52 protein-coding genes, 3 tRNA genes and 1 pseudogene (2 of these 56 running past the window's edge) are annotated in these 57,538 nt (G+C 56.0%); 32 read left to right on the top strand and 24 right to left on the bottom strand.

The features are described 5' to 3' along the window. Positions 1-132: the 3' portion of a GNAT family N-acetyltransferase gene (locus tag F3I44_RS06025; protein WP_150014114.1), read on the top strand. 318 nt of this gene lie to the left of the window's left edge; the window shows 132 of its 450 coding nt (coding positions 319-450); its start codon lies off the left edge, out of view; the stop codon is at positions 130-132. A gap of 40 nt (positions 133-172) precedes the next feature. Here the strand turns inward: F3I44_RS06025 and F3I44_RS06030 are convergent, their stop codons facing one another. From F3I44_RS06030 to mutH, 4 genes are all read right to left on the bottom strand, one after another. Then, positions 173-1,213: an NADP(H)-dependent aldo-keto reductase gene (locus F3I44_RS06030; protein ID WP_061063274.1), complete on the bottom strand. Its 1,041-nt coding sequence runs from the start codon at positions 1,211-1,213 to the stop codon at positions 173-175. 139 nt (positions 1,214-1,352) lie between these two features. Then, on the bottom strand, positions 1,353-1,571 hold the full coding sequence (locus F3I44_RS06035; protein WP_150014112.1) for a YgdI/YgdR family lipoprotein: 219 nt from the start codon (positions 1,569-1,571) through the stop codon (positions 1,353-1,355). 118 nt (positions 1,572-1,689) lie between these two features. Beyond that, entirely contained in the window at positions 1,690-2,400 is a 711-nt protein-coding gene (locus F3I44_RS06040; RefSeq protein WP_003853954.1) for a TerC family protein, read from the bottom strand. Positions 2,401-2,500: 100 nt separating this feature from the next. Next, on the bottom strand, positions 2,501-3,178 hold the full coding sequence (gene mutH, locus F3I44_RS06045; RefSeq protein ID WP_150014110.1) for a DNA mismatch repair endonuclease MutH: 678 nt from the start codon (positions 3,176-3,178) through the stop codon (positions 2,501-2,503). Between the two features lie 684 nt (positions 3,179-3,862). Here mutH and rppH point away from each other — a divergent pair. From rppH to recD, 12 genes are all read left to right on the top strand, one after another. Further along, a complete protein-coding gene (gene rppH, locus F3I44_RS06055; RefSeq protein WP_009087042.1) occupies positions 3,863-4,390 on the top strand; it encodes an RNA pyrophosphohydrolase in 528 nt (175 codons plus the stop codon). Between the two features lie 12 nt (positions 4,391-4,402). Then, positions 4,403-6,649 (top strand): phosphoenolpyruvate--protein phosphotransferase, encoded by a 2,247-nt coding sequence (ptsP, locus tag F3I44_RS06060; RefSeq protein WP_150014107.1) that lies wholly within the window; start codon positions 4,403-4,405, stop codon positions 6,647-6,649. 138 nt (positions 6,650-6,787) lie between these two features. After that, complete coding sequence (gene lgt / locus F3I44_RS06065; protein ID WP_150014228.1) at positions 6,788-7,669, top strand: prolipoprotein diacylglyceryl transferase; 882 nt, start codon at positions 6,788-6,790, stop codon at positions 7,667-7,669. After that, positions 7,666-8,460 carry a thymidylate synthase gene (thyA, locus tag F3I44_RS06070; RefSeq protein WP_150014105.1) on the top strand — a complete coding sequence of 265 codons (795 nt, stop codon included), beginning with the start codon at positions 7,666-7,668 and terminating at the stop codon, positions 8,458-8,460. Before lgt ends, thyA begins: the two co-directional genes overlap by 4 nt. A 188-nt stretch (positions 8,461-8,648) precedes the next feature. Next, entirely contained in the window at positions 8,649-9,119 is a 471-nt protein-coding gene (locus tag F3I44_RS06075; RefSeq protein ID WP_150014104.1) for a prepilin-type N-terminal cleavage/methylation domain-containing protein, read from the top strand. After that, positions 9,116-9,643, top strand: a complete 528-nt coding sequence (locus F3I44_RS06080) for a prepilin peptidase-dependent protein (RefSeq protein WP_150014102.1) — start codon at positions 9,116-9,118, stop codon at positions 9,641-9,643. The genes F3I44_RS06075 and F3I44_RS06080 overlap by 4 nt, the downstream gene beginning before the upstream one ends. Next, on the top strand, positions 9,640-10,044 hold the full coding sequence (locus tag F3I44_RS06085) for a DUF2509 family protein (RefSeq protein ID WP_150014100.1): 405 nt from the start codon (positions 9,640-9,642) through the stop codon (positions 10,042-10,044). Before F3I44_RS06080 ends, F3I44_RS06085 begins: the two co-directional genes overlap by 4 nt. Before the next feature lie 46 nt (positions 10,045-10,090). After that, on the top strand, positions 10,091-10,330 hold the full coding sequence (locus F3I44_RS06090) for a prepilin-type N-terminal cleavage/methylation domain-containing protein (protein ID WP_190285934.1): 240 nt from the start codon (positions 10,091-10,093) through the stop codon (positions 10,328-10,330). Positions 10,331-10,431: 101 nt separating this feature from the next. Next, on the top strand, positions 10,432-13,809 hold the full coding sequence (gene recC, locus F3I44_RS06095; protein WP_150019346.1) for an exodeoxyribonuclease V subunit gamma: 3,378 nt from the start codon (positions 10,432-10,434) through the stop codon (positions 13,807-13,809). Between the two features lie 108 nt (positions 13,810-13,917). Beyond that, a complete protein-coding gene (ptrA, locus tag F3I44_RS06100) occupies positions 13,918-16,809 on the top strand; it encodes a pitrilysin (protein WP_150014094.1) in 2,892 nt (963 codons plus the stop codon). Continuing rightward, a complete protein-coding gene (recB, locus tag F3I44_RS06105; protein ID WP_150014092.1) occupies positions 16,806-20,345 on the top strand; it encodes an exodeoxyribonuclease V subunit beta in 3,540 nt (1,179 codons plus the stop codon). The genes ptrA and recB overlap by 4 nt, the downstream gene beginning before the upstream one ends. Further along, positions 20,342-22,183 carry an exodeoxyribonuclease V subunit alpha gene (gene recD / locus F3I44_RS06110; RefSeq protein WP_150014090.1) on the top strand — a complete coding sequence of 614 codons (1,842 nt, stop codon included), beginning with the start codon at positions 20,342-20,344 and terminating at the stop codon, positions 22,181-22,183. Before recB ends, recD begins: the two co-directional genes overlap by 4 nt. Before the next feature lie 49 nt (positions 22,184-22,232). Here recD and argA read toward each other — a convergent pair whose 3' ends face one another. Beyond that, positions 22,233-23,561 (bottom strand): amino-acid N-acetyltransferase, encoded by a 1,329-nt coding sequence (gene argA, locus F3I44_RS06115; protein ID WP_013358908.1) that lies wholly within the window; start codon positions 23,559-23,561, stop codon positions 22,233-22,235. 232 nt (positions 23,562-23,793) lie between these two features. Here argA and amiC point away from each other — a divergent pair, with 232 nt between their 5' ends. After that, positions 23,794-25,038 carry an N-acetylmuramoyl-L-alanine amidase AmiC gene (gene amiC / locus F3I44_RS06120; RefSeq protein WP_150014088.1) on the top strand — a complete coding sequence of 415 codons (1,245 nt, stop codon included), beginning with the start codon at positions 23,794-23,796 and terminating at the stop codon, positions 25,036-25,038. Between the two features lie 110 nt (positions 25,039-25,148). On the opposite strand, the gene F3I44_RS06125 is transcribed toward amiC, so the two are convergent. From F3I44_RS06125 to F3I44_RS06135, 3 genes are all read right to left on the bottom strand, one after another. Continuing rightward, positions 25,149-25,225: transfer RNA gene (locus tag F3I44_RS06125), tRNA-Met, on the bottom strand. A 54-nt stretch (positions 25,226-25,279) separates the two neighbouring features. Further along, positions 25,280-25,356: transfer RNA gene (locus F3I44_RS06130), tRNA-Met, on the bottom strand. A 65-nt stretch (positions 25,357-25,421) separates the two neighbouring features. Beyond that, positions 25,422-25,498, bottom strand: a tRNA-Met gene (locus F3I44_RS06135). Positions 25,499-25,701: 203 nt separating this feature from the next. Here F3I44_RS06135 and mltA point away from each other — a divergent pair. Next, a complete protein-coding gene (gene mltA / locus F3I44_RS06140; protein WP_150014086.1) occupies positions 25,702-26,850 on the top strand; it encodes a murein transglycosylase A in 1,149 nt (382 codons plus the stop codon). A gap of 48 nt (positions 26,851-26,898) precedes the next feature. Beyond that, positions 26,899-27,711: a tRNA cyclic N6-threonylcarbamoyladenosine(37) synthase TcdA gene (gene tcdA / locus F3I44_RS06145; protein WP_150014084.1), complete on the top strand. Its 813-nt coding sequence runs from the start codon at positions 26,899-26,901 to the stop codon at positions 27,709-27,711. Here the strand turns inward: tcdA and csdE are convergent. Together csdE and csdA are read right to left on the bottom strand one after the other, a co-directional pair. Then, a complete protein-coding gene (gene csdE, locus F3I44_RS06150) occupies positions 27,690-28,145 on the bottom strand; it encodes a cysteine desulfurase sulfur acceptor subunit CsdE (RefSeq protein WP_150014082.1) in 456 nt (151 codons plus the stop codon). The genes tcdA and csdE overlap by 22 nt on opposite strands. 2 nt (positions 28,146-28,147) lie before the next feature. Further along, the gene (gene csdA / locus F3I44_RS06155; RefSeq protein WP_150014080.1) at positions 28,148-29,356 is read right to left on the bottom strand and encodes a cysteine desulfurase CsdA; all 1,209 of its coding nucleotides are present in this window, start codon (positions 29,354-29,356) and stop codon (positions 28,148-28,150) included. A 209-nt stretch (positions 29,357-29,565) separates the two neighbouring features. Between csdA and F3I44_RS06160 the strand changes: the two genes are divergently transcribed. From F3I44_RS06160 to rlmM, 4 genes are all read left to right on the top strand, one after another. Next, complete coding sequence (locus tag F3I44_RS06160; protein WP_150014078.1) at positions 29,566-29,787, top strand: YgdI/YgdR family lipoprotein; 222 nt, start codon at positions 29,566-29,568, stop codon at positions 29,785-29,787. Positions 29,788-30,121: 334 nt separating this feature from the next. Then, positions 30,122-31,039, top strand: coding sequence for a transcriptional regulator GcvA (locus tag F3I44_RS06165; protein ID WP_150014076.1), 918 nt, complete (start codon positions 30,122-30,124; stop codon positions 31,037-31,039). Positions 31,040-31,089: 50 nt separating this feature from the next. Continuing rightward, a complete protein-coding gene (locus tag F3I44_RS06170; RefSeq protein ID WP_150014074.1) occupies positions 31,090-31,485 on the top strand; it encodes a DUF423 domain-containing protein in 396 nt (131 codons plus the stop codon). Continuing rightward, positions 31,478-32,578, top strand: a complete 1,101-nt coding sequence (gene rlmM / locus F3I44_RS06175; RefSeq protein ID WP_150014072.1) for a 23S rRNA (cytidine(2498)-2'-O)-methyltransferase RlmM — start codon at positions 31,478-31,480, stop codon at positions 32,576-32,578. The genes F3I44_RS06170 and rlmM overlap by 8 nt, the downstream gene beginning before the upstream one ends. Positions 32,579-32,602: 24 nt before the next feature. Here the strand turns inward: rlmM and xni are convergent, their stop codons facing one another. From xni to queF, 3 genes are all read right to left on the bottom strand, one after another. Beyond that, positions 32,603-33,358, bottom strand: coding sequence for a flap endonuclease Xni (xni, locus tag F3I44_RS06180; protein ID WP_150014070.1), 756 nt, complete (start codon positions 33,356-33,358; stop codon positions 32,603-32,605). 34 nt (positions 33,359-33,392) lie between these two features. Continuing rightward, on the bottom strand, positions 33,393-34,757 hold the full coding sequence (gene ppnN, locus F3I44_RS06185; RefSeq protein ID WP_150014068.1) for a nucleotide 5'-monophosphate nucleosidase PpnN: 1,365 nt from the start codon (positions 34,755-34,757) through the stop codon (positions 33,393-33,395). A gap of 169 nt (positions 34,758-34,926) precedes the next feature. Then, complete coding sequence (gene queF / locus F3I44_RS06190) at positions 34,927-35,772, bottom strand: NADPH-dependent 7-cyano-7-deazaguanine reductase QueF (protein ID WP_150014066.1); 846 nt, start codon at positions 35,770-35,772, stop codon at positions 34,927-34,929. Positions 35,773-35,834: 62 nt separating this feature from the next. On the opposite strand from queF, the gene syd reads away from it, so the two are divergent. From syd to F3I44_RS06210, 4 genes are all read left to right on the top strand, one after another. Further along, entirely contained in the window at positions 35,835-36,383 is a 549-nt protein-coding gene (syd, locus tag F3I44_RS06195) for a SecY-interacting protein (protein ID WP_150014064.1), read from the top strand. A 587-nt stretch (positions 36,384-36,970) separates the two neighbouring features. Next, on the top strand, positions 36,971-37,300 hold the full coding sequence (locus F3I44_RS06200; RefSeq protein ID WP_150014062.1) for a YqcC family protein: 330 nt from the start codon (positions 36,971-36,973) through the stop codon (positions 37,298-37,300). Then, positions 37,300-38,079, top strand: a complete 780-nt coding sequence (gene truC / locus F3I44_RS06205) for a tRNA pseudouridine(65) synthase TruC (RefSeq protein WP_013358894.1) — start codon at positions 37,300-37,302, stop codon at positions 38,077-38,079. The genes F3I44_RS06200 and truC overlap by 1 nt, the downstream gene beginning before the upstream one ends. Before the next feature lie 12 nt (positions 38,080-38,091). After that, positions 38,092-38,538, top strand: a complete 447-nt coding sequence (locus F3I44_RS06210; protein ID WP_150014060.1) for a flavodoxin — start codon at positions 38,092-38,094, stop codon at positions 38,536-38,538. A gap of 420 nt (positions 38,539-38,958) precedes the next feature. Here the strand turns inward: F3I44_RS06210 and F3I44_RS06215 are convergent, their stop codons facing one another. The 6 genes from F3I44_RS06215 to nac form a co-directional block, all read right to left on the bottom strand. Then, on the bottom strand, positions 38,959-39,696 hold the full coding sequence (locus F3I44_RS06215) for an amino acid ABC transporter ATP-binding protein (protein ID WP_150014058.1): 738 nt from the start codon (positions 39,694-39,696) through the stop codon (positions 38,959-38,961). Between the two features lie 9 nt (positions 39,697-39,705). Next, complete coding sequence (locus tag F3I44_RS06220; protein WP_150019347.1) at positions 39,706-40,461, bottom strand: amino acid ABC transporter permease; 756 nt, start codon at positions 40,459-40,461, stop codon at positions 39,706-39,708. Positions 40,462-40,466: 5 nt separating this feature from the next. After that, a complete protein-coding gene (locus tag F3I44_RS06225; RefSeq protein ID WP_150019348.1) occupies positions 40,467-41,162 on the bottom strand; it encodes an amino acid ABC transporter permease in 696 nt (231 codons plus the stop codon). Between the two features lie 23 nt (positions 41,163-41,185). Then, entirely contained in the window at positions 41,186-41,938 is a 753-nt protein-coding gene (locus tag F3I44_RS06230) for an SDR family oxidoreductase (RefSeq protein WP_150019349.1), read from the bottom strand. A gap of 132 nt (positions 41,939-42,070) precedes the next feature. Beyond that, complete coding sequence (locus F3I44_RS06235) at positions 42,071-42,511, bottom strand: biotin/lipoyl-containing protein (protein ID WP_150014682.1); 441 nt, start codon at positions 42,509-42,511, stop codon at positions 42,071-42,073. Between the two features lie 127 nt (positions 42,512-42,638). After that, a complete protein-coding gene (gene nac / locus F3I44_RS06240; protein ID WP_150014680.1) occupies positions 42,639-43,562 on the bottom strand; it encodes a nitrogen assimilation transcriptional regulator NAC in 924 nt (307 codons plus the stop codon). 269 nt (positions 43,563-43,831) lie between these two features. Here nac and F3I44_RS06245 point away from each other — a divergent pair, with 269 nt between their 5' ends. After that, the gene (locus tag F3I44_RS06245; RefSeq protein ID WP_150019350.1) at positions 43,832-45,034 is read left to right on the top strand and encodes a pyridoxal phosphate-dependent aminotransferase; all 1,203 of its coding nucleotides are present in this window, start codon (positions 43,832-43,834) and stop codon (positions 45,032-45,034) included. A 194-nt stretch (positions 45,035-45,228) separates the two neighbouring features. Beyond that, positions 45,229-45,432: pseudogene (locus F3I44_RS06250) on the top strand (integrase core domain-containing protein); the annotation flags it as partial. 47 nt (positions 45,433-45,479) lie between these two features. Here F3I44_RS06250 and F3I44_RS06255 read toward each other — a convergent pair. From F3I44_RS06255 to F3I44_RS06270, 4 genes are all read right to left on the bottom strand, one after another. Further along, positions 45,480-46,250 (bottom strand): LamB/YcsF family protein, encoded by a 771-nt coding sequence (locus F3I44_RS06255; protein ID WP_150014676.1) that lies wholly within the window; start codon positions 46,248-46,250, stop codon positions 45,480-45,482. A 45-nt stretch (positions 46,251-46,295) separates the two neighbouring features. Further along, positions 46,296-47,282 (bottom strand): biotin-dependent carboxyltransferase family protein, encoded by a 987-nt coding sequence (locus F3I44_RS06260; protein WP_150014674.1) that lies wholly within the window; start codon positions 47,280-47,282, stop codon positions 46,296-46,298. Beyond that, positions 47,279-47,908, bottom strand: a complete 630-nt coding sequence (pxpB, locus tag F3I44_RS06265; protein ID WP_223811656.1) for a 5-oxoprolinase subunit PxpB — start codon at positions 47,906-47,908, stop codon at positions 47,279-47,281. Before pxpB ends, F3I44_RS06260 begins: the two co-directional genes overlap by 4 nt. An 87-nt stretch (positions 47,909-47,995) precedes the next feature. After that, positions 47,996-48,835, bottom strand: coding sequence for an ABC transporter substrate-binding protein (locus F3I44_RS06270; protein WP_150014670.1), 840 nt, complete (start codon positions 48,833-48,835; stop codon positions 47,996-47,998). A gap of 179 nt (positions 48,836-49,014) precedes the next feature. Here F3I44_RS06270 and F3I44_RS06275 point away from each other — a divergent pair, with 179 nt between their 5' ends. Further along, positions 49,015-49,935 (top strand): DMT family transporter, encoded by a 921-nt coding sequence (locus F3I44_RS06275; protein WP_150014668.1) that lies wholly within the window; start codon positions 49,015-49,017, stop codon positions 49,933-49,935. A 269-nt stretch (positions 49,936-50,204) separates the two neighbouring features. Here F3I44_RS06275 and garD read toward each other — a convergent pair whose 3' ends face one another. Then, complete coding sequence (gene garD / locus F3I44_RS06280) at positions 50,205-51,764, bottom strand: galactarate dehydratase (RefSeq protein WP_150014666.1); 1,560 nt, start codon at positions 51,762-51,764, stop codon at positions 50,205-50,207. A gap of 566 nt (positions 51,765-52,330) precedes the next feature. On the opposite strand from garD, the gene F3I44_RS06285 reads away from it, so the two are divergent. The 5 genes in view from F3I44_RS06285 to garR are tightly spaced (at most 45 nt apart) and all read left to right on the top strand, a layout consistent with a single transcriptional unit that may run on beyond the window. Then, on the top strand, positions 52,331-53,692 hold the full coding sequence (locus F3I44_RS06285) for an MFS transporter (protein WP_150014664.1): 1,362 nt from the start codon (positions 52,331-52,333) through the stop codon (positions 53,690-53,692). Beyond that, entirely contained in the window at positions 53,689-55,035 is a 1,347-nt protein-coding gene (locus tag F3I44_RS06290; protein WP_150014662.1) for an enolase C-terminal domain-like protein, read from the top strand. The genes F3I44_RS06285 and F3I44_RS06290 overlap by 4 nt, the downstream gene beginning before the upstream one ends. 10 nt (positions 55,036-55,045) lie before the next feature. Further along, entirely contained in the window at positions 55,046-56,377 is a 1,332-nt protein-coding gene (gudD, locus tag F3I44_RS06295; RefSeq protein WP_150014660.1) for a glucarate dehydratase, read from the top strand. A gap of 45 nt (positions 56,378-56,422) precedes the next feature. Next, the gene (gene garL / locus F3I44_RS06300; RefSeq protein WP_150014658.1) at positions 56,423-57,193 is read left to right on the top strand and encodes a 2-dehydro-3-deoxyglucarate aldolase; all 771 of its coding nucleotides are present in this window, start codon (positions 56,423-56,425) and stop codon (positions 57,191-57,193) included. A gap of 19 nt (positions 57,194-57,212) precedes the next feature. Beyond that, positions 57,213-57,538, top strand: the 5' portion of a protein-coding gene (gene garR, locus F3I44_RS06305; protein ID WP_150014656.1) for a 2-hydroxy-3-oxopropionate reductase. The gene runs 559 nt beyond the window's last position; 326 of the gene's 885 nt are visible here — the first part of the coding sequence; it begins with the start codon at positions 57,213-57,215; the stop codon falls past the right edge of the window.

The raw sequence follows: 57,538 nt of genomic DNA on the forward strand, positions 1-57,538 counted from the left end.
GCTCGCGGCTATCCACGGCTGTGGTTGTGGTCAACGTTTGGGGGATATTATGAACGGTCTGGCTGGCTGCCGCAGGGAGAGGCGCTGGAGTACCCCGATAAGCCGGTAAAGCTCTATTATCGTGACCTGTGAGAGAGGCCAGCCGCCCCTGCGGCAGCTGGCAACAGAGTGCTTATGGCGCAGGATAGGTGTAACGGCGGTGGATCGCCTCAATACCTTCCAGAATCTCTGCATTTAAGGTCAGATTGAAGCTGTCGATGTTAATCTGCAACTGCTCAAGCGTCGTGGCGCCCAGCAGCGTGCTGGCCACAAACGGCTGCTGACGCACATAGGCGAGCGCCATCTGCGACGGGTCAATCTGATGCTGTTGCGCTAACGCCACATATTCGGCAATCGCTTTCTGTGACTGCTCGCCGCTATAGCGGGTAAAACGGCTGAACAGGGTATTACGTGCGCCCGCAGGCTGCGCTCCGTTCAGATATTTGCCGCTCAGCGTACCAAACGCCAGGCTTGAATACGCCAGCAGCTCTACGCCTTCATGCTGGCTGATTTCGGCCAGACCCACTTCAAAGCTGCGGTTCAGCAGGCTGTAGGGATTCTGAATGCTGATAATGCGCGGCAGTTCATGCTTCTCCGCCAGCTGCAGGTAGCGCATCACGCCCCACGCGGTTTCGTTCGACACGCCGATATAACGGATTTTACCGGCGCGCACCTGCTCAGTCAGCGCTTCCAGCGTCTCCAGCAGCGTCACCTGCGCTGTGGTCTCGCTGTACTGATAGCCCAGCTTGCCAAAATAGTTAGTCTGGCGCTGAGGCCAGTGCAGCTGGTAGAGATCAAGGTAGTCGGTGTTCAGGCGTTTCAGGCTGGCATCGAGTGCAGCACGGATGTTTTTACGGTCAAGTGCCATATCCGGGCGAATCGACGCATCATTACCGCGTGACGGACCCGCCACTTTACTGGCCAGAATGATTTTGTCGCGGCTGCCGCGCTGTTTAAGCCAGCTGCCAATATATTGTTCGGTCAGACCCTGGGTTTCCGGGCGCGGTGGCACCGGATACATTTCGGCGGTATCAATAAAGTTGATGCCGGAACGGATAGCCAAATCCAGCTGAGCATGGGCGTCGGCTTCGCTGTTCTGTTCGCCAAACGTCATAGTGCCCAACCCCAGCTGACTCACTTCCAGCGTGCTGTGGGGAATACGATGATAGTGCATTGCCAGCTTCCTTTTTTTATGGAATGGAATGTTGTGTCCTCAGGGACTATAGCGCGAGCAACGGCGAGGAAGGAAGGGGGAAAAGTCGGGGAAATCACCTGCCAGCGCGGAATCGGTGGCAGGTAATTAAATCGGGCACTTAACGTTCAATGATCGTTGAAACCTCATCGCTGTTAATCTGCACCTCGTGACCCGTCTGGTCGGTGTACTGCACCAGGCCGGTCTCTTTATCAATGCTCGGCTTTCCCTCAGTCATGATCATCCGGCCATCTTTGGTCGCCATGACATAATCAGAACTACATCCACTCAGGAACGCTGCGGTTACCATCACCATTGCTACGCCTGCCCACCCTTTCATCACGCTTCTTCCTCACAAATCGTTAAGTGCAAAAAGTGTAGTAATAAATGGTTTTGCCGGCAGGGTTAATCGTAGGATTCTGAAAATAACCGGGCGAGCCTCCTCGCCCTTGACTTTATCAGGCGTGCTTTTTCTTGCTGCGCATCAGGTTAAGGCACTCAACCGCCATGGAGAAGAACATAGCAAAATAAATGTAACCTTTTGGTACGTGAACCGCGAAGCTCTCCAGAATCAGGGTAAAACCGACCAGAATCAGGAAGGAGAGGGCCAGCATTTTCACTGACGGATGGCGTTCTACAAACTCACCAATAGCGCGTGCCGCAAACATCATCATCAGTACTGCAATGACCACTGCCGCCATCATAATAAACAGATGATCGGAGAGACCGATGGCGGTAATCACGGAGTCGAGGCTGAAAATAATGTCGAGCATCATGATCTGCACTATCGCACCAAGAAACGAATGAACGCGGGTGTTGTGCTCGCCTTCGCTGCCTTCAATCGTTTCATGGATCTCCATGCTCGATTTCCACAGCAGGAAAAGACCGCCAAAAAGCAGAATCAAATCACGCGCCGAGAACGCATGATCCATCAGCGTAAACAGCGGATTAGTCAGACGGGCGACCCATGCGATGGAAGCCAGCAGGCCAAGACGCATTAACATCGCCCCCATCAGACCAATGCGGCGTGCACTGGCTTGCTGGTGTTTTGGTAGTTTAGCGACCACCAGCGACAGGAAAATAATGTTATCAATACCCAGCACCACCTCAAGGATGGTCAGGGTGCCCAGCGCCAGCCAGGCGTTGGGATCGGAAATCCACTCAAACATACCGGCATTCAATCCTAAACGAAAAGTAAACGGCGATTATACGCATTGAATTCGCCAATCTCCCACAAAATTGCGACGCTGGTCGCGCAGGGTAAGCGATTTACAGGAGAAAATGGCGCGCCAGCAGGGGACCGGTGAAGCTCTTCTTCAGGTAGAAGCCGCGCGGCAGTGTCATGATGGGCTGGCCCTGATCGCCAATTCCCTCGGTCAGTGCCTTACTGTTGGCGGCTTTGGGCCGGATTTGCAGCCAGGCACCATGCCGCGCGGTAATCTGCTCAACGCGCCCCAGCACGATCATATCCATCAGTTCTTCCCAGTCCTGACGCAACATCTCATCTTCTTCCGCATTCGGGCTCCATAACAGCGGCGCACCGACACGACGTTCCCGCAGCGGAATTTCACGCCCACCTTCAACCGGGATCCACAACACCCGCGCCAGCTTGTGACGCACATGGCTGGTGAGCCAGGTCACGCCGCTGTTACCGGTCAGCGGTGCGACACAGACAAAGGTCGTTTCCAGCGGTTTACCCTGTGCATCAATCGGGATGGTTTTCAGTTCGATACCCAGATGGGCAAAGTCCTGTTCCGCTTTGCTGCCCGCGCTCGCCCCAAGGTGCCACTCCAGCAGCATGCCGACCCAGCCTTTATCGCGTTTAAGATCCACAGGCATGGGCAGACCGGCACGTGCAGCCAGGGTTTCCATAGGTAATCCGGCTAAATCCTGCGCGCGTGCCAGCAGGCTGGCTTCATCTTCGGGTGGTCCTGGTGGATAACGCATGTTGATAACTCACAATGATTAAAATTTGTACAGGTGCGGATAAGTAAGTTGTCCCGCTAAAATGAATCGTGTCCGGGCTCGATAATAACATGATAGATCATGCTTTTTTGAGTGGATTGGCCTTGCGCTATCGGCGATGAGCCAGGGTTATCCCAGCTTACCCGCAACAATGAACAGGATCTCCAGCCCGGTTATCCACAGAAAAGTGGGATAACCCCCTTATCTTTGCAGTACTGGTTCCATTTACAGCCTTGACTTTTCGTTATCTGAGCATAATTTCACCGCTCTGACCTAACGATGAGCGATTATCTGTGGATAAAAAGCGATGTGATTATAATTTAATCAATTGTATGTGGGCGTAAAAATATTCGCTGTTTATAGAAAGCTTCTGAAGCAGGACTTTTCATTAATTTCCTTTATAATCAAACAAATAATAAATTAACTCTTTTCGGCTCTCCCGGGTGCGATGGCGGGGTTATTCAGTTAACTCCCGCGTTCTGCACAAAGCTATCCACAGAAAAGGTGAATAAGATCGATATTTTTTGCGGTTTTTGTTTATAACTTTGCCCTTTTCTGTGAGTTATCCCGCTATTAATGGCTCAACCCCCCATGAATCCAGTGGTTTACCGCCTGTAAGGAGTGTGAAACAATCAGGCCATTCAAATTTTGCTTTGAGGTAGTCCGGTGATCGATGATGATGGCTACCGCCCGAATGTTGGTATCGTAATCTGTAACCGGCAGGGACAAGTGTTATGGGCCAGGCGCTTTGGACAGCATTCCTGGCAATTTCCTCAGGGAGGCATCAATCCCGGTGAAACCGCAGAACAGGCGATGTATCGCGAACTGTTCGAAGAGGTTGGATTACACAGGAAAGATGTTCGAATACTTGCCTCTACCCGTAACTGGTTACGTTACAAGTTGCCAAAACGTTTGGTGCGTTGGGACACAAAGCCGGTATGTATCGGCCAGAAACAAAAGTGGTTTCTTCTGCAGTTAATGTGTAATGACGCGGATATCAATGTGCAGCACAGCAGCACGCCGGAATTTGACGGCTGGCGCTGGGTCAGTTTCTGGTATCCGGTGCGTCAGGTTGTCTCCTTTAAGCGCGATGTCTATCGTCGGGTAATGAAGGAATTCGCTGGCGTGGTGATGTCTATGCAGGAGAGTGCGGGGCAGCGAAATAATCCTGCCCATCGACGTAAGAGAGGATAGGCCACGCCCTTTATGCTCACTCAGTTGCGCGAAATTGTAGAAAAAGTGGCGAGTGCACCGCGTCTCAATGAAGCACTCGACATCCTGGTCAATGAGATCTGTCTGGCGATGGATACGGAAGTCTGTTCTGTTTACCTCGCCGATCACGATCGTCGCTGCTATTACCTGATGGCGACGCGCGGCCTCAAAAAACCGCGTGGCCGCACCGTGACACTGGCGTTTGACGAAGGTATCGTCGGTTTAGTGGGCCGTCTGGCCGAACCGATTAACCTTGCTGACGCCCAGAGTCACCCCAGCTTTAAATATATCCCCGCAGTCAAAGAGGAGCGTTATCGCTCCTTCCTCGGCGTGCCCATTATCAGCCGCCGCCAGCTTCTTGGCGTGCTGGTGGTGCAGCAGCGCGAACATCGTCAGTTTGATGAAAGCGAAGAGTCATTCCTGGTTACGCTCGCCACTCAGATGGCGGCGCTGCTGTCGCAGTCTCAGATGGGCCAGCTATTTGGTCAGTTCCGGCAGACGCGGGTGCGCGCGATTGCGGCAGCGCCCGGTGTAGCAGTGGCACCCGGCTGGGTCGATGAGACGCAGCCTCTGCTCGATCAGGTTTCGGCCGCCTCAACGCTGGATGTGCAGCGTGAACGTGAGCGTCTGTCGCTTGCCATGAGCGAAGCGGCCAGTGAATTCCGCCGATTCAGCAAACGCTTCAGCGCCAGCGCCCAGAAAGAGAGCGCGGCCATTTTCGATCTCTACTCTCACCTGTTAACCGATGCCCGGCTGAAGAAAGGTCTGTTCGACGAGATCGAGCGCGGATCGGTCGCGGAGTGGGCCGTGAAACAGGTGATCGAGAAGTTTGCTGAACAGTTCGCCAGCCTGACTGACAACTATCTGCGTGAACGCGCAGGCGATCTGCGGGTGCTGGGTCAGCGTCTGCTGTTTCACCTCGATGATACCCTGGTCGGCACCAATGCCTGGCCGGAACGCTTTGTGCTGGTCGCCGATGAGCTGACCGCCACCACCTTAGCGGAGCTGCCGCAGGAGCGGCTGGCGGGTGTGGTCGTGCGTGACGGCGCGGCTAACTCCCACGCGGCGATTCTGACCCGCGCCATGGGCATTCCAACGGTGATGGGCGCTGACATCCAGCCTCATCAGCTCAACAAACGCCTGCTGATCGTTGATGGCTATCGCGGTGAGCTGCTGATCGATCCCGAGCCGGTGCTGGTGCAGGAGTATCAGCGTCTGATCAGCGAAGAGAACGCGCTGAGCAAAATGGCGGAAGGCGTGGTCGATCAGCCGGGTGAGCTGAAAAGTGGCGAACGCGTTCAGGTGATGCTGAATGCCGGATTAAGCCCGGAACATGAACAGGCGCTGGGCAGCTGGGTCGATGGCATCGGTCTCTACCGCACCGAAATCCCGTTTATGCTGCAGAACGGCTTCCCGTCGGAAGAGGAGCAGGTGGCGCAGTATCAGGGCATGTTGCAGCTATTCCACAACAAGCCGGTAACGCTGCGAACGCTGGATGTGGGGGCAGACAAACAGCTGCCCTACATGCCAATCAGTGAAGAGAACCCCTGCCTGGGCTGGCGTGGCATCCGCCTGACGCTCGACCAGCCGGAAATTTTTCTGGTGCAGGTGCGCGCGATGCTGCGCGCCAATGCTGCCTCCGGTAACCTCAGTATCCTGCTGCCGATGATCAGTCATATCGACGAGATTGACGACGCAAAGCAGCTGATTGAGCGCGCCGGACGCGAGGTTGAAGAGATGCTGGGCTATGCGATCCCCACGCCCCGTATCGGCATCATGATCGAAGTGCCGTCGATGCTGTTTATGATCCCGCATCTGGCGTCACGGGTCGATTTTGTCTCGGTCGGCACCAACGACCTGACGCAGTATCTGCTGGCGGTGGATCGCAACAACACCCGCGTCGCGAATCTGTACGACTCGCTGCATCCGGCGATGCTGCGCGCACTGAATGCGATTGCGCAGGAAGCCCGCCTGGCCAATCTGGAATTGTGCCTGTGTGGTGAAATGGCGGGCGATCCGATGTGCGTCGCGCTGCTGATAGGCCTGGGGTATCACCATCTCAGCATGAATGGTAAAAACGTACCGCGCGTTAAGTACCTGTTGCGTCATCTGGATCATGAAGAGGTACAGAAGCTCAGCGAGCAGGGAATGAATGCCGACACTGCCACCGAAGTTCGCCATCTGGTCTCGGCCTTTATGGAGCGGCGCGGATTAGGTGGTTTGATTCGCGGCGGTCGCTAAACGCTGAAGCAGGCTTTACGCGTTATCCGCGTTTACATTTGCAAGACAATTCACAAAACCGGCTGTGCTATGATGCGCAGCCTTAATTTATGTGCCTGACAACGCCCCTTTTCAGGGTTGAAAAATAGACGGTGAATGATGAATAACGGCTATATTGCATTTCCGCAGTTCGATCCGGTGATCTTCTCGATCGGACCGGTTTCGCTGCACTGGTACGGTCTGATGTATCTGGTGGGCTTTGTTTTCGCCATGTGGCTGGCGGTACGCCGTGCTAACAAACCTGGCAGCGGCTGGAAAAAAGAGGAAGTTGAGAACCTGCTGTACGCCGGTTTTCTGGGCGTCTTCCTGGGCGGCCGTATCGGCTATGTCCTGTTCTACAACTTACCGCTGTTCCTGGAAAATCCTCTCTATCTGTTCAAAGTCTGGGATGGCGGCATGTCGTTCCACGGTGGCCTGATCGGGGTGATTGTGGTGATGCTGATCTTTGCCCGCCGCACTAAACGTAATTTCTTCCAGGTTTCGGATTTCATTGCGCCGCTGATCCCGTTTGGTCTGGGTGCCGGTCGTCTCGGCAACTTCATTAACGGCGAGCTGTGGGGACGTGTCGATCCGGGCTTCCGTTACGCCATGCTGTTCCCTGGCTCCCGCAGCGAAGATGTCGCGCTGGCCGCCACCAATCCGCAATATCAGGAACTGCTTAACACCTACGGCGTACTGCCTCGTCATGCTTCGCAGCTCTATGAACTGGCGCTGGAAGGTGTGGTGCTGTTTATCATTCTGAACCTGTTTATTCGCAAGCCGCGCCCGATGGGCAGCGTCTCTGGCCTGTTCCTGATTGGCTACGGTGCCTTCCGTATCATCGTTGAGTTCTTCCGCCAGCCGGATGCCCAGCTTGGCCTGTTTGAAGGCGGAATCAGTATGGGACAGATCCTCTCTGTGCCGATGATTGTTGCCGGTATTATTATGATGATCTGGGCGTATCGTCGTCGCCCGCAGCCACAATTTCGTGAGGAAAAATGAAACAGTATCTGGATTTAATGCAACATGTGCTGCACGAAGGCACACCAAAAGCTGACCGTACTGGCACCGGTACGCTTTCAATTTTTGGTCACCAGATGCGTTTCAATCTGCAGGATGGTTTTCCGCTGGTCACCACCAAGAAATGCCATATCCGCTCCATTATTCATGAGCTGCTGTGGTTCCTGAAAGGTGACACTAACATCGGTTATCTTAAGGAAAACAACGTCTCCATCTGGGACGAGTGGGCTGATGAGAATGGCGATCTTGGCCCGGTGTATGGCAAACAGTGGCGCAGCTGGGGAACGGCCAGCGGTCAGGAAATTGACCAGTTAAGCCAGGTGATCGAGCAGCTAAAGCGCGATCCTGACTCACGTCGGATTATCGTTTCTGCCTGGAACGTCGGCGAACTCAGCGAGATGGCGCTGGCTCCCTGCCATGCCTTCTTCCAGTTCTATGTGGCGGATGGCAAGCTCTCCTGCCAGCTTTATCAGCGCTCGTGCGACATCTTCCTGGGTCTGCCGTTTAACATCGCCAGCTATGCGCTGTTGGTGCATATGGTGGCGCAGCAGTGCGATCTGCAGGTAGGTGACTTCGTCTGGACTGGCGGTGATACACACCTCTACAGCAACCATCTGGAGCAGGCACGCCTGCAGCTGACTCGCGAGCCGCGTCCGTTGCCAAAGCTTAAGATCAAACGCAAACCGGCGTCACTGTTTGACTATCAGTTCGACGATTTCGAGATTGAAGGCTACGATCCGCATCCCGCGATCAAAGCGCCTGTCGCTATCTGATTCGCGATAAAAGATAACGCCCTGGCAACGTCGCCGGGGCTTTTTTTTGCCTGCATACCGGTAAATTTGCGACATCGTTCGCACGCTTCTGCCACTGCCTGAGTGTGGGGGAAGATTCTCTGCGGCACGCTTTCCAGCCTGTCACATAGCCTGTTGTTTCGGCTGTTCATCACCCGCACTCTGACGCCATGAAAACAGCACACTTACGCGGTTTTACTCTGCCGGAGCTGCTGCTGGTGATGGTGATTACCGGCCTGCTCAGTCTTACCGCGTTGCACGGCTGGCAGCGCTGGCAACAGCGGCAGCAACTACGCGACAGCGCTCAGCAATTGCAGGGATTCCTGCTACGACTGCGTGCCCAGGCTAACCGGCAAAATAGCGATCTGGTGTTATGGTCACAGCCTGGCAATCCCTGGTGCATCGGTGCCGGCAGCCGCCCCGTAGCGGGGTGTGTTCACGGGAAACGGCTGCATTTCATCGTGCCGCACGCGGGCGTTGCACTCTATGACATTCGGGGCGAGCCGGGTTTCTATGGCCGCCGCAATGTTGCCAAAGCGGGCAGTATTGAGCTGGGGAACAGCGCCGGACGCATGCGGCTGATTATCTCAGCCAGAGCACGAATTCGCCTCTGCATAACGGATGAGGAGACGTGCCGTTGAAAATCGACGGATTCAGCCTGCTGGAGATGCTAATCGCCATGGCAATCAGCGCGGTCGTGATGCTAAGTACCGGACGTTTTCTGCCGCTGCTGCTGGCGGAGAATGCGGGCGTACTGCAACAGGCGCAGCTGCGTCAGGAGTTGCAGCAGATGATGGCGACGCTGGAAAAGGCAGTGCGACGTGCCGGTTATTGTCACGGTGAGTGCGGCAGTGGTGCGCTGAAAATCAGCGAGAACTGCCTGCTGCTGCGCTGGGATGAGAACAGCAATGGTAAATGGGAACCGGTTGGTCATGCAGAGAGTGACTACTACGGCTTTCGCCTGCGCCAGCAGCAGCTTGAGATGCAACGCGGTGTTGACCAGTGTCAGTCAGCGGGCTGGGAACGGCTCTCCGATCCCGCATTCATGACAGTGGAGCAGTTCGGCATCAGCCAGCAGGGCGGTCAGATCAGGATAGTGCTGCAGGGGCGGGCCGGGCGCTGGCTTGAAACCGTGGAGAGCTGGGTGGAGGGCGCAAACCTGTGAAGCAGGGAGGCAGCAGTGCGCTGGGCATGGTGTTGATGATTATGGTGATCGGCAGTTTTACGCTGCATGCCAGCCGAAAGATGTCTGAGCAGGGAATGCGACTGCTGGCGGATGAGCAGCAGTTTATTCAGGATTTCTGGCGGGCGCAGTCGGCGCTGCAATGGGGTCTTTCCCTGAGCTGGCCAGCGACGGAGGCAGCCCTGTGTCAGCGGGATGATCGCCAGGGCTGGCGCAGCTGTTTACAGCGAGGTGAAAAGGATGACGGTCTGCTTAAAGGTGAGGCCAGCGGCAGCGGCATGGCGGTATGGCATTGGGTGCGTTTACGGGGCAATCAGATTAGTGCGCTGCCGCACGGCTGGATTGATTACTGTCCGCTCACGCCACCGGCAACCTGCCAGTAAATGTGCCGGATTCAGTCTGCCGGAAGTGTTGTTTGCTCTGCTGTTAATGGCATTAAGCAGCAGCACGCTGCTGAACTATCATCGCGCACTGGCGCTGGGATTCAGTCAGCAGTGGTATCAGCGCGAGGCATGGCGGGTGGCTGAGCAGCGCCTGGCAGGGCATGACGTTGCCGGGTGGAAATCGACGCTGCAACAGCAGAGCGGCCCTTCAGGCTGTACCCTGGAGCGGGCGGATGTGACAGGGCCTTATCAGCGCAGCGCGACTCTGACCCGGCTGCGATGTTAAAGGTCACGGGTCGCCCTTTTGATGGGTTTCAACCGCGATACGCGGTAAAGTGACAGTGCCGCAATACCGCAGTCACGTTCTGAGTTATCACAGGAGTTTTCATGTTTCACGTTTATCACTCAAATCAGCTTGATGTGCTGAAGATTCTGGCGGCGGCGGTGATTAAACATGATCCTCTTGATGATCCTTTCGCCTCAGAAATGGTGCTGGTGCAGAGCCCGGGAATGGCGCAATGGCTGCAGATGGAGCTGGCGCAAACCTTTGGCATTGCGGCCAATATTGAATTCCCGCTGCCCGCCAGTTTTATCTGGGAGATGTTCGTCCGCGTTCTGCCCGATATCCCGGTAGAGAGTGCTTTCAGCAAGGCCAGCATGGGCTGGAAGCTGATGCACCGGCTGCCAGTGATGCTCGAACATGACGAGTTTGTCTCTTTACGCCACTATCTCCATGACGACGGTGACAAGCGTAAACTTTATCAGCTCAGTTCACGCGTGGCCGATCTGTTCGACCAGTATCTGGTTTATCGTGCCGACTGGCTCAACAGCTGGGAGCGTGGCGAAACCATTGACGGACTGGGTGAAGCGCAGCGCTGGCAGGCCGCACTGTGGCGCGATCTGGTAAGTTATACCCAGGCGTTGCGCCAGCCCGAATGGCACCGTGCCAACCTCTATTCGCGATTTATTCAGACGCTGGAGCAGGCGAAAACCACGCCGGAAAATCTACCGAAACGGGTCTTCATCTGTGGTATCTCTGCACTGCCGCCAGTCTATCTGCAGGCGTTGCAGGCGCTGGGACGTCACATCGACATCCATCTGCTGTTCACCAATCCCTGCCGCGACTACTGGGGCGACATTCAGGACTATGCGTTTCTGGCGAAACTGCAGAGCCGTCAGCGCCGACGTCATGGTGCCGATGAATCACGCGGGCTTTTCCGGGATGCAGAGCAGGCACCCGCGCTGTTTAACGACGCTGGCGAACAGCAGCTCACTAACCCGCTGCTTGCCTCATGGGGCAAGCTGGGACGCGATAACCTGTTTCTGCTCAGTCAGATGGAGTCAAACGACGATATTGATGCGTTTGTGGATGTAGAGCCGGATAACCTGCTGCACTGCATGCAGCACGATCTTCTCAACCTGCAGGATAACGCCATCATCGGACTGAATGCGGCGGAACTGGCGCACAGCGATCAGAAGCGCCGCCTGGATCCGAACGATCGCTCTATTGCGGTACAGGTCTGCCACAGCGCCCAGCGTGAAGTCGAAGTATTGCAGGATCATCTGCTGGCGATGATGGAGACCGATCCGACGCTGAAAGCACGTGACATTATCGTCATGGTGGCAGACATCGACGCTTACGCGCCGTTTATTCAGGCGGTGTTCGCCAACGCACCCGCCGATCGCTACCTGCCGTTTGCGATTTCAGACCGGCGGGCCAGTCAGGCGCATCCGGCCATTGTGGCCTTTCTGAATCTGCTGGCACTGCCGGACAGCCGTTTTGTCTCAGAGGATGTGCTGGCGCTGCTGGATGTCCCGGCGCTGGCTGCTCATTTCTCTATTGATGAAAGCGGCCTGCGCTTACTCCGGCGCTGGGTCAGCGAATCGGGTGTGCGCTGGGGGCTGGATGATGCCAGCGTGGAAGCGCTGTCACTTCCGATTACCGGCCAGCACACCTGGCGCTTTGGCCTGCAGCGCATGCTGCTGGGCTATGCGATGGAGAGCCACAACGGTGACTGGGAAGGGATTCTGCCTTATGACGAGTCGAGTGGTCTGGTGGGGGAACTGGCGGGACATCTGGCAGAGCTGCTTTCCCGGCTTAATCACTGGCGGCAACTGCTGGCCGAACCCCGTCCGCTGGTCGCCTGGCTGCCACTGTGCCGGGAATTGCTGAACGCCTTTTTCAGCCCTGATGCAGAAACCGAGGCTGCCCTGCTGCTGGTGGAAGAGCAGTGGCAGCAATTGATCGAATATGGCATGGATGCGCGCTTTGAAGAGGCGATTCCGGTGGCGCTGTTGCGTGATGATTTGCGTAGCCGGCTTGATCAGCAGCGCATCAGCCAGCGTTTTCTGGCTGGACAGATTAACTTCTGCACCCTGATGCCGATGCGCTCAATTCCTTTTAAACTGGTCTGTCTGCTTGGCATGAATGACGGCGTCTATCCCCGTACCCTGGCACCATTAGGTTTTGACCTGATGCAGCAGCAATCCCGCAAAGGCGATCGCAGCCGCCGCGATGATGATCGCTACCTCTTTCTGGAGGCGATGATTTCGGCACAGCAGCAGCTCTACATCAGTTATATCGGACGCGCGATTCAGGATAATACGGAACGCTACCCTTCGGTGCTGGTCACAGAACTGCTGGATTACATTGGTCAGAGTTTTTATCTGGAGGGTGACGGTCATCTTGAGCTTGATGAGAGTGCTGCGCGGGTGCGGATGCACCTGCAGCACCTGCACAGCCGGATGCCATTTGCTGCAGAAAACTTCCAGCCAGCTGCCAGACTCCAGAGCTTCGCCCGTGAGTGGCTGCCTGCCGCGCAGGGAACCGGGCAGCCGCAACCTGATTTTGTTCAGCCGCTGGAAGCGCCGTTAATTGATGCGCTGACGCTGGAGGCGTTTCTGCGTTTCTGGCGACATCCGGTCCGCGCCTGGTTTCACCAGCGGCTCGGTGTAAGTTTCTGGCTGGAGGAGAACGAACTGCCCGACAGCGAGCCATTTGCCCTCGACAACCTGGAGCGTTACCAAATCAATGCGCAGCTGCTGAATGCCCTGGTCGAAGGCGAGGACACCCAGCGGCTTTATGCGCACCATCGTGCGGCCGGTAATCTGCCTTATGGCGCGTTCGGTGAGCTGTTCTGGCAGGCGCAGCGTGATGAGATGCAGGAAGTGGCTGCTGAAGTGGTCACTCAGCGCAGTGATGGCGAGAGCTGGGAAGTAAACCTGCAGCTGGAGCAGGTCAGCTTAACCGGCTGGCTGACGCAGGTGCAGAGTGACGGATTACTGCGCTGGCGGCCTGGCGTGCTCAACATGAACGACGGACTGTTACTCTGGCTGGAGCATCTGGTCTACTGCGCACTGGGCGGCACCGGCAGCAGCCGGATGTTTGGCCGGCAGCAGAGCCGCTGGTGTTTCCTCGCCGTGCCGCAGGCTGAGGCGATCGCTGCGCTGAATGAATATGTCGCAGGCTATCTCGCGGGTATGCGCCAGCCGCTGATGTTGCTTAACAAGAGTGGCGGCGCGTGGCTGACCGCCAGCTATGACAAAAAAAGCCAGCAGTTGCTGACCGATGAAGCGACGCAGCTCAAAGCGCGTAATCGACTGCTGACCGCCTGGCAGGGTAATTATCAGGTTGAGGGCGAGGGCGGCGATCCCTATCTGCAGCGTCTTTGCCGTGTGCTGGATGAGCCACAATTGCAGCAGATAACTGAGGCGGCACAGCACTGGTATTTACCGGTGCTGGCTGCACATCAGGATGATGAATAGCAGGTCAGAAGGCACTTTTGCTAACTGGCTTATTACACAGAAATTTTGCTCTGCTTTGAGCCGCCGTGTCAGAGATTGGCGGCTTATCGGGAAACGAGAGGGGTTTACATGCGGGTACACGTACGCTGGATAGCGGCGCTATTGTTAAGCCTGGTGGCCTGGACAGCACAGGCGCAGGCATCATCAGGCTGGCAGCCAGTTAACGACACCATTCGCAAAAGTGAACAGGATCCTCGCCACTATCAGGCAATCCGACTTGATAACGGGATGACGGTGTTACTGGTTTCCGATCCTGTCGCACCGAAATCGCTGGCAGCACTGACGCTGCCGATAGGATCGCTGGACGATCCCAATCAGCAGGCGGGACTGGCACACTACCTCGAGCATATGGTGCTGATGGGCTCAAAGCACTACCCGCAGCCGGATAACCTGGCCGAGTTCCTGAAAAAGCATGGCGGCAGCCACAACGCCAGCACGGCCTCTTACCGCACCGCCTTTTATCTGGAAGTAGAAAACGATTCGCTGGAACCGGCGGTTGATCGACTCGCGGATGCGGTGGCTGAGCCACTGCTGGATCCGGTTAACGCCGATCGCGAACGCCACGCCGTGAACGCCGAGCTGACCATGGCGCGCTCGCGCGATGGCCTGCGTATGGCCCAGGTGGGCGCTGAAACGCTTAATCCGGCGCATCCGGCGTCACGTTTCTCGGGCGGCAATCTTGAAACATTGAAAGATAAGCCCGGCAGCAAACTACACCAGGCGCTGCTGGATTTTTATCACACCCATTACTCTGCGAACCTGATGAAGGCGGTGATCTACAGCAACAAACCGCTGCCGGAGATGGCATCAATTGCGGCCAGAACCTTTGGCCGGGTGCAAAATCATGACGCCAGCGTGCCGGAGATTACGGTGCCGGTGGTGACGGAAGCGCAGCAGGGCATCATCATTCATTACGTTCCGGCCCAGCCGCGCAAGCAGCTCAAAATTGAATTCCGCATTGCCAATAACAGCGATCGCTTCCGCAGTAAAACCGACACGCTGATTAGCTATTTAATCAGCAACCGCAGCAAAAATACGCTGACTGACTGGCTGCAAAAGCAGGGGCTGGCCGATGGGGTCAATGCGGGCGCTGACCCGATGACCGAGCGTAATAGTGGCGTATTTGCGATTACCGCGTCACTCACGGATAAGGGGCTGGCACAGCGTGACGAAGTGGTAGCGGCTATATTCAGCTACATCAATCTGCTGCGTCAGCAGGCCGATGATAAGCGCTATTTCGATGAAGTTTCACACGTGCTGGCGCTCGATTTCCGCTATCCCTCCATCACCCGCGATATGGATTACATTGAATGGCTGGTTGATACTATGCTGCGTGTGCCGGTTGAACACACGCTGGATGCGCCTTATCTGGCGGATCAGTACGATGCTGCCGCGATTAAAGCCCGGCTGGACGAGATGACCCCGCAGCATGCACGCATCTGGTATATCAGCCCGCAGGAGCCACACAACAAAACCGCCTATTTTGTGGATGCGCCTTATCAGGTTGAGAAGATCACGCCACAAACCTTTGCCGACTGGCAACAGCGCGCCAGCCAGATCACGCTGGCGATGCCCGTGCTGAACCCCTATATCCCGGACGACTTCACCCTGTTGCCGTCGGACGGAAAAACGTATCAGCATCCGGTGAAGCTGGACAACAATGACGGTATGCGCATTTACTGGATGCCCAGCCGTTATTACGCCAGCGAGCCTAAAGCGGCGATCACCCTGGCGTTACGCAATAAAAACGCCATCCGCGACGCCCGTCAGCAGGTGCTGTTTGGCCTGAATGATTACCTCTCCAGCCTGGCACTGGACGAACTTAACTCGCAGGCTTCGGTGGGCGGCATCAGCTTCACAACCGGCGAAGATGAAGGGCTGGTGTTCAGTGCCAACGGCTTCACGCAACGTCTGCCGACGCTACTGAAGAAACTGGTGGAGGGTTATGCCACTTTCCAGCCGACAGAACAGCAGCTTGAGCAGGCTAAATCCTGGTATCTGGAGCGGCTGGACGCGGCAGAAAAAGGCAAGGCGTTTGAGCAGGCGATTCAGCCGATGCAACTGCTGTCGCAGCTGCCTTATACCCAGCGCGAGACGCGCCGCAGGCTGGTCAGCACAATCTCACTCAAGGATGTGACGACCTACCGCGATACGCTGTTCCGCGATGCGACGCCAGAGATGCTGGTAGTGGGTAACCTCAGTGCTGACAGCGTGAAGCAACTGGGACATGAGCTTAAGCAGCAGATGCAGAGTAATGCCACCCGCGACTGGCACAGCCAGTATGTAACCATTAAAAAACCGCTAAAAGCCAACCTGCAGCAGAAGGGCAGCAGCACCGACTCCGCTCTTGCCGCCCTCTATGTTCCACTGGGATATGGTGAATATCAGAGCATGGCGCACAGCTCAATGTTGAGCCAGATCGTTCAGCCGTGGTTTTACAATCAGCTGCGTACTAAAGAGCAGCTCGGCTATGCGGTCTTTGCCTTCCAGATGCCAGTGGGCCGCCAATGGGGTGTCGGCTTCCTGCTGCAAAGTAACAGCAAACAACCGGACTGGCTGTTGCAGCGTTATAAGGCCTTCTATCCACAGGCAGAAAAACGATTACGCAGCATGAGTAAGGCAGATTTTGCCCAGTACCAGCAGGCGATGATCAATGATTTGCAGCAGCGTCCTCAGACGCTCTTTGAGGAAGCAGATCGTTTTAGCCGCGACTTTGATCGGCAGAATGATCACTTTAATACCCGGCAAAAAGTGATCGAGCAGGTTCAGCAGTTAACCCCGGCCAGCCTGGCAAACTTTTTCCGGCAGGCCGTGATTGAACACAAGGGCATGGTAATGACCTCGCAGATTGCCGGCACCGGCAATGGCAAAACTGAATTTGCCCGCCAGCCTGGCTGGAAAACCTGGAATGAAGTGGCGCAATTGCAGCAGTCGCTGCCGGTAAAGAGTGAGACCCAATGACGCAGTTACCTCCCGTATCGCTGAATCCTTTAACGCTGCCGCTCAGAGGCGAGCGGCTGATTGAGGCGTCAGCGGGAACCGGAAAAACCTTTACCATTGGTCTGCTCTATCTGCGGCTGCTGCTGGGGCTGGGCGGAGAAAACGCCTACAGCCGCCCGCTTTCGGTTGAAGAAATCTTAGTGGTGACCTTCACCGAAGCCGCCACTGCGGAACTGCGCGGACGCATCCGCGAGAATATTCATCAGTTACGTCTGGCCTGTATCCGCGGCAAAAGCAACAATCCGATGCACCAGTTACTGCTGGAGCAGATGCCGGATCTCAGTCAGGCCGCCGCGCAGCTGCTGGCTGCTGAGCGGCAGATGGATGAAGCCGCCATCTTCACTATTCACGGTTTCTGTCAGCGGATGCTCAATCTCAACGCGTTTGAATCGGGCATGCTATTTGAGCAGGAGCTTATTGAAGATGAGCAGGCGCTGCTGAAGCAGTCGACCGCTGATTTCTGGCGTCGTCAATGCTATCCACTGAGTCTGGATGTGGCGCGAATCATTGCTGCGGAGTGGAGCGGGCCTGACAGCCTGCTGACCACGCTGCGCCCCTGGCTGCAGGGAGAATCACCCAGCCTGAAACGTCCGCCCGCAGCCGATGAGACGCTGGCATCACGCCACGCCCGTAACCTTGCGCGCATTGAGGCTATCAAACAGCAGTGGCAGACGCTTAGCGCCGATGTTGAAGGCATGATCAGTGCTTCTGGCGTGGATAAGCGCAGCTACAGCAGTAAACATCTGCCCAACTGGGTCGCAAAAGTCACGCAGTGGGCCAGCAGTGAGACGCTGGATTATCAACTGCCGAAAGAGCTTGAGCGCTTTGGGCAGCAGGTGCTGGATGAGAAAACCAAAAAAGGCGACGCCCCGCGACATTCGCTGTTTGAGGCGATCGATCAGTTTCTGGCAGAACCCTTGTCGCTGCGCGATGTGATCATCGCGCAGGCGCTGACCGATGTGCGTGCCACGGTGCAGCGTGAAAAGCGGTTACGCGCACTGTTAGGCTTTGATGATCTGCTCAGTAAACTCGATGAGGCGTTGCAGCAGCCCGGCGGCGTGTTGCTGGCAGAAACCATCCGGGCGCGTTTCCCGGTGGCCCTGATTGATGAATTCCAGGATACCGATCCACAGCAGTATCGAATCTTTCGCACGCTCTATATGAATCAGCCGGAGCAGGCGCTATTACTGATCGGCGATCCCAAGCAGGCAATCTATGCGTTTCGCGGTGCGGATATTTTTACTTATCTGCGGGCCAGAAGCGAAGTCAGTGCTCACTATACGCTCGATACCAACTGGCGTTCTTCACCTGAGATGGTCGGGAGTGTCAACCGCCTCTTTTCTCAGCTCGATTCACCTTTCCTCTTCTCGGCGATCCCCTTCCAGCCGGTTAAGCCTGCTGCACCCAACGAGTCACTAAAGCTGATTTTTGACCAGCAGCAGCAACCCGCATTGCGTTTCTGGCTGCAGCCTGGCGAGGGCGTTGCCAACAGCGACTACCAGCAGTTTATGGCGCAGCAGTGTGCCGCCGATATCAGCCGCTGGCTGGTGGCGGGACAGCAGGGACGAGCCTGGCTGGGTAAAGGTGAGGCGCTGCAACCGGTGCGGGCTTCCGATATCACCGTGCTGGTGCGCAGTCGCAATGAGGCCGGTTTAATCCGCGACGCGCTGAATGCATTGTCGATTCCGTCGGTCTATCTCTCCAGTCGGGACAGCGTCTATACCACGCCGGAAGCGCGCGAATTACTCTGGTTGCTGCAGGCGATACAGGCACCGGAACAGGAACGGCTGCTGCGTAGCGCCCTGGCAACGTCGATTTTTGCCATCGATGCGGCGACCCTGGACGCGCTGACACAGAATGAGCGCGAGTGGGATGCGCTGGTGGAGCAGTTTGCCATCTGGCAGCAGTTATGGCATCAGCGTGGCGTGTTACCGATGCTGCGTGATGTGATGATCAAGCGGCAACTGGCGGAGAATATGCTGGCCTCGGAGAACGGTGAACGTCGCCTGACTGACCTGATGCATCTGGGGGAACTATTGCAGGAAGCCTCGGTGCAGCTGGAGAGTCCGCACGCGCTGGTGCGCTTCCTGGCGCAGCAGATTGCCCGGCCAAACAGCCAGGCCTCCAGCCAGCAGCTGCGTCTGGAAAGCGACCGCCATCTGGTGCAGATCATCACCATCCATAAATCGAAAGGGCTGCAGTATCCGCTGGTCTGGCTGCCGTTTGCCGCCGGGTTTCGCGAGGCGGCCAGCGCACTCTATCACGATCGCGATAACTTCACGGCGCTGCTGGATGTGCAGGGTGATGCGCAGAGTCTGGCGCTGGCCGAAGAAGAACGGCTGGCAGAGGATCTGCGTCTGCTCTACGTGGCGCTGACCCGTTCGGTTTATCACTGCAGCGTGGGCATTGCACCGCTGATCAAAGGCACTCGTAAAAAAGAGGGCGAAAGCGATCTGCACAAGAGCGCGCTGGGCTACCTGGTACAGCAGGGTCAGGCGGCCGATGCGCAGCAGCTCAGCCAGCGACTCAATGCATTAACCGGTGAAGGGATTGCCCTGGTTGAAGAAGATCTGCAGCCGGGCGAAATGTGGCAGGATGCACAGCAGGGCGACGAGGCGTTAAGCAGCCGCGACGTAACCCGCGCCCTGGCGGATGTCTGGCGGGTAACCAGTTATTCCGGTCTGCAACAGCATCACAGCTCGCCACTGCTGGATGCGTTACCTAACTTCGATATTGATGCAGCGGGCGAAGAGGAGAGGGGTGAAGAGGCGGCATTAACGCCGCATCACTTTCCTCGCGGTGCCGCACCCGGCACCTTCCTGCACGGCCTGTTTGAGTCGATCGACTTTACCGAACCGCCGGATCGCATCTGGCTGGAAGATCAGCTACAGCACAATGGTTACCCGCTGAGCTGGTTACCGGTCATTGAACAGTGGATTGATCGGGTGTTACATACGCCGCTCAACGCAGAGGGGCTGACGCTATCGGCTATCAAAGGCAGCGAAAGACTTATTGAGATGGAGTTTTATCTGCCGATCAATAATCTGCTGACGGCGACGGATCTTGACGATCTGCTGCGTCGTCACGATACACTCTCTCAGCAGGCCGCTCCGCTGGATTTTCGCCAGGTGCGCGGCATGCTGAAGGGTTTTATCGATCTGGTCTTCCGCTGGCAGGGAAAATATTATCTGCTGGATTACAAATCCAACTGGCTGGGGGAAAGTCACGCCGCTTACACGCCCGAAGCGATGGCGCAGGCGATGATTGGCCACCGTTACGATCTGCAGTATCAGCTCTATACGCTGGCGCTGCATCGCTATCTGCAGCATCGCCTGCCGGACTACGACTATCAGAACCATTTTGGCGGGGTGTTTTATCTGTTTTTACGTGGGATGGATGGCAGCTCGCCGGACAACGGCATTTTTGCCACCCGACCTTCCGAAGCTTTTGTGGAAGAGATTGATGCGCTGTTTGGTGAAACCGGGGAGATGTTATGAGTGACATGCTGAGTCTGCTGCTGCAGGCGGTTGAGAAGCGTCTCCTGCGGCCACTGGATATTCAGTTTGCCCGTCTGGTGGCGACAGAATCACAGCCTGCGCTGCTGCTGGCGGCTGCCTGCGTCAGCGCGGAGGCGGGAGAAGGGCACGTCTGTTTACCGCTGAGTAACCTCTGTGAAGATAGCCTGTTTGCGGGGCGTCAACCTGCACTGGCCCAGGCCATCTGGCAGGCGGCTGGCGCACCGGATGACTGGCCATCACGCCTGGCAGACTGGCCGGCCGTCAGTGACGGCAGCCGTGTGACACCGCTGGTGCTGAGTAACCAGCGTTTGTATCTGCATCGGCTGTGGCACAGTGAAGGCCGGGTCGCCGACTTCTTTGCTGTGCAGGAAATCAAAACCGCGTTTGATATGCGTGCCGCAGGTGACGTGCTGAACAGTCTGTTTGGTGACCAGCCGGAGAACTGGCAGAAAATTGCTGCAGCCGTGGCGCTGACCCGCAAGACGGCGGTTATTTCCGGCGGGCCGGGCACCGGTAAAACCACTACCGTGGCGAAACTCCTCGCCGCCATGATTCGCCTGAATCCCGGCGCGCTTCGGATTCAGCTGGCGGCACCGACCGGTAAAGCTGCTGCACGGCTGACTGAGTCTCTGGGCCGGGCGCTGCAGGATCTGGCGGTCAGCGACGAAGAACGGCGGCGTTTCCCCGCCGAAGCCACCACGCTGCATCGCCTGCTGGGCGCACAGCCTGATACCCAGCGGTTACGTTATCATGCCGGCAATCCGCTGCATCTTGATGTGCTGGTAGTAGATGAAGCGTCGATGGTCGATCTCTCGATGATGGCAAAACTGATCGCCGCGCTGCCTGCCCATGCCCGCGTGGTGTTTCTGGGCGACCGCGATCAGCTCGCCTCGGTGGAAGCGGGTGCGGTGCTGGGCGACATCTGCCGCTGCACGGAAAGCGGCTACAGCCTGGCGCGGGCAGAACAGCTCGCTCTGCTGACCGGCTGTACATTGCAGGGCAGTGACGACAGGCAGGCACCAGTCGTGCGTGACAGCATCTGCCTGTTGCAGAAAAGTTATCGTTTTGACGCTTCATCCGGTATCGGCCAGCTGGCCAAAGCGATCAACCGCGGTGATGCAGAGCAGGTCAGGGCGGTGTTTGCTGCGGCCCATGACGATGTCAGCTATCAGACGCTGAACAGCGCGGAAGCGTATCAGGTGATGCTCGATGAGGTCGCACAGGGTTATCAGCCCTTCCTGCAGCTTATCCGACAGCAGGCGGAGCCGGCTGAGGTGATTGCCGCCTTTGGCCGCTATCAGCTGCTGTGTGCGTTACGTGACGGGCCTTTTGGCGTGCAGGGCCTGAACCAGCGCATTGAGCAGCGGCTGATGCAGCTGCAGCGCATCCGACGTCCTGGTATCGGCAGCCGCTGGTATGCCGGGCGTCCGGTAATGATCACCCGCAATGACAGTGCGCTCGGCCTGTTTAACGGTGATATCGGCATTACGCTGCGGGATGAAGAGGGTAACCTGAAGGTCTTTTTCCCGCTGCCGGATGGGTCAATCAAGGCGATCCAGCCGAGCCGGTTACCTTCACATGAAACGGCCTGGGTGATGACGGTGCATAAATCGCAGGGATCGGAGTTCGACCACACTGCGCTGGTCATGCCGACGCAGTTTCTGCCGGTGCTGACCCGTGAACTGGTCTATACCGCGATTACCCGTGCCCGCAAACAACTGACCATTTACAGCGAACCGGGCGTATTTCAGCGCGCCGTGCAGTTACAGACGCAGCGACGCAGCGGTCTGGTGGAGCGACTGGGTGAAACCAGCTGAGAAGAAGGGGGGACAGTCCACAATGGAGGCCTGTCCCTTCAGGATTAAATCAGGTCAGGTCGGCCATCAACACCTTGGAACGGCGCTGATAGTTGTACATCTCTTTTTTACTCTCGGGCAGTGACTCAATATCAACCGGCGTAAAGCCGCGCTCCTGAAACCAGTGGATGCTGCGCGTGGTTAACACAAACAGCTTTTGCAGTCCCATCTGCTTCGCCTGCAATGCCACGCGCTGCAGCAGCATCTCACCGCGTGAGGAGCTGCGATAGTCAGGATGAACCGCCACACAGGCCATCTCGCCAATCTTCTCATCCATAAACGGATAGAGGGCGGCACAGGCGATGGTCAGATTGTCGCGCTGAATAATCGTGAACTTATCGATCTCCATTTCCAGTTGCTCGCGTGAGCGACGCACCAGAATGCCCTGCTGTTCCAGCGGACGGATCAGTTCGAGGATACCGCCGATGTCGTTGATATTGGCGCGACGGATCTGCTCAGCCGACTCCATCACGATCTGCGTACCGATACCGTCGCGTGAGAAGAGCTCCTGCAACAGCGCGCCATCTTCCTGATAGCTGATGAGATGGCTGCGGCGGACTCCGCTGCGGCAGGCTTTCACCGCGCCACGCAGGAAGCGGACCGTACCAGAAAGATAATCACCTTCCTTTTCAATCTCGTCGATGCGGGCCTGTGCATCGTTCGGGAACAGCTCGGAGATGATTTCACCGTCGCTGTTCAGCACGCCCTGCTCGGAGCAGAAGCCGATCATTTTTTCCGCTTTGAGCTTAATTGCCAGCTGAGTAGCCACTTCTTCTGAAGTCAGATTAAAGCTCTCGCCGGTCACAGAGACCGCAACCGGACCCATCAGCACGATGGCATCGTTATCCAGCTGGCGATGAATCGCCTCTTCATCAATACGACGGATACGCCCGCTGTGGCAATAATCCACGCCATCATCCACGCCCAGCGGCTGTGAAATAATGAAGTTGCCGCTGACCACATTGATATGCGCGCCCTGCAGCGGGGTATTGTTAAGACTCATTGAAAGGCGGGCAGTGATATCTAACTGCAACCGACCCGCAGCCTGCTTCACTAACTCCAGCGATTGCGCATCAGTCACCCGGGTAAATTTATGATAAACCGGTTCCAGTTGCTGCTGAGCCAGGCTGGCGTCTATCTGTGGCCGTGCGCCATAAACCACCACCAGACGGATGCCCAGGCTGTGCAGCAGGCCGATGTCATTAACGATGCCAGAGAAGTTCTCATGCTCAATCGCCTCGCCACCCAGCATGATGACAAAGGTTTTACCCCGGTGGGCATTGATATAGGGAACGGTATGGCGAAAACCCTGAACCAGTTCGGTACTACGTTCCTTCACGGCCAACCCTCAGTGAATGTTTATTCGTATTTTCTGTATTTTTATGCTTTTACGCCCGATTTTGCAAGTCTTAATCCTGACGAAAATTTACGTTTTTATGAGTGTCAAAGCCGCTAACAGCCTGCATTATTTAGGGTTTCCGGGGTGACATCATCCTGCGGATTGGATAAAGTTTTCGCCGCCATTTGATTAACTGGCGCTTTTTTAGACATAACACAGCAGCTGGAGCGGCATGTCAGACGGTAATTCCCATTTTTCACGCAGACGATTTTTACAGGGGACAGGTGCCTTACTGCTGCTGAGCGTCAGCCGCACAGGGCTGGCGGCAAAGAACCACATTGTGGCGGTGCGTATCTGGCCCTCGTCCACCTATTCGCGTATGACGCTGGAGTCCAGTGTCGCGCTGAAATACAAGCAGTTTGCGCTGAGCAATCCCGAACGTCTCGTCATAGATATTCAGGGCCTGCATCTTAATTCGGCCCTGAAAGGGGTAGATAAGCAGGTTCGGGTCGACGATCCCTTTATCAAAAATGCCCGGGTCGGCCAGTTCGACAGCAACACGGTGCGCGTCGTTCTGGAGCTGAAGCGCAACGTCGCACCGAAGATCTTTAATCTGGCTCCGGTCGCCGGTATCAATCACCGGCTGGTGGTCGATCTCTATCCGACCCAGAACCATGTGGAAGACGATCCGCTGCTGGCTCTGCTGAAAGATTATAATCAGGGCGATCTGGACAAGGATGAAGGGGTGCAGGCACCGTTACCCGGCAAAGCGGGACGCGATCGTCCGATTATCATCATGATCGATCCCGGTCATGGTGGAGAAGATCCTGGCGCGCACGGCAAATATAAGACGCGCGAGAAAGATATTGTGCTGAAGATCGGACGGCGACTCAAAGCGCTGATCGATAAAGAGTCCCACATGAAAGCCTATATGACGCGCAATGAAGATGTGTTTATTCCGCTGCGCGTCCGGGTTGCCAAAGCCCGTAAACAGCGCGCCGATCTCTTTGTGTCTATTCATGCTGATGCCTTTACCAGTCGGGCAGCACGCGGCTCTTCGGTATTTGCTTTATCCACCAGCGGTGCCACTTCAGCCGCCGCCCGTTTCCTGGCGCAGACCCAGAATGAATCAGACCTGATTGGTGGCGTCAGCAAAAGCGGCGACCGCTATCTTGATCACACCATGTTCGATATGGTGCAGCGTCAGACGATTCATGACAGCCTGAAGTTTGGTAAAGAGGTGCTGCATCGCATGGGGCGCATCAACCATTTGCACAAACGCACCGTGGATCAGGCGGGATTTGCAGTGCTGAAAGCCCCGGATATCCCGTCAATCCTGGTAGAGACCGCGTTCATCAGTAATGTGGAAGAGGAGCGTAAGCTGCGAACCACCCGCTATCAGCATCAGGTGGCAGAGGCGATTCTGAACGGTATCAAAGCGTATGTAGAGAGTGGGGCGGCACTGGCCCATCGGTAAGGGTGTGCGGGTAGTCACGGCTATCCGCGCATTTATCTGCGGGAGAGAGGCTTAAGAGGAATTTACGAACGGCAGAAACAAAAAAACACCCTTTCAGGTGTTTAAATGATTGGTTGCGGGGGCCGGATTTGAACCGACGACCTTCGGGTTATGAGCCCGACGAGCTACCAGGCTGCTCCACCCCGCGTCCGTATCATACTTATTTCACATTGTGACTTCTGTAAAACAACTGCAGAAGTATTGGTTGCGGGGGCCGGATTTGAACCGACGACCTTCGGGTTATGAGCCCGACGAGCTACCAGGCTGCTCCACCCCGCGTCCGTATTGCTTCTATTACTTTTACTTCTCACACTGTGACTTCTGTAAAACTGCTGCAGAAGTATTGGTTGCGGGGGCCGGATTTGAACCGACGACCTTCGGGTTATGAGCCCGACGAGCTACCAGGCTGCTCCACCCCGCGTCCGTGGAAGCGCACTATACTCTCCGCGCTGATTCATGCAACCCCTTTTTAAAGATAAAAGCCAAATTAACAGCCAGTTGCTGAAGGATTCAACCATCTGGCTAATTATTGAACTGATATGCGCCAGGTCAAAGCGGATGCATTTCATTCTGTCGGGGGCTTTGCTATCGTCGCGGGGCGAACAGTTATAAAAAGAGAAGATAATGAAATCACATTGGGTGAAGTATGCACTCACTGGCGCGTTAATCACGCTGCTGGCGGCCTGTAGCTCTAAACCGACCGATCGCGGTCAGCAATATAAAGATGGCAAACTGGAACAGCCGCTGGCGCTGGTGAATCAGCCCAATGCTAAAGGTGCACCGGTTAATGGCAAAGACTTTGGCGATCAGGTGCGCCAGATTCAGTCCGCCTCATCCGCTCTTTATAGTCGTCAGAACGGCACCTACAGCGCAATTGAAAGCTGGCTGATGGCAGGTGCCGATACCCGGCAGCTTCGCCAGTATGGCCTGAACGCCTGGCAGATGGAGGGCACGGACAACTACGGTAACGTGCAGTTCACCGGTTACTACACGCCGGTCGTGGAAGCGCGCTACACCCGTCAGGGCGAATTCCAGTATCCGATCTACCGTATGCCGCCGCGCAAACGTGGAGAGAAGTTACCGAGCCGCGCCTCTATCTATAGTGGCGCACTTGATGATCGTTATGTCATTGCCTACAGCAACTCGCTGATCGATAACTTCATGATGGATGTGCAGGGCAGTGGTTACGTCGACTTTGGCGACGGCCGTCCGATGACCTTCTTTGGTTACGCCGGTAAAAATGGCTGGGGCTATCACAGTATCGGTAAAGAGCTGATCGACCGCGGTGAAGTGAAGCGCGAAGATATGTCGATGCAGGCGATTCGCCAGTGGGCGCAGGAGCACTCACAGCAGGAGGTGCGCGCGCTGCTGGAAACCAACCCGTCATTCGTCTTCTTTAAAGCTGAGCCGTTTACGCCGGTGCGCGGTGCCAGCGCCGTTCCGCTGGTAGCGAAAGCCTCGGTGGCCTCTGACCGCTCAATTATTCCGGCGGGCACCGTACTGCTGGCGGAAGTGCCGCAGTTGAATGAGAAGGGCAAATTCAACGGCAAATATGAGATGCGCCTGATGGTGGCGCTCGACGTGGGGGGCGCGATTAAAGGACAACACTTTGATATCTATCAGGGTATCGGCCCGGACGCCGCGCATCTGGCGGGCTTCTATAATCACTACGGCCGCGTCTGGGTGCTTAAAGCCGCACCGGGTGCCGGACAGCCGCTGTTCTCCAGCCCGCAAAACGGTAATAATGGTTCACTGCTTCTCGGCTCTAACTAATGTCTTCTCTGCGGGCCTCCGGGCCCGCACGACGTAACAGGTTCAACTATGAAAGTGATAAATGACGCCTGGCATCAGCGCTTTGGCGGCACGGCGCGTCTCTATGGCCAGGATGCGCTGCAACGTTTTGCTGACGCACATTTCTGCGTCATCGGTATTGGCGGCGTCGGATCCTGGGCGGCGGAAGCGCTGGTACGCACCGGCATTGGTAAAATCACTCTGATAGATATGGATGATGTCTGTATTACCAATACTAACCGACAGCTTCATGCGTTGCAGGGCAACGTCGGCAAAGCTAAAACGGAGGTGATGGCGGAACGACTACGGGCGATCAATCCTGACTGCAACGTGATCTGCATTGATGACTTTATTACGCCCGAGAACACCGCCGAACTGATGGCCGCCGGTTTTGACTATGTGATCGATGCTATCGACAGCGTGCGGCCTAAAGCGGCACTGATCGCCTGGTGTCGCCGGAATAAGATCCCGCTGATCACCACCGGTGGCGCGGGTGGGCAGATTGATCCGACCCAGATCCAGGTCGCCGATCTGGCGAAAACCATTCAGGATCCGCTGGCGGCGAAGCTGCGCGAACGACTGAAAAGCCTGGGCGTGGTGAAAAGCAGTAAGGGCAAACTCGGCATCGACTGCGTTTTTTCTACCGAAGCGCTGGTCTATCCGCAGGCGGATGGCAGCGTCTGCGCTTCACGCAGTACGGCAGAGGGTCCGAAAAGAATGGATTGCACATCCGGGTTTGGTGCGGCCACCATGGTGACCGCCACCTTCGGCTTTGTGGCCGTTTCGCATGCGCTGAAGAAATTTCTGGCGCGCGCCGCGCGTCAGGATGCGGTCAGCGCCTGACGCGCGGCATGCTCTACCGCAGCGGCCAGCGCCTGCAGGCCGCTGCTGCGTGAGGCGCTGAGCTGGGCACGCAGCCCCAGCTCATCAAACAGGGTTAAGGGATCGGTGGCCAGTAATTGCTGCGGCGTCTGCCCTTCAACGGCGGTCAGCAGTATGGCAAGCAGGCCGCGCACGATCCGCCCTTCACTGTCACCATAGAAGTGCAGTGAGCCATCCTCACACAGCTGGCTGCCCAGCCAGACCCGGTTTTCACACCCGCTCAGTTCAATTTCCGCTGTTTTCAGTTCCTCCGGTAACGCAGGTAACTGGCGGCTTAGCTGAATCAGCTGACGATAACGATCCTCCCACTGATGAAAGCGGCCAAAGCTCTCTTTCAGACTGGCAACAGTAATCTGTTCGCCAAACGGGTGTGGCGCTAACCGCGATGAACACATAATCAAAACTCCGATAACAGCGCGATGGCGCTCTTCATGGCGCGCACCAGCGCATCAACATCCTGCAGATTATTATAGGGTGCAAAAGAGGCGCGCAGCGTGCCACTGACGCCCAGCGCCGCCAGCAAGGGCTGCGCACAGTGCTGACCAGCGCGCAGGGCGATTCCCTGCTCAGCCAGCAGCGTCACCAGATCGCTGTGATGCAGGTCAGCAAATTCAAAGGCCAGCAGGCTGGCATTGCCACAGCGGAAACTGCGAAAGCCGGGCAGTTCTGCCAGTTGCTCTTCCGCCAGCGAGGCAAGCTGCTGACTCCAGCGCTCGGCTTCGGGCAGATCGTACTGCGTCAGCCAGCTCAGTGCCGCACTCAATCCCACCACGCCAGCCACGTTCGGGGTGCCGGCTTCAAAACGCCACGGTATCGGCTGCGGCGTGAAACCATTGAAGTCGACATCCGTGATCATCTTACCGCCACCCTGCCAGGGCGTCATCGCCTCCAGCAGTTCCGCTTTGCCATATAACGCGCCAATGCCCATCGGGCCGTAAATTTTATGGCCGGAAAAAGCGTAAAAGTCGATATCCAGCGCCTGTACGTCAGGCGGACAGTGCACCACACCCTGCGCGCCATCTACCATTACTTTCGCCCCCACGGCATGTGCCAGCGGGATCGCCTGAGCAAGATCGGGGCATCCACCGGTGACATTCGACATCTGACCCACAGCCAGCAGGCGGGTACGGCTGTTGAGAAGAGCAGGTAACAGGCTGATATCGGGCAGACGATCGGGTCCTAACGGCCATTTTACGACGCGGGCACCGCACGCCTGCGCAGCCATTAGCCAGGGAACCAGGTTGGCGTGGTGCTCAGCCTCACTCACCACGATCTCATCACCGGGCTGCAGGCGCGGACGCAGCCAGCTGTTCGCCACCAGGTTTATCGCTTCGGTGGTGCCACGCGTCCAGACAATCTCTCGATCGTCCGCGGCGTTAACCCAGCGGGCCACCTGATTGCGGGCCTGCTCATAGCGCTGGGTTAAGGCCTGGGCGGCGGCAAACTGGCTGCGATGAACCGTACCCGCGCTGAGGCTGTAAAACTGCTGGGTGCTGTCAATCACGGCCTGCGGCTTCAGCGTGGTCGCGGCGCTGTCGAGATAGACGCCGGCGTCGGCGAGCGCGGGAAACTGCTGGCGGAATGCGGTGGGATTAAATGCGGTCATGCCGGGTCCATGATAAGAAAAATTAGGACCACACTGAAAGAATGGTCTGCGTCTGGCAAAGCTGGAAAAGCGCGTTATGCTGAATATTGCAAGGTTTGAACCAAACCCGCACAACGATCGGACGTTTAATAGTCGATCTCACTTATCGGCTGCCTCTGGTTAGCGTAACGCGGGTGGTTTGATGCAATCAATCTACAAGGAGATAGCAGATGAAAAAACTTACCGCACTACTGGCCGTGTGTACTCTGGCTTTTACCCTGAGTGCCTGTTCAAGCAATTATGTTATGCATACCAACGATGGTCGCACCATTGTGGCTGCCGGCAAGCCTAAAGTTGATAACGATACCGGCATGATCAGCTATAAAGATGCGAATGGCAACGAGCAGCAGATTAATCGCTCTGATGTCAAAGAAATGGTCGAGTCAAAGTAAGCAGCAAAAAAAAAGCACCGCAATTTGCGGTGCTATTTAAAAATCACTATGGACAGACAGGGTAAATCTACAGGAATTAAGAGTTCGATCCGCAATCGTCGGATCAAAAATTGCAAACACAACATCACGACCACAAGCCAAAAGCTTTCAGAAAATCTGCGAACTCACTCACAAATCTAAAAACTTTTCGTTCCGGCTCAGGAAGTGCGGCAACTATAGGTATTTGCTGGAGGTTCCTCAACGGACAAATTATAATGCCTCGGATTAAAAATTCTAATACGTAAACGCTTTGTATAAGCCTGCGTATTTTTCGCCGATCCGGATACGGAAAACCATGTCGAAACGCCTTCCTCCTCTTAACGCACTGCGGGTTTTTGATGCCGCTGCGCGCCATTTAAGCTTTACTAAAGCCGCTGAAGAGCTGTTTGTCACCCAGGCTGCCGTAAGCCATCAGATTAAATCTCTGGAAGATTTTCTGGGTTTAAAGCTGTTTCGCCGGAGGAATCGTTCGCTGTTACTGACTGAAGAAGGGCAAAGCTACTATCTCGATATCAAAGAGATTTTCTCGGCACTTAACGAAGCGACCCGCAAACTGCAGGCGCGCAGTGCCAAGGGAGCGCTGACCGTCAGTTTACTGCCAAGCTTTGCTATTCAGTGGCTGGTTCCCCGCCTCTCCAGCTTTAATATGGCTTATCCGGGGATCGATGTGCGTATCCAGGCTGTTGACCGTGATGAAGAGAAACTGGCCGACGATGTCGACGTGGCAATTTTCTATGGACGCGGCAACTGGCCCGGCCTGCGGGTTGAGAAACTCTATGCTGAATATCTGCTGCCGGTCTGTTCGCCATCACTGATGACCGGCGATAATCCGCTGAAAACGCCGGTAGATCTCTCGCGCTTTACCCTGCTGCATGACGCCTCCCGCCGTGACTGGCAATCGTATATCCGCCAGCTGGGCCTGCAGCATATAAATGTTCAGCAGGGGCCGATCTTCAGCCACAGCGCCATGGTGTTGCAGGCGGCGATTCATGGTCAGGGCGTGGCGCTGGCCAACAACGTCATGGCGCAGAGCGAAATAGAGGCCGGGCGATTAATCTGTCCGTTTAATGATGTATTAGTCAGTAAAAACGCTTTTTATCTGGTTTGTCATGACAGTCAGGCAGAACTGGGTAAAATAGCCGCCTTCCGACAGTGGATCCTGGAAAAAGCTGCAACCGAACAAGAAAAATTCCGCTTTCGCTATCAACAATAACATATTGATTTATTTGCATTACGATGCAAAAGCACTCTGAGGATCGGTTAATGTCCAGTCGTGCCATGTTTGTTTTTGCGGCTATCAGCGGATTTCTGCTGGTGGCTTTTGGTGCATTTGGTGCCCACGTTTTAAGTCAGTCGCTGGGTGCGGCTGAAATGGCCTGGATTCACACCGGGCTGGAATATCAGGCTTATCACACGTTAGCGGTGATGGGACTGGGTGCCGCGATGTTACGCCGCGCCAATATCTGGTTTTACTGGAGCAGTGCGCTGATGGCGCTCGGCACCGTGTTGTTTAGTGGCAGCCTCTATTGTCTGGCGCTGTCACATCTGAAGTTTTGGGTTTTTATCACACCGGTGGGCGGGGTCTGTTTCCTCGCCGGTTGGTTATTGATGTTGATTGGCGCGCTGCGTCTTAAACGAAAGGCAGAACGCCATGAATAAAGTTTTACTCTATTGTCGTCCCGGTTTTGAAAAAGAGTGTGCGGCGGAAATCAGCGCCAAAGCGGCTGAACGTGAAATCTACGGCTTTCCGCGGGTTAAAGATGACTCCGGCTACGTGCTGTTTGAGTGCTATCAGTTTGAAGATGCTGAGCGTCTGGCGCGTGAGTTACCGTTTGACGAGCTGATCTTTGCCCGTCAGATACTGGTCGTGGGCGAAATGCTGCGTGACCTGCCGCAGGAAGATCGCATCACCCCGATTGTCGGCATGCTGACTGGCGTGGTGGAGAAGGGCGGCGAACTGCGTGTGGAAGTGCCTGACACTAACGAAGCGAAAGAGCTGACCAAATTCTGCCGCAAGTTCACCGTGCCGCTGCGTTCAGCACTGCGTGAAAGCAAGATTCTGCTGAATTATGAAAGTTCGAAACGCCCGGTTGTTCATGTGTTTTTCATCGCGCCAGGCACCTGCTACGTCGGCTACTCCATCCGGGAGAACAGCTCGCCGTTTTACATGGGTATCCCACGCCTTAAATTTCCTTCCGATGCGCCAAGCCGTTCCACACTTAAGCTGGAAGAGGCGTTCCACGTCTTTATTCCTGCGGATGAGTGGGATGAGCGTTTAGCCAGCGGCATGTACGCCGTGGATCTCGGAGCCTGCCCGGGCGGCTGGACCTGGCAGCTGGTCCAGCGCAGCATGATGGTTTATGCAGTGGACAACGGACCGATGGCCCCGAGCCTGATGGATACCGGCCAGGTGATGCACGAGAAAGCTGATGGGTTTAAATTCCGTCCGCCACGCACCAACATCAGCTGGCTGGTATGTGACATGGTGGAGAAGCCGGTGCGCGTGGCTAACCTGATGACCGACTGGCTGGTTAACGGCTGGTGTCGTGAAGCGATCTTCAACCTCAAATTGCCGATGAAAAAGCGTTATGAAGAGGTCACGCAGAATCTGGCCATGATGCAGGAGCGCTTTGATGAGAATGGCATCAATGTGCAGATTCGCGCCCGTCAGCTCTATCATGACCGCGAAGAGGTGACGGTTCATGTGCGCCGTATCTGGGCAGCGACCGGTGGTCGTCGCGACGAACGTTAATCGCCGGGCTGAGTGCAGCTGCACTCAGCCGGTGTAACGCAGCGTATTCAGATTGCCCTGCAATTCCAGATCCCGCTTCAGCGTAGCCACCTGACGGCTGATCTCAGCCATGTGCTGGCCTTCAGCAAGCTTTTCCTGCCATCTGGCGGGTACCTTATCCAGTTGCTGATAGATCCCTTCAAGCGTATGAAACTCTGCCAGCAGCTGTTTCGCGCTTTTTGGGCCGATGCCGGTAATGCCTGGAATTTTACTGCTGCTGATGCCGCACAACCCCCAGTAGTCGGGGAGTAACCGGGGGGCCACACCAAATTCAGCTTCGATAAAAGGCAGATCGAGCCAGCGTTTCTGAAAGTAGTCGCGGATGCGGATTTCGGGGGCCAGCAGCTGACAGTAGCCTTTGTCGGTGGACACGATGGTGGCCTGATGTCCGGCCTGAGCCATTTTCACCGCCAGCGTCGCCGCCAGATCATCTGCCTCATCCTCGCCCGCTATCCAGCAGCTTACGCCTGCCGAACGAAAAGCCTCCTGCAATGCCGGCATCTCTGCCTGTAAATCGTCTGGCATCGGCGGGCGACCGCTTTTGTAATCGGGCAGCAGCTGATGTCGCCAGCCCTGATGACGTGCTTCGCCATCAAAAACCGCCACAGCATGAGTCGGACGGGCGTGGCCCAGAATCTGGCGCAGCGCAGCTACGCAGCCGTCGACACAGGGGGAGCCTTGTACCGCATGCAGACGGCGAATCAGATTCAGCGCGTCAACAATAACAAGATGAAGAGCCATGAGCGTATGGGCAGCCCGGGGGCTGCCTCCTGGTTTATTTGATAATTTCGTAGCAGGGGATGTAGGCAGTGCCAGGCAGTTTCATGCGTTGCTGGGCAACGAATCCCTGTAGCAGCTCATCCATGCGGTGCATGATGTCGGGATCGCCATGCAGTTTGTAGCGTCCCTTCTCGCGGATTTCGCGGATGCCCATCTCTTTGACATTACCGGCGACGATACCTGAGAAGGCACGGCGCAGGTCGGCAGCCAGCTTCTCGGGAGGCTGATTGGTATAAAGATTGAGGTTGGCCATATTTTCATGCGTTGGCATGAACGGCACCTGCAGATCGGGCTCAATGCGAATCGACCAGTTAAAGCTGTAAGCATCGCCGGTTTCACGACGGTTCTCTTTCACCTGCGGCATCGCTTTCTTCATCAGACGTGCCACTTCTGCTGCATCGTTAATAATGATCTGATAATGCTTACGCGCCTGCTCACCCAGGGTGTTCACGATGAAATCATCCAGAACGCGGAAGTAATCGGCACTCTCTTCCGGGCCGGTCAGAATCAGCGGCAATACCTGGTCGTTGTTCTGCGGATTCATCAGGATGCCCAGCAGATAGAGTAGCTCTTCAGCCGTACCAACGCCGCCCGGGAAAATGATGATGCCATGAGCGATACGCACAAACGCTTCCAGACGTTTTTCAATGTCCGGCATGATGATCAGCTCATTCACCAGTGGATTCGGCGGTTCAGCTGCAATAATTGAGGGTTCGGTGAGGCCGATAAAGCGGCTGTCGCGATAGCGCTGCTGAGCATGGCCAACTGCTGCGCCTTTCATCGGCGCTTCCATCACGCCTGGCCCGCAGCCGGTACAGATATTCAGTTCACGCAGTCCAAGCTGCGTACCGACATTGCGGCAATACTGATACTCAACGGCATTGATTGAGTGACCACCCCAGCAGACTACGGTGTTGGGATACTCGCCGATGTGCAGAGCCCGCGCATTACGCAGAATGGAAAATACCGTGTTGGTGATGGTGGCAGAATCATTCTCTTCGGCTGCGCTTAACCGGCCCGGTATGTTGAGCTGGCCGCTGACAAACAGGATGTCACGCAACACCGCAAACAGGTTAGCCTGTAGTGAGCGGATAATGCGGCCATCCACGAACGCCTCTTCCGGCGGATTGATCAGTTCCAGTTTGACGCCGCGCTCCTGGCGCAGCACGTTGATGTCGAAGTTCTCAAAGCGGGAGAGCAATTCGTGGCTGCTGTCAGTCTGGCTGCCGGAGTTAAGCACGGCCAGAGAGCAATTGCGAAACAGCTGATAGAGGTCGCTGCTGGCTGTGCGCTTGAGCATGTCGACTTCCAGCTGCGAGAGCAGATCCATTGAGCCAAGTGGGCTGATATGGGTAATCAAATGAACTCCTTTACACCCGCCTGGGTGCGTGTTGGCACTGCAACGGCAGTGACGAAAATCCCTGGTCGGCAACCCGCAGGTTGCCGCCTTCACCAGAGTAGCCTTGTCGGCCCGCACAGCTCAAGCGGAACTGCGCTTATGCCACCCAGCCTGAGAGAAGCCTCGCAAACTACTGACGGACCAGCCGCGAAAAACCGGGCGAGAAGGGCACATTGGTGCGCCACGGGTTAATATCCAGCCCACCACGTCGGGTGTAGCGCGCATAGACCGTCAGCGCTTCCGGCTGGCAGAATCGCATCACATCATTAAAGATGCGCTCAACACACTGCTCGTGAAATTCGTTGTGCTGGCGGAATGAGACCAGATAGCGCAGCAGTGCTTCACGTGCGATGCGCGGGCCTTTATAGCGGATCATGACCGATCCCCAGTCGGGCTGGTTGGTAATCAGGCAGTTCGACTTGAGCAGATGGCTGACCAGCGTCTCTTCAACGATTTCGCTGCCTGCGGCATCAGCCAGATAGTCAGCATTGAAGCGATAATCCTCGATGGCGATATCCTGCTCATCAATACAGCAACCCTCAAAATGACCAATCGGCTGGCCTTCTATTTCATTGAGTCGGAACAGCGCGACCCGCGCTTCCCCTTCAGCACAGGCACTCAGATCCCGCTCCAGCGTCTGGCGAACCTCACCCCAGTCGGCAAAGCGGGTCTGATTGAAACTGTTCAGGTAGAGCTTGAAGCTTTTCGACTCAATAAGATTGCGGCTCTGCGCATCCAGCACCACTTCGCCAACGGCAACCTGTGGCAGACCTTTGCTGTTTAGCCACGAGAGTTCATACAGGGTCCAGATATCGCTGCCGGTAAAGGGCAGACTGTCGGGAAACAGGCCAAGCGGTTCCCGGTTCAGGCTGCGCGGCACCGCCTGTAGTAAGCTGTTGTCATACCGATCGTGATAGGCTGTGGGTTTGCCCAGCGTCAGGTTACTGAGCGCCTGATCCTGTTCATGCGTAGTCATTGCGGTTACCACCAAAATTAATCAAAGTGGCTAAGTGTAACCTATCAGAAGTGAGAATATGAATGATGCAGCAAACTGCCGCCGCGTTGCGCGATTTTACCACCCGATACTGCCAGCACTGGCTTCAGCAGGCCGGGCATGCGCCGGCCAGCGGCGATCTCTATGGGGTCCCCTCGCCCTGTGCACTGGAAGAACGCGAGCATCAGGTCGTCTGGCAGCCGCAGCCGTTTAGTCTGCCACCGACCCTTGATGCGGTTGAGCGGGCGGTCGACATCCAGCTTCAGCCGCCGATCACGGAATTCTATACCACGCAGTTTGCCGGCGATATGCAGGCCCGTTTTGGTGAGAATCAGCTGACTCTTTTACAGGTGTGGAGCGAGGAGGATTTCCTGCGGTTACAGGAGAATCTGATTGGGCATCTGGTGATGCAGCGCCGCCTCCGACAGTCGCCTACGCTGTTTATTGCCACCACCGATTCAGAGGAAGAGATCATCTCTCTGTCTAATCTCAGCGGTGAAGTGATCCTGGAGCAGCCTGGTCGTAAACAGCGTGTGGTCCTGGCAGAAAGTCTTGAGATATTTCTTAAGTCATTACAACCGGTTATCATCTGAATTGCAGTTATTTGCCGCCTGGCTTGTGAGATATCTCTTACAACTACTGTGAGAGATCGCCATATAAAAATTAAGACATCCGGAAGGCCCAGATGTAAAAATATTGTGAATCATCAACTTAATGGCGTTAATCTGAATTTGTGCAGCACATTTCGTAAAGTTTCGCTGTAAGTACCTTGTGCGCGTAACGAGTTCTGTCAAAATGTTTCCCACTGCAGGATGCTCAGGAAACAGATATCGTCAGGATGATGATAAGCCATGAGGCAGGAACGTAACGGAGCTTACGGCACACGGAAGGTTTCAGGATGAAACAGGATCGCTCAGGCGTGAGCAAGGGACACCTCCAGGATGGAGAATGAGAACCCCTCAGAAGAGGTGGTGGGCCAGGATGCTAAGGATACATCAGGACGATGCGCGACAGGAGTTCGCACTGGACAAGTTGTCATGGAAGAGCAGGGAGCACAAACGTAGCAGGATGGCTGCAAACGAACCGGGAGCACTGTTTATACAGTGCTCCCTTTTTTTGTGCCTGTGCCAACAAGTGATATGCTTGCCGCCCATTTTTGACTGCTTGCAGGAGGTGGCGCATGACGCCTGAACAATTGATTACGCAACGGCTGGAGCAACTGGAAGCGGTGATGCGTGAGCACCATCTCTGGCAGAGTACCCCTCCGTCCGGAGACGCGCTCGAGAGCCGTGAACCCTTTTGCCTGGATACGCTGGAGCCGCTGCAGTGGCTCCAGTGGGTGCTGCTTCCGCGGATGCATGCCCTGATTGCGGCTCAGCATCCGTTACCGCAAAACTTTGCCGTTGCTCCCTACTACGAGGTGGCGCTGGTGCCTGACCAGCCCGGCATTGCGCCGCTACTACTGACCCTGCGTCAGCTTGATGCGTTGATGAAGGATGCAGCCCACTGATGCTGGAGATACTCTATCAGGATGAGTGGCTGGTTGCCGTCAACAAGCCCAGCGGCTGGCTGGTTCATCGCAGCTGGCTGGATCGCCATGAAACGGTGTTTGTGATGCAGACCGTTCGCGATCAGATTGGACAGCATGTGTTTACCGCGCATCGGCTGGACAAACCCACCTCAGGCGTACTGCTGATGGGGCTTTCAAGCGAAGTCGGCCGTCTGCTTTCCCTGCAGTTCGAACAGCACCAGATGCAGAAAACCTATCACGCTGTCGTACGCGGCTGGCTGGAGAGCAGCGGAACGCTCGACTATCCGCTGGTGGAAGAGCTGGATAAAATTGCTGACAGGCACGCCACTGAAGCGCGTACCGCACAGCCCGCCGTCACCGATTATCAGTCACTGGCGACGGTCGAGATGCCGGTCGGCATTGGCCGCTATCCCACATCGCGTTACAGCCTGGTTGAAATGGCCCCTAAAACCGGTCGTAAGCATCAGCTGCGTCGTCATATGTCGCACCTGCGTCATCCGATTATTGGCGATTCGGCGCACGGTGATTTGCGCCAGAACCGGGGTGCTGCCGAACATTTTGGCGCTAACCGGCTGATGCTGCACGCCAGCAGCCTGGCACTCACCCATCCGGTGACCGGCGAACCTTTACTGATCCGCGCCGGACTGGATGGCGTCTGGCAAAACCTGATGAACCAGTTTGGCTGGCAGGATCGCATTCCTGAGGTGCCGCGGGTTGAGTTTAACGCCGCGCCAGGACAGGATAACGTTTCAGAATAAGGGAGAAAGCAGATGGCAAAGATTGGCATTTTTGTGGGGACGGTATACGGCAATGCGCTGCTGGTGGCGGAAGAAGCGGAGCCCGTTCTGCAGCAGCAGGGTCACAGCGTCACCGTGTTTGACGATCCGACGCTGGCAGACTGGCAGAACTATGCCAGCGACGTGGCGTTAATTGTCACCTCAACCACCGGACAAGGCGATTTTCCCGACACGATTTCAGGCCTGTTCCATGCCGTTAAAGATAAGCTGGGTCATCAGCCTGCGTTGCGCTATGGCGTGATTGCGCTGGGTGACAGCAGTTACGACCATTTTTGTGGCGCGGGTAAAACTTTCGATGCGCTGCTGCAGGAGCAGGGCGCACAGCGGGTCGGTGAGGTGTTACTGGTTGATGCCACCGAAAATCCTGAGCCGGAAGCGGTGACCTCTCCGTGGGTTGAAGCCTGGGGCGCGCAGCTCTGATGGCGACGCCAGGCTTATTGCTGCCTTAATAGTGATAATCGGCATGCCGCTGGACCGGCTGTCCGGTTTCGATGCATCGGCAAAAATCATTGGCTATCAACGCCTCGGGGATACGTCCTTTTCAGCCCTGATAAGATTTTGCCATGTATGACGAGATGATCGCCGGTTCATCCTGTTCGGAAGTGTGACTTAATACTATGGCTGGCGTGCTGTGCCCCCGGTTTTTCGTCGGCACCGCCTTTACTGGCATCCAGCGCAAATTCAGAATAGATCAGGCTAAATAGATGACAGAAAAGGGCGCTATCCGTCATCTTTAGTCTTTGCCGAACGGGATGAAAAGCACTTACAGCCTCATTCCCGGTAAGACAAGCCTGAGCATATTATGTGTACAACAGACCCTTTTGAGCTTTCGTTTCGCGTCTAATGAGCGCGCAAATCACTCAAAAAACGTTTTGCACGCTCATGCTGTGGCCTGCTAAAAAAATTCTCCGGTGACGCTTTCTCCAGAATCTGCCCATGGTCCATAAACCAGATGGTATCCGCCACTTCGCGAGCAAAATTCATCTCGTGCGTCACGCACATCATCGTCATCCCCTCCTGCGCAAGCCCCCGCATAACATTCAATACTTCACCGACCATTTCCGGGTCAAGCGCCGAGGTAGGTTCATCAAACAACATGACCGGCGGTTTCATCGCCAGCGCACGCGCTATCGCCACCCGCTGCTGCTGACCGCCAGAGAGCTGTGCCGGATAAGCTCTCGCTTTATGGGATAAGCCCACGCGTTCCAGTAATTCCTCTGCATGCTGACGTGCCTGCGACCGCTTTACGCCCAGTACCTTCATGGGAGAGAGCATAATATTGTCAAGCACTGAGATATGCGGGAACAGGTTGAAATTCTGAAACACAAAACCGATGCGTGTGCGCAGCTGATTGAGGCGTGTACTGCTGCCATGAATATCCATGCCATCAAACAAAATTTGCCCCTGCTCAATCGGCTCCAGGCGGTTTACCGTACGGATTAACGTCGACTTTCCCGATCCGGAAGGGCCACACACCACTACCACTTCACCGGGTTTAATTTCAGCGCTCAGACTGGTCAGCGCCTGATATTCGCCATACCACTTGTTAACCTGATTAAAAAGAATCATGGGCCTCATGGCAGTTCCTTATTGAGATTGCGTTTTTGTCAGCACCAGCGGCGCAGCAACGGTTTCGTTATCAGTCATTGCACTACGCCGTTTACTCGCAATGCGCTGCTCCAGTTTCTCCGCCAGCCAGGTAAGACTGAAGCAGATGATGTAGTAGCTCATCGCAACAATCGCAAACACCTGGAATGGCTTGGTCAGCAGTTGGTTACTCACCTGGTTAGCGGCATACGTTAGCTCTGGCACGTTGATGACATAACCCAGCGTACTGTCCTTAATAATGGATACCAGCTGGCTGACCAGACTCGGCAGGGAGTTATAGAGCGCCTGCGGCAGTATCACTAAACGCAACGCTCTGATATGGCTCATGCCCAGCGCACGCGACGCCTCATATTGCCCCTGTGGCAGCGCCTGAATCCCTCCGCGAACAATCTCGGCGATATAGGCGCTTTCATAAATTATCAGCGTACACAGCATGGTAGAGAAGCCGCTGATATTATGGCCAATGAGCAGCGGTACACAGAAGTAGGTCCAGAACACCACCATCATCAGCGGGATGCCGCGCAGCAAATAGACCCAGCATGCCGCAGGCCAGCTGAGCCAGCGCCAGGATGCCAGGCGTGCCAGCCCCAGCAGAATCCCTACCGGAAAAGCAAACACCACGGCCAGTACAGAGATGAGTAAGGTACAGAGCACACCACCCAGCGGGCCACTCGGGTATTGTCCCATCAGTAACAGCATGCCGTTGTCGTGCAATATAGTGAAAAGGTCGAACATCGGGATTACCTCGCGTACGCGCGCTGGAAGTGTCGCGCCAGCAATGCGCCTGCGCCCATCAATAACAGGGAGACGGCAAGATAGCCCAGCGTTCCCACCAGATAAGCCTCGAAGGTGCGGAAGGTCTGGTTTTCAATATCACGCGTAACGTAGGTCAGTTCCATCACGCCGATGACCATTGCCAGACTGGTGTTTTTGAATAACAGGACGGTGTGGTTTACCACTGCTGGCAGGGCGTTACGGATGCCCTGCGGTAGTATTACCGATCTCATCGTGCGTACATATCCCATGCCCAGCGCGCGTGCCGCTTCGCTTTGTCCCTCCGGAATGGCGCGCAGGCCACTACGAATATCTTCAGAGAAGTAAGCCGCCTGACACAGGCCGAGAGCAAACAGGGCAAACAGGAACTCGGCATTAAAATCGTTAATCCACATCTGAAGCGATTCGGGCAGCAGCGACGGAATGGCGAAGTACCACATCATTAACTGAATCAGCGTCGGTACATTGCGGTGATAGGAGACATAGATCCTCACCAGCCATACGCCTGGGCGGTAAGCCGTCAGGCGGATGACGACCAGCAATAGCGCGATAAACATGGCGAGCAGCCAGGCACCCAATGCCAGTTGCAGGGTGATCGCAGCACCATCGACAATCATCTGGCCGAAGTGGCCGGTTACCACGCTGCTAAAATCGAGTGCCATGGTGTTTCCTTCTGACAGATGGATCAGGCCACACTCTCGCCCGGACGCATGGTAGAAAGTCCGCTAGGCACCTGCAGAGTCGGGGTGATTTCAATATTGCCGATATTGACGGCAATGGGGGCCGAAACCGCAAAGGCGACGCAGTCAGCGATATCGTTCGCCTCAGGCAGTTCAAAGCCATCAATGAACTGGCGGCGCGCCGCTTCGTGGTCACCGGAAACGTTGCCAAAAATATCGGTTGCTACACGGCCTGGACAGATTTCGGTAATCCGTACCCGCTTGCCGTAGCAATCGACACGCAGCTGACGTGATAACGCATGCACAGCGGCTTTCGTCGCGTGATAAACCGAGTTACCGCCAAAGTTATAGATTGCTGCAATGGAGGTGATGTTAATAACGTGACCGCAGTCGCGAGCCACCATGCCCGGAACCAGCATTCGGCAGAGATGCAGCACGGCACGCAGGTTGACATCCACCTGTGTTTCCACCACATGTTCGTCGGCATGTAAAATCGAACCGGGGTGGGATATGCCCGCATTGTTCACCAGAATATCCACCTGCAAATCACGGCACAGTTCAGTCAATGCCGTAAGGTCAGACACGTCAACGGCGTGCGGAATACAACCAGTACGTTCCGCCAGTGCCGCCAACTGCTCTTCCCGTCGTGCCACTGCGTGGACGGTAATCCCTTCCCGACACAAACGTTCAACAATCGCTGCACCCATGCCGGCAGAGGCACCGGTCACCAGCGCGACGTTATAATCTGAAAATGGCATTGTGCCTCTCCTGTTAGCGCCGTGGTGTCCATCACCGCGGTCTGAATCGCTCTGTTTTGACTCTATGCAGTAATGCCTTACGGGTATAAGACATAAAAGATGTGAGGCGATAAGGGGGGCTTATAACCGGCTTTACACGTTCACCATGATGTTGAGCTGAGCAACTTCACTGCCATACTCCACTGGCTGATCCTGCGTAACGGCGATCGACGTCAGCGTGCCGTCTGCCGGGCTGGTGACCGGTAAATAGAGATAGCCGACCTGTACCAGCGCCAGAACCTCATCCTGCTTTACCTGCTGTCCCGCCCTGGCGAAAGCCACACCATTGAGCGGATGTTGCAGCAGGATTTTGCCAGGTATCGGCGCAACGACGGCGGTCGACGCTGGCGCGTCAGGAAGTGAGACCGTGGCTGGCAGGGCAGGGGGCTTTGCATTGAGCTGCGGCGGACCCGGGTTATAATGCAGGCGTACCTTCCAGTCTTTACCGCTTAATTCAATACTGCCCAAACCGGCAGCGCGCATCTTGTGCGCGACCTGGCGTAATTCAGGGAGAGCTAATGAGTGTTTTTCCATAGTGGTTCCGTCGCAAATAAATATTGCGAACAGGTAACAGTACCTGTTACACATCTGCTGCACTCTAGCGCATTATCCTTAGCCCTGAGTAAGAGGGTTTCGCTTTGCGGTGATAAGCGCCACTTATTCATCCCACCAGCGTTAACGGACGATTATCAACGGTACGCCGCGCCATCAGTGACAGCAGAATAGCCTTTACTGCTTCCGCTGGTTCTGACAGAGGCAGGTGATCAGACATACAGAACGACAGCGAAGCCTGAACGTCCGGTTCGACAACTTTGGCCATCCAGGCATCAGAGGCTTTCAACATTGCCCGCGCGGCGGACTCCGGCATTATGGTGCAGCCCATGCCCGCAGCCAGCGCAGCATTGAGTGTGGTTTGCGATTCAATCTCGCACATCACCCTGTAACTAAGCCCGCCATGTATAAAGGCATCATCCACCACCTTACGCATAATGTTATAGATACGCGGCAGAAACAGGTCATAGCGCGCCACTTCGGCCAGCGCAATCTGTTTAACCGGCTGAGCAATGCTGTGTGGACAAACAAAGAAAAGATCTTCTTTCATCAATGGAATAAAACGCAGACCATGAATATTTCGGTTGTCGTAAATTACCGCCATATCCATGCGTCCGTTCATGATGAGTTCGCTGAGCGTGGTGCCGAAGTTTTCATTGAAGTAGAGCACGATGTCCGGATGCTGGCGCTGTACTTCTGCCAGTAGCGGTAGCGCCAGCTGCTGGGCGGCGGTGCCGGGTGCCAGTCCGATGGATACATGACCTGAGAGCGCCGCGTCAGCGCGATCAATCGCGCTCTGCGCCTGATCACACTGGCGCATGATCGCCTGCGCATGGGTATAAAGAATCTTCCCTGCTTCGGTTGGCGTCACGCCGCGCTTGGTTCGGATTAGCAGCTGCTGATTAACTTCGCCCTCCAGAGTTGCCAGTTGCTGGCTGAGCGCGGGCTGCGCGATATGCAAAATGTCTGCAGCTTGCGTCAGGCTGCCGACATCAACGATTTTGATAAAGTACTTCAGGCGGCGCAGATTCATGGGCAAGACCTCATAATATGGCGGACATGAGAGAATAAGCAAAGTTGATGCCAGAACTGTCATACCGCCTGCAGCGGCTATTCAGCTGTACCGGGCCCTGGGTTCTTCTCACGCAGGTTGCAACCTGCACTAATGCAGTGCGCTAGCCGCATCCGTCATCGTTTTGTGTTATAGCACCAAAACAAACCTCTATTAACCGCTGCCCGCGGCCAAACCCTATTCTCTCCGGGCACCCACCTGATTTATCAATGCTACCGGAAAACCTGCTTATGCCTGATATAGCCAATCGCTTAAAAAATGTTGCCGTTTCTGCCTCTGTTGCCATGACGCAAAAAGCGCGCGATCTTGCCGCGCAGGGAATTGATGTTGTAGGCCTGTCGACCGGCGAGCCTGACTTTCCAACCCCGGAACATGCCACGGAAGCGGCTTACGTGGCGGCGCGCGCAGGGGACACACGTTACCCGCCGACCGATGGCACACCCGCATTACGCGCGGCTATTCAGCGTAAGTTTAAGCGCGATAACGGGCTGGATTACGATATCAGTCAGATTCTGAGCGCTGGCGGCGCGAAACAGATTATTTTCAATGCCATGCTGGCCACCATCAACCCGGGTGATGAAGTGGTGATCCCGCCCCCGTCATGGATTAGCTATGCCGATATCGTAAAATTTGCCGGCGGCACGCCTGTGCCGGTGTTGTGTCATGAAGAAAACGGCTTTAAACCTCTGCCCGCCGACCTGCAGGCGGCTATTACCGACAATACCAAATGGCTGCTGCTCAACTACCCGAGCAACCCGACCGGTTCTGTTGCCAGCCGCAGTGAATTGCAGGCAATTGCCGATGTGATGCTGGATCATCCTCACATCTGGATCCTGACCGACGATATTTATGAACACCTGATTTATGATGGCGTCTCCTTCGTGACCATCGCCCAGGTAGAACCCCGCCTGTACGATCGCGTTCTGACGGTGAATGGGGTATCAAAAGCGTACTCAATGACCGGCTGGCGTCTTGGTTTCTGTGGTGGCCCGCTGAAACTCATCAGGGCAATGAGTAATGTAAATACCCAGAACAGTGGCGGCGTGACGACCCTGACACAGGCGGCGGCTGTCGCCGTGCTTGACGGCCCGCAGACGCTGTTAAAGGAGCGGGCGACAATCTATCGCCAGCGTCGCGACTACGTGCTGGAGCGGCTGAACGCGGTGGACGGATTGAGCTGTCATCGCCCGCAGGGGGCTTTTTACCTTTTCGTGAATATTGCCGCGTTTATTGGCAAGACCAGCGCTGGTGGACGTCTCATCAGTCATGATGCCGACTTTGTTATGGCACTGATTGAAGAGCAGCATGTGGTGACGGTACAGGGCGCAGCGTATGGTATGAGTCCTTATTTCCGCCTCTCGTATGCCACCAGTATGGAACGTCTACAGACGGGTTGCGATCGTATCGCGGCATTTTGCGCCGGTTGCCACTGAATGGCAGCCAGTCTGACATAAAAAAAGCGGTGCTTACGCCGCTTTTTTTTACGCCAATGACCCGTCCTGAATAGCGTTGCCACATTTTCCCGGTGTTCTCAGGAGAATGTGATGAAACAGTATGTTAAACGTACACAACGCAATACTCTCTGTCCTTTAAACTGGCTGTCGTTGAGCAGGCTGAAAAAGGCGAAATGACAGATGGCTATGACTGTTACCAGAACGCGCTGGCGGAGAGGGTTAATGGGATCCTGAAAAACGAGCTGCTGATAACTCACCCGGAAGGTGTTATTCAGGCAGGGAGGATGGTGGCAGAGTCACTTGAAATCCATAATAGTCAGCGACCACATCTGTTGCTGAAATACAAAACGCCTGATGCAGTGCATCAGGCGTTTTGACGGCATAACGTGTCAACCTATGCGGGTCTAGTCACAACGCTTAGTCGTTATCCCAACAGCACCTCCGAGGCCGGACACACGCTGCCGCCATTGGCTTCGATCTCGTTACGCACTATCGCTGCCAGTTCCACCGAACCCGGCGTATCACTGTGGATCAGAATCGAGCGTGCCCGAATAGGCAGCAGGTCACCTTCAATCGTGGTAACCGTCCCTTCCAGCAGAAACTGTCGCACGCGTGAGCGAACGGCACTTTCCGTGGTAATGACCGCTCCCGGCTTGCCGCGCGGCACCAGCTGACCTTTAGCATCATAGGCACGATCGGCGAGAAATAGCGTCAGGGTCGGCAGACCAATGCTTTGCGCCGCCCGCTCAATGATCGTGTCCGGCTGGGCAAAGATAATCAGATCAGGATCGATGCGCGCAATCGCCTGCATCACCTGCAATGCCACCGTTGCATCGCGATTAATAATATTGCCCATCGCAGCATGGAAGCTGAGGTGCGTCACGCGTGTGCTTTCAGCGCAGGCGATGGCGCGGAGGGCACCGAGTTGGTAAATCACCTGCTGGCACAATTCATCTGCGCTGAATGGTAATTCACGGCGGCCAAAGCCCTGGCGATCCGGCAGCCCAGGATGTGCGCCAATGCCGACGCCGTGCGCCTTCGCCAGGCGCACCATTCGCGTCATAATAGACGGATCACCGGCATGGAAACCACAGGCCACATTTGCGGATGAGACCACCTGCATCAGCGCCGCGTCATCACATACCTGCCAGACGCCAAAGCCTTCGCCCATATCAGAATTCACATCGATTTTCATGATCTTGTCCTGCTCAGAGATTCAGAGATTCAGAGATTCAGAGATTCAGAGATTCGCCACGTTCTTCATTGGCGGCACATCGCGGCGCAGACGATTCAGCCACTCATCCACCGCCTGCTTAATCGCCAGCGCCTCGCGCGCGTCACTGCGCACCAGCTGTAATGACTGTCCAGGCTGCAGCTGGCCGAGCTGCCATAAATCCTCTTCAATCACGCAGGCGATTTTTGGGTAGCCGCCTGCTGTATTGGCATCGCTCAGTTGAATTATGGGTTCTCCGGCGGGCGGCACCTGCACGATGCCCGGGATCAGACCATAGGAACGCATCTCCACACTCTGCGAAGGCTGGATAGGTTCACCAGAAAGGCGATAGCCCGTGCGGTTGCTTTGCCGTGACACCTGCCAGCTTTGCTGCCAGAAGCGTTCATGGTCAGCGGCGAATAACGCATATTCACCGGCAGGAATAGCACGCAGCTGAATATGGCCGTTGCGGTTACGTGGAAAAACCGACCCCAGCGCGACGAATGGCGGTACGATACCGATCCCCGTTGTCGGTAATGGCCGGACGCTGGTCACACCTATCGGCAACCGATCGCCACGTTGTAACTGACGGCCTGCGAAACCGCCGAAGCTACCGCGCAGCGCGGTGCTGCGCGAACCCATCACTTCTGGCACATCAATACCGCCCGCTACGCACAGATAACCGCGTGCGCCGCAGCGCGGATAGCGCAACTCCAGAAGCTGCCCGCTGCGCACCCGGCAACCCCACCACGGCGGTAACGCCACGCCATCCAGCTGTCCACGGCAGTCTGCGCCAGTGAGCGCAATGCAGGCATCGCGCAGGAAACGCACGCGAAACGGAAACATCTGGACTTCAATAGCCGCGGCGTTTTCATCATTGCCTAACAGCAGGTTGCCGGCGCGAAGTGCCAGCGCATCCATCGCCCCGCTTACCGATACCCCCAGTTGTCGCCAGGCAGTACGGCCCAAATCCTGCACCGTATTGAGCGCGCCACTCTGTTCAATCTCAATCACAGCTCAACCCTCTCCGGCAGGAAGCGAATAGTGTCACCGGGTGCCATCAGCGCCGGGCTTTCCGCATAGGGATCAAACACCTCGATTTCGGCATAACCAATGGCATTCCAGCCGTTCGGACCGGTGAGTACCGAGACACCTGCCTGTGCGCCGCCAATGGTGACGGTACCTTTCAGCATATTGAGCGACGGGACTTTCTTGCGCGGCGTCGCCAGTGCCGGATCGAGGCCATGTAAATAGCCAAATCCCGGTGCGCTACCGAGCGCAAACACGGTGTATTTACCCTGATGGTGACGTCGAATCACCTCACGGGCGGAAAATCCGCTGTGTTGACACACTGCCGCCAGGTCTGTGGCGTGTTCGCCTCCGTAACAGACCGGAATTTCAATCAACTGACCCTGCGGATGAACCTCCCTGGCCTGACTCCAGTAATCGCGTAGCTGCGTTTCCACCGCCTCGCTGTCCGTCTGAATTGTGCGGAACAGCACCAGCAGGTTGGTCACCCCCGGGATCAGTGACTCGACGTCATCTCGCTGCGCCAGCAGCTGTGCCAGTGACCAGATACGACGCTGGGCTGGCAGATCGAATGCCCCTGGCGCCTCCACCAGCCACGCACGACCACCCATGGTCGAGAGTGTTACGTTCTCTCCGTCGTTTGCCGTGATGACAGGGTGAGCACGACTTATCAGTTCACTCGCCAAAACACCCATCCGTTATTCCAGTGGTTCGAATTTCAGACTGGAGAGCGGCTGAACGCGCTCTTCGCGTACCATTTTGTATTCGGTTTTTGGCCCAATCCAGGTGTCCCAGATCCTGTCGATGGTGCCATCATTATCCATTGCTTTCAGACTGGTGTTGACGCTGGCCAGCAATGACGGTTCGTCACGTTTCATGCCGACACCAATGGGTTCCAGCGCCATTGGCTCTTTGATCATCGCCAACTCAACGCCATCTTTCTTCGCCTGCGAAATCATTTTGATACCGGTCATGGTGTTGGTGACAAACCCCACCGCCTTGTTTTGTTGCAGGGCAAGGAATGCTGACGCCGCATCCTGGAATGTCACAGCTTTACCGCCTTTGAGATGAATCGACTGCTCGGACGTGGTGCCCTTGGTAGCACTGATGCGTTTGCCTTTGAAATCGTCCAGCGACTTGCCTGCATTGGCCTTTTTCACCAGCAGCATCTCTTTTGCCACGTAGTAGGGGTCACTGAACTGAATCTGTTTACCGCGTGTTTTGGTGTACGCCAGGTTGGCGATGAGCACATCGGCACGGCCCGTGGCGATCACAGCGATACGCGCTTCCACCGAGGTCGGCATCAGGATCGCTTTCACCCCCATCTGTTTCGCCAGAGCATGGCACAGGTCCACATCCATCCCCACCAGTTGACGTGTTTTTGCGTCCGGCGAAGAGAAGGGTGGAACATCGGAATAGACCGCGCATTTCAGCTCATTGCGCGCTTTAATATCGGAAAGCAGATCCGCTTTTGCGGATGAAAAGGTTAGTAACAGTGGCAGGGCCAGTGCAACGTAAGCGCATTTTTTTAATGTCATTATCATGTTCCCCGAAAGTGTTAATTCACCTGTGACAATCGTTCTGGACTATATCGGCTTTGCAAAAAAGCCAGTAAGAGGGAAACCCTGTCGGGCGATACACAATTTATATGACGTCCTGCACGGCGGATTGAGAAAGACTAAGAGCAGCTAACCGACTCGCGTGTAAAGGCATAACGATGAATGGCAAAATTGGCGTATTGCTGAAAATCCTGTCGGCACTCTGCGCGACACTGATGCTGGCTTGTGTGAAAGGGTTGGGCGGCGCGATCCCCACCGGGGAGGTCATTTTCTTTCGCTCATTTGTCGCCTTAATTCCACTGCTCATCTGGCTAAAACTACAAGGGAACATCCTTAGTAGTCTGAGAACCAGGAATATTTTCGGCCACCTGATTCGCGGCTTTTCCGGCACAGGCGGGATGTATTTCAATTATCTGGCGCTGGTCTATATCACGCTGGCTGACGCCACGGCAATCAGTTACGCTGCGCCGCTGTTTACAGTGATCATGGCGGCACTGTTATTAAAAGAACAGGTGCGCTTAACGCGCTGGATCGCGGTGGTGATAGGTTTTTTCGGCATTATACTCATGCTTTCAGCGAACCTTGCTGCCAGCGGCTCCATCTTTTCAACCGCGAATGTCGTGGCGGGCACGGGGCTGGGCGCGATATTTGCACTGATTGCTGCGGTATGCACTGCAACCTCAATGGTCCAAATCCGGTTTCTGAATGGTATTGAACAACCGGGTGCCATCGTGTTCTACTTTTCGCTGATGACCATGCTGATTGGCCTGGGAACACTGGCATTTGGCTGGACGGTACCCACGTCACAGCAGCTATTGCTACTTATCGGCTGCGGTTTCTTTGGTGGGATGGCGCAAATCCTGGTGACGCTGAGTCTGCGCTATGCTGATGCGTCGTTATTAGCGCCTTTTGATTACACCACGCTGGTATGGTCAATGGTTATTGGCTGGTTGTTCCTCAACAGCTTCCCAGGACCGTCGACCATTATGGGCGCGGCAATTGTCGCATTGGCAGGGATATTTACCGTCTGGAGCGATCGCCGCCAGCGTAAAGCGCAGATCATTCGTTCGTCCGGTTAAGCTGGCCAGTCCAGGAAAACGCACCCAATTGAATACACGCATTTTCATCAAGGACCTGGCGGACCCCGGTGATAGGAATAAGCCGTCATTTCTCCTAAGGTCAGGACTGGCCTGCATGTGCATTTTAGTATGCTGCTTAACACAGTCCTCTTTTCACACATTAACGTCACCCTGCACGAGCGCGTACCGGACCCGCATGTAAGTCTCTGCTTTATCTGATTTGAAAATAAAAGCGTAAAAGATAAGCCTAACCTGCGCGCCCCTCATCGTCAGGTCACCGGTGCCGGGTTAAACACCGCCAGCTGATTACGGATGCCCCAGCGATCGGACCAGGTCTGCTTCCTGCCACTGGCAATGTCCAGAATCAACTCAAATAACCGCCAGCCCACCTGTTCAATACTCTCTTCACCAGTCGCAATCGTCCCGGCATTGATGTCCATCAGATCGTGCCAGCGCTCTGCCAGCGCATTACGCGTCGCCATCTTGATGACCGGAATCGCAGCCAGACCGTAGGGCGTTCCGCGACCGGTAGTGAAAACCTGTAGCGTGATACCGGACGCCAGCTGCTGCGTACCGCAGACAAAATCGCTGGCGGGCGTCGCCGCGTAGATCAGGCCACGTCGCGTAGGTCGCTGACCGGGCGAGAGCACTTCGACAATGGCGCTGCGCCCCGATTTGGCGATTGACCCCAGCGCTTTTTCCACCACGTTTGCCAGTCCGCCTTTTTTATTGCCCGGCGACGGATTCGCGCTGCGATCGGTCTGGCCCTGGTCGAGGTAGTTGTCATACCAGGCCATCTCCTCCAGTAAGCGCTTACCGACTTCCTGATTAATCACCCGCGGCGTCAGCAGGTGAATCGCATCACGCACTTCAGTGACTTCCGAAAACATCACCGTCGCACCGCAGCGCACCAGCAAGTCGGACGCGTAGCCCACTGCCGGATTCGCCGTCACGCCCGAGAATGCATCGCTGCCACCGCACTGCATGCCGACAATCAGTTCTGCAGCAGAACAGGTTTCACGCTGGCGCTGATTCAGCCGCTGGAGATGACGCTCCGCCACCTGCAGAATCTCATTCACCATCGCACCAAAGCCCACCAGCTTTTCATCCTGCAGGCGCACAATGTCATGATCGTCCAGCGAAATCGCCTGCACATCGGGCGTGCCGGTCAGCAGACGCTCCGGCTGTAACTTCTCACAGCCCAGGCTGACGATCATGACTTCGCCACCGAAATTGGCATTCAGCGCCAGGTTGTGAATGGTGCGAATCGGCACGACCGCCGCGGGTGCATTAATCGCCACGCCGCAGCCATAAAGGTGGTTGAGTGCGACCACGCCATCCACATTCGGATAGCGCGGCAGTAAATCCCGTTCAATGATCTGTACGACATGATCCACCACACCGGCCACACAGTGGACGCTGGTGGTAATGCCGAGCAGGTTACGCGTGCCGACGCTGCCATCCGCATTGCGATAACCTTCAAAGGTATAGCCTTCCAGCGGCGGTAATTCAGGCGGAACCTGCGTGGCTAACGGCAGACTCGCCAGCGGAGGCGCTTCCGGCAGCACGACCAGCGACTCATCAATCCAGCTGCCCTGGGCAATATCCCGTAGTGCATAGCCGATGACTTCACCATAACGCACGATCTCCGCACCCTGGTTAATGGCGTGCAGCGCCACTTTGTGACCCTGTGGTACATGCTCCGTGAGTGTCAGGCCATCCGCAAACTGCGTGCCGGCTGGCAGACCCAGGCTGTTGACCACAATCGCCACATTGTCGTGCTCATGAACTTTGATATAGAGCGGTTGTTCATCTGATTTGGGGTACATCGCTCACCTTCCCGTCTGTCGTGCCGTACTTGTGCGGCACGCTGTAATGTTCTGACCTGTCACTCGTTTGTTTGCCATCTCCAGTATAAGGAGGCGGAGCAGGGGGCGCATTGTGCAAATGACCACCATTGAGACAATTCGCCTTATCGATTTGGGGCGATTATCCAGAAGCAAGTGAAGAGCCTCACAAACAGCGGGGGAAAGCGTTACCTGAGGCGGTTTTCGCCCGGTTATTTGCCGCTTTCGTGAGCCATCCCGCAGCGTTTTGTGCATCCGCCACACAATCAATTCACCGCAGGCGTTATTCCAGGGCGATGTGCCAATGTGCTCGCTTCAGGCTGTTCTTATACTGGGCTCCGTTAGCCAAAGTCAGGTTATCTGTCACGACGTATTACTCATCCGCAGAGGTTGCAGAAGCGTATTGGCTGCCCCTTCGCAGATGGATAAATAAAGGTTTGCCAGAACAAAAAAGATCGCCGTGTTTAACCCAACTTCTCTCTGATACCCAACGCGATGTGTATGCAGTCAGAGCGAATGTAGCTCACGCTATATTTCAGGAGTGCATCATGAATAGTTTCAGCCAGACCGCGGAAACGGTGCAGAAGCGCACCAATGCCCGCTACTGGATTGTAGTGATGTTATTTATCGTCACCTCATTCAACTACGGTGACCGCGCAACCATCTCGATTGCCGGTTCCGCGATGTCCAAAGATATCGGTCTCGATTCGGTCGGACTTGGCTATATCTTCTCTGCCTTCTCATGGGCGTATGTTATCGGGCAGATTCCGGGTGGCTGGCTGCTCGACCGCTTCGGCTCTAAACGCGTCTATTTCTGGAGCATCTTTACCTGGTCGCTGTTTACGCTGCTGCAGGGTTTCGTGGATATCTTCAGCGGCTTCGGCATCATCATGTCGCTGTTTATCCTGCGTTTCCTGGTCGGTCTGGCTGAAGCGCCCTCCTTCCCCGGCAATAGCCGGATTGTAGCCGCCTGGTTCCCGGCGCAGGAGCGCGGCACGGCGGTAGCGATCTTCAACTCCGCGCAATACTTCGCCACCGTGATCTTTGCACCCATCATGGGCTGGCTGGTCTCTGAAGTGGGCTGGGCGCACGTATTCTGGTTCATGGGCGGCCTGGGCATCATCCTCAGTTTTATCTGGCTGAAAGTGATCCACGATCCCACCGATCATCCCGGCGTGAACAAAGCGGAACTGGCGTATATGGAGCAGGGCGGCGCACTGATTAACATGGATGTTAAAAAGGATACCCGCAAGGTGGGCTGGAGCGAGAAGTGGTTCCAGATCAAGCAGCTGCTGACGTCACGCATGATGCTGGGTATCTACCTTGGTCAGTACTGTGTCAACGCCCTGACTTACTTTTTCATCACCTGGTTCCCGGTCTATCTGGTGCAGGCGCGCGGCATGTCGATTCTCAAAGCGGGCTTTATCGCCTCGGTTCCGGCGGTGTGCGGCTTCCTCGGCGGCGTTCTGGGCGGAGTCATCTCTGACTGGCTGATGCGGAAAACCGGATCGCTGAATATCGCGCGTAAAACGCCAATCGTGCTCGGCATGCTGCTCTCCATTTCGATGGTGATGTGCAACTACACCGAAACCGAATGGATGGTGGTGTTCTTTATGGCACTGGCGTTCTTTGGTAAAGGCATTGGCGCGCTGGGCTGGGCGGTGATGGCCGATACCGCACCGAAAGAGATCAGCGGTCTCAGCGGCGGCCTGTTCAATATGTTCGGTAACTTCTCCGGCATCGTGACCCCTATCGCTATCGGTTACATCATCGCCACCAGTGGTTCCTTTGAAGGTGCGCTGGTCTATGTCGGCATTCATGCTTTTGTCGCAGCCTTCAGCTTCCTGGTCATTGCTGGCGATATTAAACGTGTCGAACTGAAATCCTGGCCCGGTAAGGATGCATCATGAATACGCAACGTTCCCCGGTGATTACTGAAATGCAGGTTATCCCGGTCGCCGGTTACGACAGCATGCTGCTTAATATTGGCGGTGCGCACAACGCCTGTTTTACCCGCAACATTGTGGTGCTAACCGACAGCGCCGGTCACACCGGCGTCGGTGAAGCGCCAGGCGGCGACACCATCTATCAGACGCTGGTGGAGGCAATTCCGCAGGTGAAAGGTCAGCAGATTGCCCGCATGAACCGCCTGGTGCAGCAGGTGCACAAAGGGAATCAGTCGGCTGACTTCACTACCTTTGGCAACGGTGCCTGGACCTTTGAACTGCGCGTCAATGCGGTGGCCGCGCTGGAAGCGGCGCTGCTCGATTTACTGGGGCAGTGTCTGGGCGTCCCTGTGGCTGAACTGCTGGGGCCGGGCAAGCAGCGTGATGAAGTCACGGTGCTGGGCTATCTGTTCTATCTCGGCGACCGTCGCAAAACCGATCTCCCTTATCTCAGTGGCGATCAGGCCAGCCACGACTGGTATCACCTGCGTCATCAGGAAGCGCTGACCAGCGATGCCGTGGTGCGTCTGGCTGAGGCGGCACAGGATAAGTACGGCTTTAAAGATTTCAAGCTCAAAGGTGGCGTGCTCCCCGGCGAGCAGGAGATCGCTACGGCGGCAGCGCTTAAGCAGCGCTTTCCCGGCGCGCGCATCACGGTCGACCCCAACGGTGCCTGGCTGCTGGACGAGGCGATAGCGCTGTGTAAAGGGATGCAGGATGTGCTGAGCTACGCCGAAGATCCCTGTGGAGCAGAGCAGGGCTATTCGGGGCGTGAAGTGATGGCCGAGTTCCGGCGCGCCACCGGCCTGCCGGTCGCGACCAATATGATTGCCACTAACTGGCGCGAGATGAACCACGCGGTGATGCTGAATGCGGTCGATATTCCGCTGGCGGATCCGCACTTCTGGACACTGAGCGGTGCCGTGCGTGTCGCGCAGCTATGCGATGAGTGGGGCCTTACCTGGGGTTGCCACTCCAATAACCACTTCGATATTTCTCTGGCAATGTTCACCCATGTGGGTGCGGCGGCACCGGGCAATCCCACCGCGATTGATACCCACTGGATCTGGCAGGAGGGCGATCAGCGCCTGACCAAAAATCCGCTGCAAATCCGCAACGGAAAAATTGCCGTACCGGATGCACCGGGTCTGGGCATTGAGCTCGACTGGGAGCAGGTAAACAAAGCCCATCAGCTTTATCAGTCACTGCCCGCCGGTGCGCGTAACGACGCGACGGCAATGCAGTATCTGATCCCCGGCTGGACATTTGACCGCAAGCGCCCGGCATTTGGCCGGACAACAGCATAAGGAGCAGGAGATGAGTTCAACACCGAAAGTGACCGCCATGCAGGTTATTCCGGTCGCAGGCTACGACAGCATGCTGCTGAACCTCAGCGGCGCTCACTCGCCATTCTTTACCCGCAACATTGTGATTATCAAAGATAATGCCGGACACACCGGCGTCGGCGAAATTCCAGGCGGCGAGAAAATCCGCCAGACGCTGGAAGATGCCGCCTCGCTGGTGGTCGGCAAAACGCTGGGTGAGTACAAAAATACCCTCAGCCTGGTGCGAAGCACTTTTGCTGACCGTGATGCGAACGGGCGCGGTAACCAGACGTTTGATCTGCGCACCACAATCCATGTGGTGACCGGCATTGAAGCCGCGCTGCTTGATCTGCTGGGCCAGCACCTGGGCGTCAACGTCGCCTCGCTGCTGGGCGACGGGCAGCAGCGCGACAGCGTTGAGATGCTCGGCTACCTGTTCTACATCGGCGACCGCAATAAAACCTCGCTCTCTTATCAGAATCAGCAAGACGATCCGTGCGACTGGTATCGCCTGCGCCACGAAGAGGCATTAACGCCGGATGCGGTAGTGCGCCTGGCAGAAGCGGCTTATGAGAAATATGGCTTTAACGACTTCAAGCTCAAAGGTGGCGTGCTACGCGGCGGTGAAGAGGCCGAAGCGGTCACGGCGCTGGCAAAACGTTTTCCTGAAGCCCGTATTACCCTCGATCCCAACGGGGCCTGGTCGCTCAATGAGGCAATCATGCTCGGCAAACAGCTCAAAGATGTGCTGGCCTACGCAGAAGATCCCTGTGGCGCAGAGCAGGGCTATTCAGGTCGTGAAGTGATGGCGGAGTTCCGTCGTGCGACCGGCATGCCCACCGCCACCAATATGATCGCCACCGACTGGCGGCAGATGGGGCATACCCTGTCGCTGCAGTCGGTGGACATTCCCCTGGCCGATCCGCACTTCTGGACCATGCAGGGCTCCGTGCGGGTGGCGCAGATGTGTCACGACTTCGGCCTGACCTGGGGCTCGCACTCTAACAACCACTTTGATATTTCGCTGGCGATGTTTACCCATGTTGCTGCCGCCGCGCCGGGTGCCATCACCGCTATTGATACCCACTGGATCTGGCAGGAGGGCAATCAGCGCCTGACCAAAGAGCCGTTCCGGATTAAAGGCGGCATGGTGCAGGTGCCGCAGAAGCCGGGTCTTGGCGTAGAGCTGGATATGGATCAGGTGATGCAGGCTAATGCGCTCTATCAGAAGCAGGGGCTGGGCGCGCGTGACGATGCTGAAGCGATGCAATTTTTAGTACCGGGATGGACTTTCGACAATAAGCGTCCGTGCCTGGTACGTTAACCTTTCTGGCTCCCGCCGCGGAGCCACCGTCACAGGAGTTCAACCATGAGTAATGCAGCCTGGCCCAATGGATTTCGTCGTCGCCTGTTAGCGGGCGACACCCTGATTGGCAGCTGGTGTGCGCTGGCCAGTCCGATCTCAACTGAAATCCTGGGGCTGGCCGGTTTCGACTGGCTGGTACTGGATGGCGAACACGCACCCAACGACATCACGACCTTCGTGCCGCAGCTGATGGCACTGAAAGGCAGCCACAGCGCCCCCGTGGTGCGTCCGCCCTGCAACGAGCCGGTGATCATTAAGCGACTGCTGGATATCGGGTTTAATAACTTTCTGGTGCCGTTTGTCGAGACCGAAGAGGAAGCACTGCGTGCGGTCGCCTCAACCCGCTATCCGCCCGCCGGGATTCGCGGTGTCTCGGTATCGCACCGCAGCAACATGTACGGCACGTTGCCGGATTACAACAGCACCATCAATGACAACATCACGGTGCTGGTGCAGATCGAAACCCAGCAGGCAGTCGACAACATTGATGCCATTGCAGCCGTTGACGGCGTCGACGGTATTTTTGTCGGGCCGGGCGATCTTTCCGCTGCACTGGGCTATCTCGGCCAGCCTGCGCATCCTGAAGTGCTGAAAGTGATTAAACACATTTTTGAACGTGCCAGAGCCGCCGGTAAGCCGAGCGGCATTCTGGCACCGGTGGAAGCGGACGCGCGTCGCTATCTGGAGTGGGGTGCCACCTTTGTGGCCGTCGGCAGCGATGTCGGGATGTTCCGCAACGCCTCGCAGGCGTTATGCGACAAATTTAAGCGTTAATCAATCAAGGGGAAACGCAATGAAAATTGGATTCATCGGCCTGGGCATTATGGGCAAACCCATGAGTAAGAATCTGGTAAAAGCCGGTTATTCGCTGGTGGTACGCGATCACAACGCCGAAAACGAAGCAGAGCTGACGGAACTGGGCGCGACCGTGGCGAAAACGCCAAAAGAGGTGGCTGAGCAGTGTGATGTGGTGATTACCATGGTGCCGAACTCGCCGCAGGTGATCGAGGTCTGCCTGGGGAAAAACGGTATCATTGAAGGGGCGAAGCCGGGCCTGGTGGTGATAGACATGAGTTCCATTGCGCCGCTGGCGAGCCGGGAAGTGCATGATGCGCTGGC

Source organism: Pantoea sp. F_5, from assembly GCF_008631595.1.
GTDB lineage: Bacteria > Pseudomonadota > Gammaproteobacteria > Enterobacterales > Enterobacteriaceae > Pantoea > Pantoea gossypiicola.

Excerpts from the sequence above, each read along its gene's own strand:
- queF (WP_150014066.1), bottom strand. The coding sequence starts at position 35,772 with ATGACTACGCATGAACAGGATCAGGCGCTCAGTAACCTGACGCTGGGC.
- F3I44_RS06275 (WP_150014668.1), top strand. The coding sequence starts at position 49,015 with ATGAATGGCAAAATTGGCGTATTGCTGAAAATCCTGTCGGCACTCTGC.
- F3I44_RS06215 (WP_150014058.1), bottom strand. The coding sequence starts at position 39,696 with ATGAGGCCCATGATTCTTTTTAATCAGGTTAACAAGTGGTATGGCGAA.
- garL (WP_150014658.1), top strand. The coding sequence starts at position 56,423 with ATGAGTAATGCAGCCTGGCCCAATGGATTTCGTCGTCGCCTGTTAGCG.
- F3I44_RS06245 (WP_150019350.1), top strand. The coding sequence starts at position 43,832 with ATGCCTGATATAGCCAATCGCTTAAAAAATGTTGCCGTTTCTGCCTCT.
- F3I44_RS06290 (WP_150014662.1), top strand. The coding sequence starts at position 53,689 with ATGAATACGCAACGTTCCCCGGTGATTACTGAAATGCAGGTTATCCCG.
- lgt (WP_150014228.1), top strand. The coding sequence starts at position 6,788 with ATGAATAACGGCTATATTGCATTTCCGCAGTTCGATCCGGTGATCTTC.
- recB (WP_150014092.1), top strand. The coding sequence starts at position 16,806 with ATGACGCAGTTACCTCCCGTATCGCTGAATCCTTTAACGCTGCCGCTC.
- F3I44_RS06210 (WP_150014060.1), top strand. The coding sequence starts at position 38,092 with ATGGCAAAGATTGGCATTTTTGTGGGGACGGTATACGGCAATGCGCTG.
- ptrA (WP_150014094.1), top strand. The coding sequence starts at position 13,918 with ATGCGGGTACACGTACGCTGGATAGCGGCGCTATTGTTAAGCCTGGTG.
- F3I44_RS06030 (WP_061063274.1), bottom strand. The coding sequence starts at position 1,213 with ATGCACTATCATCGTATTCCCCACAGCACGCTGGAAGTGAGTCAGCTG.
- F3I44_RS06035 (WP_150014112.1), bottom strand. The coding sequence starts at position 1,571 with ATGAAAGGGTGGGCAGGCGTAGCAATGGTGATGGTAACCGCAGCGTTC.
- csdA (WP_150014080.1), bottom strand. The coding sequence starts at position 29,356 with ATGACCGCATTTAATCCCACCGCATTCCGCCAGCAGTTTCCCGCGCTC.
- rlmM (WP_150014072.1), top strand. The coding sequence starts at position 31,478 with ATGAATAAAGTTTTACTCTATTGTCGTCCCGGTTTTGAAAAAGAGTGT.
- F3I44_RS06040 (WP_003853954.1), bottom strand. The coding sequence starts at position 2,400 with ATGTTTGAGTGGATTTCCGATCCCAACGCCTGGCTGGCGCTGGGCACC.
- garD (WP_150014666.1), bottom strand. The coding sequence starts at position 51,764 with ATGTACCCCAAATCAGATGAACAACCGCTCTATATCAAAGTTCATGAG.
- nac (WP_150014680.1), bottom strand. The coding sequence starts at position 43,562 with ATGAATCTGCGCCGCCTGAAGTACTTTATCAAAATCGTTGATGTCGGC.
- F3I44_RS06230 (WP_150019349.1), bottom strand. The coding sequence starts at position 41,938 with ATGCCATTTTCAGATTATAACGTCGCGCTGGTGACCGGTGCCTCTGCC.
- F3I44_RS06235 (WP_150014682.1), bottom strand. The coding sequence starts at position 42,511 with ATGGAAAAACACTCATTAGCTCTCCCTGAATTACGCCAGGTCGCGCAC.
- csdE (WP_150014082.1), bottom strand. The coding sequence starts at position 28,145 with ATGTGTTCATCGCGGTTAGCGCCACACCCGTTTGGCGAACAGATTACT.
- pxpB (WP_223811656.1), bottom strand. The coding sequence starts at position 47,908 with ATGGGTGGTCGTGCGTGGCTGGTGGAGGCGCCAGGGGCATTCGATCTG.
- recC (WP_150019346.1), top strand. The coding sequence starts at position 10,432 with ATGTTTCACGTTTATCACTCAAATCAGCTTGATGTGCTGAAGATTCTG.
- F3I44_RS06220 (WP_150019347.1), bottom strand. The coding sequence starts at position 40,461 with ATGTTCGACCTTTTCACTATATTGCACGACAACGGCATGCTGTTACTG.
- truC (WP_013358894.1), top strand. The coding sequence starts at position 37,300 with ATGCTGGAGATACTCTATCAGGATGAGTGGCTGGTTGCCGTCAACAAG.
- F3I44_RS06225 (WP_150019348.1), bottom strand. The coding sequence starts at position 41,162 with ATGGCACTCGATTTTAGCAGCGTGGTAACCGGCCACTTCGGCCAGATG.
- syd (WP_150014064.1), top strand. The coding sequence starts at position 35,835 with ATGATGCAGCAAACTGCCGCCGCGTTGCGCGATTTTACCACCCGATAC.
- F3I44_RS06165 (WP_150014076.1), top strand. The coding sequence starts at position 30,122 with ATGTCGAAACGCCTTCCTCCTCTTAACGCACTGCGGGTTTTTGATGCC.
- tcdA (WP_150014084.1), top strand. The coding sequence starts at position 26,899 with ATGAAAGTGATAAATGACGCCTGGCATCAGCGCTTTGGCGGCACGGCG.
- mltA (WP_150014086.1), top strand. The coding sequence starts at position 25,702 with ATGAAATCACATTGGGTGAAGTATGCACTCACTGGCGCGTTAATCACG.
- F3I44_RS06090 (WP_190285934.1), top strand. The coding sequence starts at position 10,091 with ATGGCATTAAGCAGCAGCACGCTGCTGAACTATCATCGCGCACTGGCG.
- F3I44_RS06160 (WP_150014078.1), top strand. The coding sequence starts at position 29,566 with ATGAAAAAACTTACCGCACTACTGGCCGTGTGTACTCTGGCTTTTACC.
- F3I44_RS06170 (WP_150014074.1), top strand. The coding sequence starts at position 31,090 with ATGTCCAGTCGTGCCATGTTTGTTTTTGCGGCTATCAGCGGATTTCTG.
- mutH (WP_150014110.1), bottom strand. The coding sequence starts at position 3,178 with ATGCGTTATCCACCAGGACCACCCGAAGATGAAGCCAGCCTGCTGGCA.
- recD (WP_150014090.1), top strand. The coding sequence starts at position 20,342 with ATGAGTGACATGCTGAGTCTGCTGCTGCAGGCGGTTGAGAAGCGTCTC.
- F3I44_RS06285 (WP_150014664.1), top strand. The coding sequence starts at position 52,331 with ATGAATAGTTTCAGCCAGACCGCGGAAACGGTGCAGAAGCGCACCAAT.
- xni (WP_150014070.1), bottom strand. The coding sequence starts at position 33,358 with ATGGCTCTTCATCTTGTTATTGTTGACGCGCTGAATCTGATTCGCCGT.
- thyA (WP_150014105.1), top strand. The coding sequence starts at position 7,666 with ATGAAACAGTATCTGGATTTAATGCAACATGTGCTGCACGAAGGCACA.
- gudD (WP_150014660.1), top strand. The coding sequence starts at position 55,046 with ATGAGTTCAACACCGAAAGTGACCGCCATGCAGGTTATTCCGGTCGCA.
- F3I44_RS06270 (WP_150014670.1), bottom strand. The coding sequence starts at position 48,835 with ATGACATTAAAAAAATGCGCTTACGTTGCACTGGCCCTGCCACTGTTA.
- ptsP (WP_150014107.1), top strand. The coding sequence starts at position 4,403 with ATGCTCACTCAGTTGCGCGAAATTGTAGAAAAAGTGGCGAGTGCACCG.
- amiC (WP_150014088.1), top strand. The coding sequence starts at position 23,794 with ATGTCAGACGGTAATTCCCATTTTTCACGCAGACGATTTTTACAGGGG.
- F3I44_RS06075 (WP_150014104.1), top strand. The coding sequence starts at position 8,649 with ATGAAAACAGCACACTTACGCGGTTTTACTCTGCCGGAGCTGCTGCTG.
- F3I44_RS06200 (WP_150014062.1), top strand. The coding sequence starts at position 36,971 with ATGACGCCTGAACAATTGATTACGCAACGGCTGGAGCAACTGGAAGCG.
- F3I44_RS06255 (WP_150014676.1), bottom strand. The coding sequence starts at position 46,250 with ATGAAAATCGATGTGAATTCTGATATGGGCGAAGGCTTTGGCGTCTGG.